Annotated in this window: 37 protein-coding genes, 1 rRNA gene and 1 riboswitch; of the genes, 24 read left to right on the top strand and 14 right to left on the bottom strand. The window is 44.6% G+C overall.

Annotated features, from left to right (window positions below; all coding sequences use genetic code 11):
- The 8 genes from rrf to thiH form a co-directional block, all read left to right on the top strand.
- Window positions 1–78: ribosomal RNA gene (gene rrf, locus Q8W40_RS28175) — 5S ribosomal RNA — on the top strand; the annotation flags it as partial.
- 196 nt (window positions 79–274) lie between these two features.
- On the top strand, window positions 275–658 hold the full coding sequence (gene crcB / locus Q8W40_RS26505) for a fluoride efflux transporter CrcB (protein WP_126606449.1): 384 nt from the start codon (window positions 275–277) through the stop codon (window positions 656–658).
- 50 nt (window positions 659–708) lie between these two features.
- A riboswitch (TPP riboswitch) is annotated at window positions 709–825 on the top strand.
- A 136-nt stretch (window positions 826–961) separates the two neighbouring features.
- On the top strand, window positions 962–2,902 hold the full coding sequence (gene thiC / locus Q8W40_RS26500; protein WP_305401532.1) for a phosphomethylpyrimidine synthase ThiC: 1,941 nt from the start codon (window positions 962–964) through the stop codon (window positions 2,900–2,902).
- Window positions 2,903–4,096 carry a thiamine phosphate synthase gene (thiE, locus tag Q8W40_RS26495; RefSeq protein ID WP_305401530.1) on the top strand — a complete coding sequence of 398 codons (1,194 nt, stop codon included), beginning with the start codon at window positions 2,903–2,905 and terminating at the stop codon, window positions 4,094–4,096. It begins immediately after the preceding gene.
- Window positions 4,097–4,100: 4 nt separating this feature from the next.
- On the top strand, window positions 4,101–4,868 hold the full coding sequence (locus Q8W40_RS26490) for a HesA/MoeB/ThiF family protein (RefSeq protein WP_305401528.1): 768 nt from the start codon (window positions 4,101–4,103) through the stop codon (window positions 4,866–4,868).
- Window positions 4,868–5,077, top strand: a complete 210-nt coding sequence (gene thiS, locus Q8W40_RS26485) for a sulfur carrier protein ThiS (protein WP_305401527.1) — start codon at window positions 4,868–4,870, stop codon at window positions 5,075–5,077. Before Q8W40_RS26490 ends, thiS begins: the two co-directional genes overlap by 1 nt.
- Before the next feature lie 2 nt (window positions 5,078–5,079).
- A complete protein-coding gene (locus Q8W40_RS26480; RefSeq protein WP_305401525.1) occupies window positions 5,080–5,841 on the top strand; it encodes a thiazole synthase in 762 nt (253 codons plus the stop codon).
- 5 nt (window positions 5,842–5,846) lie between these two features.
- Window positions 5,847–6,959 carry a 2-iminoacetate synthase ThiH gene (gene thiH, locus Q8W40_RS26475; protein ID WP_305401523.1) on the top strand — a complete coding sequence of 371 codons (1,113 nt, stop codon included), beginning with the start codon at window positions 5,847–5,849 and terminating at the stop codon, window positions 6,957–6,959.
- 154 nt (window positions 6,960–7,113) lie between these two features.
- Here thiH and Q8W40_RS26470 read toward each other — a convergent pair whose 3' ends face one another.
- Together Q8W40_RS26470 and Q8W40_RS26465 are read right to left on the bottom strand one after the other, a co-directional pair.
- Window positions 7,114–8,901 (bottom strand): aminopeptidase P family protein, encoded by a 1,788-nt coding sequence (locus Q8W40_RS26470; RefSeq protein ID WP_305401521.1) that lies wholly within the window; start codon window positions 8,899–8,901, stop codon window positions 7,114–7,116.
- Window positions 8,902–9,070: 169 nt separating this feature from the next.
- The gene (locus tag Q8W40_RS26465) at window positions 9,071–10,021 is read right to left on the bottom strand and encodes a LysR family transcriptional regulator (RefSeq protein ID WP_305401519.1); all 951 of its coding nucleotides are present in this window, start codon (window positions 10,019–10,021) and stop codon (window positions 9,071–9,073) included.
- A 103-nt stretch (window positions 10,022–10,124) separates the two neighbouring features.
- On the opposite strand from Q8W40_RS26465, the gene Q8W40_RS26460 reads away from it, so the two are divergent.
- Entirely contained in the window at window positions 10,125–11,321 is a 1,197-nt protein-coding gene (locus Q8W40_RS26460; protein ID WP_305401534.1) for a multidrug effflux MFS transporter, read from the top strand.
- 134 nt (window positions 11,322–11,455) lie between these two features.
- The gene (gene tsrA / locus Q8W40_RS26455; protein ID WP_101111430.1) at window positions 11,456–11,740 is read left to right on the top strand and encodes an H-NS-like global regulator TsrA; all 285 of its coding nucleotides are present in this window, start codon (window positions 11,456–11,458) and stop codon (window positions 11,738–11,740) included.
- Between the two features lie 507 nt (window positions 11,741–12,247).
- On the opposite strand, the gene Q8W40_RS26450 is transcribed toward tsrA, so the two are convergent.
- From Q8W40_RS26450 to Q8W40_RS26435, 4 genes are all read right to left on the bottom strand, one after another.
- Complete coding sequence (locus Q8W40_RS26450; protein ID WP_305401517.1) at window positions 12,248–12,703, bottom strand: DoxX family protein; 456 nt, start codon at window positions 12,701–12,703, stop codon at window positions 12,248–12,250.
- Window positions 12,700–13,479, bottom strand: coding sequence for an HvfC/BufC N-terminal domain-containing protein (locus tag Q8W40_RS26445; RefSeq protein ID WP_305401515.1), 780 nt, complete (start codon window positions 13,477–13,479; stop codon window positions 12,700–12,702). The genes Q8W40_RS26450 and Q8W40_RS26445 overlap by 4 nt, the downstream gene beginning before the upstream one ends.
- Window positions 13,460–14,308 carry an MNIO family bufferin maturase gene (gene bufB, locus Q8W40_RS26440; RefSeq protein ID WP_370693437.1) on the bottom strand — a complete coding sequence of 283 codons (849 nt, stop codon included), beginning with the start codon at window positions 14,306–14,308 and terminating at the stop codon, window positions 13,460–13,462. The genes Q8W40_RS26445 and bufB overlap by 20 nt, the downstream gene beginning before the upstream one ends.
- Window positions 14,309–14,455: 147 nt before the next feature.
- Complete coding sequence (locus Q8W40_RS26435; RefSeq protein WP_101111426.1) at window positions 14,456–14,716, bottom strand: BufA1 family periplasmic bufferin-type metallophore; 261 nt, start codon at window positions 14,714–14,716, stop codon at window positions 14,456–14,458.
- Window positions 14,717–14,992: 276 nt separating this feature from the next.
- Between Q8W40_RS26435 and uvrD the strand changes: the two genes are divergently transcribed.
- Complete coding sequence (gene uvrD / locus Q8W40_RS26430; protein ID WP_305401511.1) at window positions 14,993–17,164, top strand: DNA helicase II; 2,172 nt, start codon at window positions 14,993–14,995, stop codon at window positions 17,162–17,164.
- Window positions 17,165–17,946: 782 nt separating this feature from the next.
- Here the strand turns inward: uvrD and ggt are convergent.
- From ggt to rarD, 4 genes are all read right to left on the bottom strand, one after another.
- Window positions 17,947–19,704, bottom strand: coding sequence for a gamma-glutamyltransferase (gene ggt / locus Q8W40_RS26425; RefSeq protein WP_305401509.1), 1,758 nt, complete (start codon window positions 19,702–19,704; stop codon window positions 17,947–17,949).
- A gap of 99 nt (window positions 19,705–19,803) precedes the next feature.
- On the bottom strand, window positions 19,804–20,469 hold the full coding sequence (locus Q8W40_RS26420) for a LysE family translocator (RefSeq protein WP_305401507.1): 666 nt from the start codon (window positions 20,467–20,469) through the stop codon (window positions 19,804–19,806).
- A gap of 63 nt (window positions 20,470–20,532) precedes the next feature.
- The gene (locus tag Q8W40_RS26415; RefSeq protein ID WP_305401505.1) at window positions 20,533–21,333 is read right to left on the bottom strand and encodes a helix-turn-helix transcriptional regulator; all 801 of its coding nucleotides are present in this window, start codon (window positions 21,331–21,333) and stop codon (window positions 20,533–20,535) included.
- 94 nt (window positions 21,334–21,427) lie between these two features.
- The gene (rarD, locus tag Q8W40_RS26410; RefSeq protein WP_305401504.1) at window positions 21,428–22,321 is read right to left on the bottom strand and encodes an EamA family transporter RarD; all 894 of its coding nucleotides are present in this window, start codon (window positions 22,319–22,321) and stop codon (window positions 21,428–21,430) included.
- Between the two features lie 217 nt (window positions 22,322–22,538).
- On the opposite strand from rarD, the gene recQ reads away from it, so the two are divergent.
- The 3 genes from recQ (at window position 22,539) to Q8W40_RS26395 (ending at window position 25,670) form a co-directional block, all read left to right on the top strand.
- Window positions 22,539–24,377 carry an ATP-dependent DNA helicase RecQ gene (gene recQ, locus Q8W40_RS26405; RefSeq protein ID WP_101111420.1) on the top strand — a complete coding sequence of 613 codons (1,839 nt, stop codon included), beginning with the start codon at window positions 22,539–22,541 and terminating at the stop codon, window positions 24,375–24,377.
- Window positions 24,378–24,448: 71 nt separating this feature from the next.
- Window positions 24,449–24,763, top strand: a complete 315-nt coding sequence (locus tag Q8W40_RS26400) for a DUF3630 family protein (protein ID WP_305401502.1) — start codon at window positions 24,449–24,451, stop codon at window positions 24,761–24,763.
- 241 nt (window positions 24,764–25,004) lie between these two features.
- Entirely contained in the window at window positions 25,005–25,670 is a 666-nt protein-coding gene (locus Q8W40_RS26395) for a 7-cyano-7-deazaguanine/7-aminomethyl-7-deazaguanine transporter (RefSeq protein ID WP_305401501.1), read from the top strand.
- Window positions 25,671–25,778: 108 nt separating this feature from the next.
- On the opposite strand, the gene Q8W40_RS26390 is transcribed toward Q8W40_RS26395, so the two are convergent.
- Complete coding sequence (locus tag Q8W40_RS26390) at window positions 25,779–26,888, bottom strand: Gfo/Idh/MocA family protein (protein ID WP_305401500.1); 1,110 nt, start codon at window positions 26,886–26,888, stop codon at window positions 25,779–25,781.
- Between the two features lie 65 nt (window positions 26,889–26,953).
- Window positions 26,954–27,688, bottom strand: a complete 735-nt coding sequence (locus Q8W40_RS26385) for a GntR family transcriptional regulator (RefSeq protein ID WP_126609982.1) — start codon at window positions 27,686–27,688, stop codon at window positions 26,954–26,956.
- A gap of 329 nt (window positions 27,689–28,017) precedes the next feature.
- On the opposite strand from Q8W40_RS26385, the gene Q8W40_RS26380 reads away from it, so the two are divergent.
- The 4 genes from Q8W40_RS26380 (at window position 28,018) to Q8W40_RS26365 (ending at window position 32,317) form a co-directional block, all read left to right on the top strand.
- Window positions 28,018–28,551, top strand: coding sequence for a TRAP transporter small permease (locus Q8W40_RS26380; RefSeq protein WP_305401499.1), 534 nt, complete (start codon window positions 28,018–28,020; stop codon window positions 28,549–28,551).
- Between the two features lie 3 nt (window positions 28,552–28,554).
- Window positions 28,555–29,844, top strand: coding sequence for a TRAP transporter large permease (locus Q8W40_RS26375; RefSeq protein ID WP_305401497.1), 1,290 nt, complete (start codon window positions 28,555–28,557; stop codon window positions 29,842–29,844).
- Window positions 29,845–30,001: 157 nt separating this feature from the next.
- Complete coding sequence (locus Q8W40_RS26370; protein ID WP_370693438.1) at window positions 30,002–31,045, top strand: TRAP transporter substrate-binding protein; 1,044 nt, start codon at window positions 30,002–30,004, stop codon at window positions 31,043–31,045.
- A 291-nt stretch (window positions 31,046–31,336) separates the two neighbouring features.
- Window positions 31,337–32,317 (top strand): TauD/TfdA family dioxygenase, encoded by a 981-nt coding sequence (locus tag Q8W40_RS26365; RefSeq protein WP_305401496.1) that lies wholly within the window; start codon window positions 31,337–31,339, stop codon window positions 32,315–32,317.
- Between the two features lie 72 nt (window positions 32,318–32,389).
- Here Q8W40_RS26365 and gppA read toward each other — a convergent pair whose 3' ends face one another.
- Window positions 32,390–33,883 (bottom strand): guanosine-5'-triphosphate,3'-diphosphate diphosphatase, encoded by a 1,494-nt coding sequence (gene gppA / locus Q8W40_RS26360; RefSeq protein ID WP_305401495.1) that lies wholly within the window; start codon window positions 33,881–33,883, stop codon window positions 32,390–32,392.
- A gap of 18 nt (window positions 33,884–33,901) precedes the next feature.
- A complete protein-coding gene (gene rhlB / locus Q8W40_RS26355; RefSeq protein ID WP_305401494.1) occupies window positions 33,902–35,203 on the bottom strand; it encodes an ATP-dependent RNA helicase RhlB in 1,302 nt (433 codons plus the stop codon).
- Between the two features lie 112 nt (window positions 35,204–35,315).
- Between rhlB and trxA the strand changes: the two genes are divergently transcribed.
- The 6 genes from trxA to fre all read left to right on the top strand — a co-directional run bounded on the left by trxA (window position 35,316) and on the right by fre (window position 41,208).
- The gene (gene trxA, locus Q8W40_RS26350; RefSeq protein ID WP_126609978.1) at window positions 35,316–35,642 is read left to right on the top strand and encodes a thioredoxin TrxA; all 327 of its coding nucleotides are present in this window, start codon (window positions 35,316–35,318) and stop codon (window positions 35,640–35,642) included.
- Between the two features lie 205 nt (window positions 35,643–35,847).
- The gene (gene rho / locus Q8W40_RS26345; protein WP_101111407.1) at window positions 35,848–37,107 is read left to right on the top strand and encodes a transcription termination factor Rho; all 1,260 of its coding nucleotides are present in this window, start codon (window positions 35,848–35,850) and stop codon (window positions 37,105–37,107) included.
- A 108-nt stretch (window positions 37,108–37,215) separates the two neighbouring features.
- Window positions 37,216–38,217 carry a hypothetical protein gene (locus Q8W40_RS26340; RefSeq protein ID WP_305401491.1) on the top strand — a complete coding sequence of 334 codons (1,002 nt, stop codon included), beginning with the start codon at window positions 37,216–37,218 and terminating at the stop codon, window positions 38,215–38,217.
- A 121-nt stretch (window positions 38,218–38,338) separates the two neighbouring features.
- Window positions 38,339–40,216: a 4-hydroxy-3-polyprenylbenzoate decarboxylase gene (gene ubiD / locus Q8W40_RS26335; protein WP_305401490.1), complete on the top strand. Its 1,878-nt coding sequence runs from the start codon at window positions 38,339–38,341 to the stop codon at window positions 40,214–40,216.
- Window positions 40,213–40,485 (top strand): 2Fe-2S iron-sulfur cluster-binding protein, encoded by a 273-nt coding sequence (locus tag Q8W40_RS26330; RefSeq protein ID WP_004399134.1) that lies wholly within the window; start codon window positions 40,213–40,215, stop codon window positions 40,483–40,485. The genes ubiD and Q8W40_RS26330 overlap by 4 nt, the downstream gene beginning before the upstream one ends.
- A 9-nt stretch (window positions 40,486–40,494) precedes the next feature.
- Window positions 40,495–41,208: an NAD(P)H-flavin reductase gene (gene fre / locus Q8W40_RS26325; RefSeq protein ID WP_104402997.1), complete on the top strand. Its 714-nt coding sequence runs from the start codon at window positions 40,495–40,497 to the stop codon at window positions 41,206–41,208.
- Window positions 41,209–41,508 lie beyond the last annotated feature (300 nt).

Here is a 41,508-nt window from a genome sequence, read left to right as displayed (position 1 = left end):
GCCGAACTCAGAAGTGAAACGCAATAGCGCCGATGGTAGTGTGGGGTTTCCCCATGTGAGAGTAGGACATCGCCAGGTTCAAATTGATAAGCCCTGATCACTGATCAGGGCTTTTTTGTTTGCCTGTTAAAAAACATGATTTACATCACCTAAAGTGACTCCTGTAACTTTTTATATTTATCCTTCTTTATGGCGAGTATTACCCGAAATTAAAAACGAATTTTGGCGTATATAAAGATAGAATGGTTTCAATATTTGATTAGGGTTGGTAGAGATGGGACAGTTATCCATTCTTGGTTTCATAGCGTTAGGTGGCGCATTTGGCGCATGTTCTCGCTTTTTGGTGTCGGAGTTATGCGCGAGTTTATTTGGTAGAGGGTTTCCATATGGCACACTCACAGTGAACGTAGTGGGTTCATTAGCGATGGGAATGCTGATAGCTTCATTTGAGAATGGAAGCCTTGCTACAGAGCCTTGGAGGCAGATAATCGGTCTTGGCTTCCTAGGAGCACTAACTACTTTTTCTACCTTTTCTATGGACAACGTTTTACTCATGCAGCAAGGTGCATTTTTTAAAATGGGTCTAAATGTGTTATTGAATGTCGTTCTTAGTATCTCTGCCGCATGGATTGGCTTTCAATTGTTGATTAAAAGTTAATCTTTTTAAACTTTGGTCTTGGTTTTGACCTAACCTTTCCCTTATACTGGCTTCACTTGTCGGAGTGCTCCGCCCGATTTATTAATGGGCGAGCTGAGACCGCGTTAGCGGGATCCGTTGAACCTGATCAGACTAATATCTGCGAAGGGAACAAGAGAAGATACCTCACCTGATATTAGTCGGGATCTATCTACTTTCAGATGGCGTTACTCACGCACATTTGCCCTCTTGTAACAACAATCCGCCAAGCATTTTCTTCCTAGGGACTTTGTCCTAAAAATAATGATTGCAAGGAAAAATGCTATGTCGAATCGCAAGCAAGCGAGACTGGAAGCCAAACAGTTTATTGATAACCTGTCGACTCAACCGTATCCAAATTCTCATAAAGTGTATGTAGAAGGCTCTAGAACCGATATTCGAGTGCCAATGAGAGAGATCTCTCTGGCAGACAGTTTGGTTGGCGGGACTAAAAAAGACCCAATATTTGAGCCTAATGAACCAATACGTGTCTACGATACGTCTGGGGTTTATACCGATCCAGAACATGAGATTGACCTTTATAGTGGGTTGCCGAAGCTACGTGAAGACTGGATTAAAGAGCGAAATGACACTGAGATTTTGTCTGATGTGAGTTCGGTTTACACCAAAGAGCGTTTGGAAGACGATACGTTAGACGATTTACGCTATGGCAATCTTCCAAAAATCCGACGTGCTAAAGAAGGTCAGTGCGTTACTCAGCTGCACTATGCACGCCAAGGTATTATTACCCCTGAAATGGAATACATTGCCATACGTGAGAACTTGCAGCGTCATAAGTTTGCTGATGACCAACTGAATATTGAGCATCCTGGTGAAAGCTTTGGTGCAAACCTTCCTAAAGAAATTACTCCTGAATTTGTGCGAAAAGAAGTTGCCGAAGGACGCGCCATTATTCCTTCCAATATTAACCACCCTGAATCAGAACCTATGATTATTGGGCGTAATTTCCTTGTTAAGGTAAATGCGAATATTGGTAACTCTGCTGTGTCATCTTCAATCGAGGAAGAAGTTGAAAAGCTTGTTTGGTCGACTCGATGGGGCGGCGATACAGTAATGGACTTGTCTACAGGTCGAAACATTCATGAAACACGTGAATGGATCATGCGTAATAGTCCTGTTCCTATTGGTACTGTTCCTATGTATCAAGCACTAGAAAAAGTAAATGGTGTCGCTGAAGACCTCAATTGGGAAGTCATGCGAGATACGCTAATTGAGCAGGCAGAGCAGGGGGTAGACTACTTCACCATTCATGCTGGTTTGTTATTACGTTACGTGCCAATGACGGCAAAACGTGTCACCGGTATCGTATCTCGTGGTGGTTCTATCATCGCGAAATGGTGTTTAGCTCATCATCAGGAAAGCTTCCTGTATACCCACTTCCGTGAAATCTGTGAAATCTGTGCGAAGTATGATGTTGCTCTTTCACTTGGTGATGGCTTACGCCCAGGTTCAATTGCAGACGCGAACGATGAAGCACAGTTTTCCGAGCTGAGAACCTTAGGTGAGTTGACTAAAGTTGCGTGGGAATATGATGTTCAGGTAATCATAGAAGGTCCTGGTCATATCCCAATGCACATGATCAAAGAAAACATGGACGAGCAGCTTAAGCACTGTCATGAAGCTCCATTTTATACTCTTGGTCCACTAACAACAGATATTGCCCCTGGTTACGATCATATTACTTCAGGTATCGGTGCAGCCATGATTGGTTGGTATGGCTGTGCCATGCTTTGCTATGTGACACCGAAAGAGCACCTAGGCTTACCCAACAAAGAAGATGTTAAAACGGGTTTGATTACCTATAAGTTAGCGGCGCACGCAGCAGATTTAGCGAAAGGGCACCCTGGTGCTCAAATTCGCGATAACGCACTTTCAAAAGCTCGATTTGAATTCCGCTGGGAAGACCAATTTAACTTGGGTCTGGATCCTGAAACCGCACGTAAGTTTCATGATGAAACGCTTCCACAAGAGTCGGGGAAAGTCGCTCACTTCTGTTCAATGTGTGGTCCAAAGTTCTGTTCAATGAAGATTTCTCAAGAAGTAAGAGAGTACGCAAAGGACACTAAGCAAGTCGCGCAGGATCAGGCTATTGAGATCAAGATGCTAGATGACCCATTGGAAGGTATGCGTAGGAAGTCCGAAGAGTTTAAAGCGACGGGCTCAGAGTTGTACCACCCTGCCAAGCAGAGTGTTTTGGAGGATTAAATGGCTCAGCTATTACTGCCAAAGGCTCAAGTCGAGTTAACAGGTCTCGTTCAGTCTAGACTGTTAATGGCTCAGGAGCAGGGCTTTGATATTGCTGATATCGAGTTGGGTGTAAGCCCAACTCATTTGACGCAATGCTACGTTGATGACAGGTGTACGTCTCTTTCATTTGATGAATCCGATAGTGAAGCTACTCATGTTTGTCGTTTTTCTAATGGTCAGGCTTCACCTTTGGCTTTATCTCAACTTTCAAAAGAGCCTAACTTACTCTTGATTGACGTTTATCATGATTTTCAGCTTGTTGATCTATGGTGTCATGGCGAATCCAATAGAGCGTTGAGTTTCAAGGGCGCTCCATTATCTGAGATAGAACAACAATCCTACCTGGCTTGGTTACTGACGTCTCTTGTACTTGATTTTCCGATTGAAGATGCACTCGTGATAGCAAGAGGCGCAGTAAGTTCTGATGTTTCACGTGAAACATGGCCTCAGAATCTATCCGAATTTCCAACACCGATACTCTCTGATGAGCTATTAGATATCCATGTAGGATGGGAAATAGAAAACGCTTTGCCTTTCCCTGATACAAATGCTGAATATCTTAGCTTATATCCGGTTGTAGATACGGTGGAGTGGGTAGAGCGACTTCTGAAACTTGGAGTAAAGACAGCACAGCTTCGGATAAAAAATGCCGATGACCTAGAGCTAGAAACGAAGATTACAAAAGCAATCGAATTAGGACGTCAGCATAACGCTCAAGTCTATATTAATGACTATTGGCAGTTAGCGGTAAGACATGGTGCTTATGGCGTGCATTTAGGACAAGAAGATCTCGAGTTTGCAGACTTAGACCAAATTGCAAAAGCTGGCGTAAGGATAGGCTTATCTACTCACGGTTACTACGAAATACTTAGAATAAAACAGGTCAACCCTAGCTATATAGCGCTCGGTCATATATTTCCAACAACCACTAAAGTTATGCCTTCACGCCCTCAAGGGTTAGTGAGGCTTAAGCTTTACCAAGAACTGTCAGGAAAGTTTCCCACCGTTGCGATTGGTGGAATTGACTTAGAACGAGCACCACTGGTGTGGGACTGTGGGGTATCGAGTTTAGCTGTAGTTCGGGCTATCACACTAAGTACCGATCCAAAGAAAGCAATTAGCGATTTTCGTGAAATTCTAAGTAGTAGGTAGTTCAGTGACGATTACAGATTCTGAGTTTCTGAGATATCAGCGTCAGGTAGCGTTACCTGAAATTGGAGAGCTCGGACAAGCAAAGCTTAGAAATTCGAGTATTTTAGTTGTTGGGTGTGGTGGGTTAGGGTGTTCTGCCATTCAGCATCTTGCTGCTTCGGGTATAGGTCATCTTGTTATCGCTGATGATGATGTTGTTGAAGTGAGTAACCTCCCGAGGCAAATACTCTACTCTAGTGACGAGGTAGGTCTAGCCAAGGTAGATGCGACAAAAAAAGCTATCGCTAAGATCAATTCGGATGTGCGCGTCCGTGCTATCAAAAAGAAACTTTTGGGTAGTCGGCTTGAACTTGAATGTATGCAAGCGGATATCGTTTTAGACTGCAGCGATAATTTTGAAACGCGACAAGAAATTAATCGCGCGTGTCACAAATCAAAAACACCTTTGGTATCTGGTGCTGCAATCGGCTGGGAAGGTCAATTAGCTACTTTCACGTATCAAGGCTCAGATCCTTGCTATCACTGCTTATATCCAATCAATGAATCACAGCCCAATACGCGCTGCTCAGAATCCGGTGTGGTGGGACCTGTCGTAGGAATTATTGGAACTCATCAAGCTCTCGTCGCTATTCGTTTAGTCACATTAGAACGAGACTTAGCGAACCGTCTTACATTATTCGATGGCTTATCTATGCAGTTCCATCAATTCAGTATTTCAAAAGACAACGCGTGTAGTGTGTGCAACTCAACTTTTGATGCTCAAGGAAAATAATGAGTACGTTAAAAATTACATTTAATGGCGAGTCAATTTCGATTTCAGATGAAATGACGCTTGTCGATTTGCTGGAAAATAGAAAAATTGAACTGGTAGGCATTGCAATCGCAGTTAACCAAGAAGTTCAAACCAAAACAATGTGGTCTGATACTCGCTTAAAAGCGGGTGACGATGTTGTGGTATTTAGAGCGATTGCCGGAGGTTAAAGGTGTTAACGATAGCAGGAAAAACATTTGAGTCTCGCTTATTCACAGGGACAGGAAAGTTTTCAAATAGCCGTGTAATGAGCGATGCCATTATTGCCTCTGGCTCCCAGCTTGCGACGATGGCATTAAAGAGAGTGGATCTCGATACAAAGGATGACGACATACTTTCGCCACTTATCGAAAATAGAATAGCCTTACTGCCAAACACATCAGGCGCAAAGAATGCGAAAGAAGCGATATTTGCTGCACAGTTAGCGCGAGAAGCTTTGGGTACAAAGTGGCTTAAATTGGAAATTCACCCAGACCCTAAGTATCTAATGCCCGATCCTATTGAGACGCTAAAAGCCGCGGAAAAGTTGGTTGAACAGGGGTTCATCGTATTGCCTTATTGCCATGCTGATCCAGTGCTTTGTAAACATCTTGAAGAAGTGGGTTGTGCTGCGGTAATGCCTTTAGGCGCACCTATTGGTTCAAACAAGGGTATCGCGACACAGGACTTTCTGGAAATCATTATCGACCAAGCGAATGTTCCGGTTGTTGTAGATGCAGGCATAGGTGCACCTTCTCACGCAGCAAAAGCCATGGAGCTTGGAGCGGACGCGGTGTTGGTAAACACGGCAATTGCCGCCGCGGCTAATCCCGTGCAAATGGCGAGAGCCTTCAAACTTGCTGTAGAAAGTGGACGCCTAGGTTACGAAGCTGGCTTGGCTGGGCAAGTGAATCACGCTGTTGCATCTAGCCCACTCACATCATTCTTGGAGTGATCAATATGAGTTTTTCAGACCAGTTTGAAAAGATGAATTGGGATGAGATCCGCATGTCTATCTACAGTAAAACGTCTGAAGATGTACAAAGAGCAATATCGAAATCAAAGCGTGATTTAGAAGATTTCAAAGCGCTTATTTCGCCTGCAGCGGAACCATTCCTAGAACAAATGGCGCAACAATCTTACGCGCTTACACGAAAACGCTTTGGCAATACTATTGGGTTTTATATTCCATTGTACCTGTCAAATCTTTGCGCAAATTCTTGCACCTATTGCGGTTTCACTATGGAGAACAGAATTAAGCGAAGAACATTGAATGTTGATGACATTCAGTTGGAAATCGATGCGATCAAGAGAATGAGTTTCGATTCGGTTTTACTCGTCACGGGGGAGCATGAAACGAAAGTAGGTATGAAGTACTTTCGTGAAGTAGTTCCATCTATAAAAAAACGATTTAGCTATCTGGCTATGGAGGTTCAACCTCTGGACCAAGAGTGTTATGCAGAGTTAAAAACACTCGGCTTAGACGCGGTTATGGTTTACCAAGAAACGTATCATCCGTCGACCTACGGTCAGCATCACCTTCGCGGTAACAAAACAGATTTTAACTATCGTTTAAATACTCCGGATAGATTGGCTTCCGCAGGCATCGATAAAATTGGTATGGGTGCATTGATCGGATTGGAAGAGTGGAGGACGGATTGCTTTTTTGTTGCTGCTCACCTTAGCTATATGGAACGGACTTATTGGAAGTCCCGCTATTCGATTTCTTTCCCTCGATTAAGACCTTGTGAAGGGTCTTTGCAGCCAAAGTCAGTGATGTCTGATAAACAACTGGTTCAATTGATATGCGCTTACAGAATGCTAAATCCGGAAGTAGAGCTTTCCCTTTCAACACGAGAGTCACCAGACTTTAGAGACAATGTATTGCCTCTTGGGGTGACGAGTATTTCAGCTGCTTCAAAGACTCAACCAGGGGGTTATGCTAATGACGAAGAAGAACTTGAGCAGTTTGCGATAAGCGACGAGCGTTCTTCTGCTCAAGTAGCAAATGCCGTTAGGAGTAAGGGATTTGAACCTGTTTGGAAAGATTGGCACCACGCTTACTCTGGATAAGTGATTTGTCTGGAAGGTGATTAGAATACGATTTTTGGTGAGATGTTTCACGTGAAACACAAGGGGTCAACTTAGTACCTTTTTGACTTTCACTACTCATATAAAAACCCCGCTAAACTTAGCGGGGTTTTCGTCTATGATGCCTTCGGAAATCTTATCGAGTTAGTGGCTCAGTGGCGAGTCTTAACCAATCTAAAGATGAACCAGATACTAACGGGCTGATCTCATCCCACACTTTTGCATGGTAGCTGTTTAACCAAGTTAACTCTGAATCGGTCAGAAGAGCGGCATCAATATTGCGCTTATCGATAGGGCATCGTGTCAGTGATTCAAACGCGAGCATGTTCATATCGCCTTGCGTTTCAACTTCAACAACTAACTCCAAGTTTTCTATCCGAATACCGAACTCATCAGCACGGTAATAACCTGGCTCATTAGAAAGTACCATGCCTTCCAGTAGAGCGACGTTATTAACAACAGGCGCGATTCTCTGAGGACCTTCATGAACACTTAGGAAATGCCCAACACCATGACCAGTACCATGATCGAAATTATAGCCATTTGCCCAGAGATGCTGGCGCGCAAGAATGTCGAGTTGGTGCCCCGTTGTGCCATGAGGGAATATTGCGTTAGCAAGCCCGATATGACCTTTCAAAACCAACGTAAATTGCTGGATCATGTCGTGGCTAGGTTTGCCTATCGCAATAGTACGTGTGATGTCTGTTGTACCATCTGGGTACTGACCACCTGAATCCACTAGATAAAGTGAATTTGGTTCTAACTTTCCGGGTTCTGGTTGGTTCATGTGATTGTAGTGACACATTGCGCCATTGCCAGCTGAAGCAGAAATAGTGTCAAAGCTCAAATCTGCCAACGTTGGATCGGCCTTACGGAACTCATGAAGCTTATCTGCAAGAAGACCTTCATCATGATAATTTCCAGCTTCTACCTCGGCATCAAGCCACGATAAGAAGTTGACCATTGCCGCACCATCACGAAGGTGCGATGCGCGCATCCCTTCAATTTCTGCTGAGTTTTTTGCTGCCTTCGGAAGTAAACATGGGTCGTCACCATTAATAACTTCGGCACCGGCATTTTGTAGAGTCAGTGTAAACCAAGCGTTGCTTGTTGCTGGGTCCACTAAAACATTCTTGCCTGAAAGCGCTTGAAGTTGTGTCTCAAGTTGCTCCGGAGAATAAACCGTTACACCTTGACCGACATGCTCAGAAAATTCGCTAGGTAAGCGTGCTGGGTCAATAAAGAACTCTACATTAGCGTCAGCATGAACAATGGCGTGTGATAACAGCACCGGTAAGCAAGAGACATCTAAGCCACGGACATTCAACAGCCAACAAATGGAATCAAGTTGAGTTAGCAATGCAGCGTCGGCACGGTTTTCTTTTACTATTTCAGCAATTTCTTGGCGCTTACTTTCACTTGTTTGTCCTACGAGCTCTTGCTCCATTAAGCGAGCATCTGTATAGACTGGAGCAGGTCTGTCCGACCAGATTAGATCGACCGGGTTATCGTTGACCAGCACTAACTCAAGCTTATCAGTAACCTTGTCTTGCGCTTTTAGAAGCCAAGAGTGTGAGTGCATTTTTGGATCGACGGCCAACTTAGCATTTGTCGGTAAGTTGTCGAGTGCCCAATCCAAAGGAGGCTGCTGGATGAGATGACAGTATTCAAAAACATCAGCAGGTGATTGCTTCGTTACTTGAACAGTGTATCTACCGTCGACAAAAATAGCGGCTTTGTCAGCCGTGATTACAGCTGCACCAGCAGAACCAGTAAATCCGGTCGCCCAAAGTAAACGTTCATGGTGAGCGGGAACGTATTCTCCTAAAAACTCATCTTCATGGGGAATGATAACCGCATCAACGTTGTTCTCGCTTAACCAGCGACGAAGGGCTTCTACTCTTTCTTTAATCATGACATCCATCCGTATGATTCCTTTTCGACTGTTCTATTATCCGTACTTGCGACGAAATTGCGTACAAACTATCGTTTTTTAATCAGACAAGCAATGTATTCTGCTGTGAGATGAAGCCTAGCTTGTAAGCAATTTTGAACGTACCAAAATATAGCCAAAATGATTCAATCTCTGAGTCTCAATCGACACCATTTAAATGGTGTGTATGCGAGGTGATGATATTCCTAAACCAGCTAAGCGCTGCGTCTTGTGTTCTGTCTTTATGCCAGAAAAGCGTATATGCCATTGGAGGTAATTCTGTCGGTAAAGGTAATAGCACCAAGTCGAGGTAGCCAGAAATGTACTGAGCGAAATGTCTTGGTGCTGTGAACACGAAGTCGGTGTAAGTACACAAGCTGGCTGCGCTGTTAAAATCGGGAACATACAAAGCGATGTCTCGTTCCAAGCCTTTATCAGCAAGTTTATAATCAAGTAACCAGCGATCGTTACCATCACACCTTACTTGGACGTGCCGCTCGGCAAGGTAGGCATCAAGGTCCCAGTGACGGCTCAGAACTGGATGGTATTTTCGAACCAAGCAAATCTGTTCATCCTGAAATATTTCCTGCATTTCTATATCGCTTGGAGGCAGCATCGTTAGAGTGGCGTCATTAATATCGATGTCTTTTCCTGTAATACCGAAGTCCATATCACCGGATTGGAGAAGCTTAAAGGTTTCTTTATTCCAGGGGTGGGTCGTGAGTTTGATACCTGGCGATTCTTGGAAAAGTTTCGGAAGAAAATGGGGCAGTATTAGTGGGTACACACTTTCAACTAAAGATATATGGAATCTACGATCAGATGTTTTCGGGTCAAAACTATCTGGCTGTGTAATAGATTCCAAATGATAGATTAGAGCTTCTAATTTGGGTTTAAGGAATAGTGCCCGTGGTGTTGGGTTTAGTCCGTGTGCGCTCCTATAAAACAGTGGATCATCAAATTGTGTACGCAGCTTTGCTAATGATTTGCTGACAGCAGATTGTGTTAAGCAGAGCCTAGATGCGGCTCGGGTTACGTTTCTTTCTTCAATTAGTACGTTAAGGCAAACCAGAAGGTTGAGATCGATTCGGCCCAGTTGTTCAATGTTCATTTAGAAATTCCCCCATGGAATATCTGAGATGAAAATAGTCCATTTCCATTCATATCTTCATGATAATAAACTGCGCCTTAAGAAAACAGAAGTGACGGTTACTATGTCGACAATAAATCCAGAGAAAGTCTCAAAGCTACAATTCACCATGTTGGTAATGCTTGTGCTCTTTAGCCCGATGGCTATAGATATTTATCTTCCAGCGCTACCAACTATGGCGAAAGCATTTCAAGTGGAAGCTACGCTTGCACAAGATACGGTGACCTGGTTTTTATTTGCTATGGGAGTCGGGCAGCTATTTGCAGGTCCCATTGCCGACAGATACGGACGTCGAACTGTTGCATTAGGAGGCATAGTTATTTACGGGTTGAGCGCTTATTTGGCGTGGGTTGCTCAATCCATAGAGTGGATGCTAATGGCTCGGCTGCTACAAGGCTTCGGTGCTTGTGCGACATCGGTGGCAGCTTTTGCAACAGTTCGCGATATGTTTGGTCCTAAAAAAAGCGGCAGAATGATCAGTTACCTAAACGGGGCAATATGTTTCATTCCGGCTCTGGCACCAATCTTAGGAAGCTGGCTAACCCAACAGTTTGGCTGGCGGAGTAACTTTAGCTTTATGGCTGGTTTTGCTGTGGTTGGCGGTATCATGATGCTGATGAACTTCAAAGAAACCAACCCATCACGCTCGGAAGAGCCCTTGTTTAGACCTTCGAGATACTTGAGCGTATTGAAGCATCCGAGTTTTATATTTCATTCGTCTCTTTGCATGTTGGGCATGGCTGTCATTCTTGCTTACGTAACATCAGCCCCCGTTGTATTAATGACGAATATGGGGATTACGATGAACGCGTTTACGTTCTGGTTCGGAATCAATGCCATATTCAACATCGTATTTTGCATGGTTGCACCTAAACTAATGGATCGCTGGGGCACACATGGGACATTGGTATTTGGAGTCGCTGTTTTGTTAATTGGCGGTACCATGATGCTTGGCATGAAATCGTGGCAAACACCTTTAGGATTTATGTTGCCTATATTTATGTCATCCATTGGATTTGCATGCATCATGGGAGCGGGGGCAGGGAAAGCTTTGGCTCCATTTGGTGATAAAGCAGGCACAGCTGCGGCTCTATTGGGTCTATTTCAAATGAGTGGTTCTGGTCTTATGGTTGGTATTCTGCAAAGACTGTCGTTTGAGCCAGAGACGTTAATTGCATTGCATATGTGGCTTTTGGCACCGGCTTTAATCATTCTGTATAGCCGAGTGGGTCGTAATTGGCATGCAGAAGCAGTCAGCTAACCGCATTTTGTAAGGTGCTGAGTATATAAATGACCAATAATTGAAATTGATTGTTTTCCCAACAGCGAAAGGGGTGTATATTTAGCGTCACATATATAATTATTTCCCCGATCTATTTGGAAGATACATATTCAATGTCGATGACAACATATGAGATGGCTCGTATTTTAGAGCAATTAGAAGAGTCTCCAGAAAAAGTAATGTTCGGAAAACTGCTTAGTGAACTCGGGAATCAGAGTGAAGAGCGTATTCGAAGCGCCGCCAAACAAGTTCCTTTGCATATGCTAAGAGATATTGTTTACCAATTTCAGCAAGTGATTGAATCCCGTAAGAGTGAAAGTGTTCAGCAGCTCGCTGCTGAATTGGCTCAGCAGGGTATTTCACCGGACGAACTGAAAGAATTCCTTTCTAAGAAATAATTGGATTCTAAAATTAAAAGCCAGCCTTTGTGCTGGCTTTTAATTTATCTGCGGAATTCTTAGTAATATTTGGCTAATCCGAAAGGCTTTTTACTGTTAATATATTTCTCAAAATTATCCAAATAAATAATCTAGGCCTTCATCCAACCCTGCCTAATTATATTTTCCCTATCTGCATTAAATATCCTGAAACTTATCCATTCACTTTCCTATTGATAGCTGTAAGTCTAGAGCAATAAAAAAAGGCGGCTCTATAACAGCCGCCTTGGTCATCCACGGTTGAGGGGGGGGGAGGTGTGGTGACGAAATACATCAATGTTTTAGCTTCATTTCAACAATATTGGTGTTTACTGCACAAACGATAGTAGTGATATAGATGTTAATAGAATATTTATTGAACCTAATACAATAATTTCAGGTTTAGAGCCACAAGCAAAAAAATGCCCCAGAAACTGGGGCGAATTGGTAGGTAGCTTACAGGTTGCTACTTAACTAAAGGGAGGTTTGTTATTGGGTTATCTTTTTCTTTAGGATATGGTCGACCGAAATCAGACCTGCTCCCCAAACAACATTTATAAGAATCATCAAACCCCACAGTTGATGATCGTAGAAGCCTTTTTCCCAAAGAAGCGGATAAGAGATAACGGCAATAATATTGAATACAAATAGTATGGCGGCCATTGGGCGTGTAAAAAGCCCGAGCGCTAGGAACACAGGCAGAATCAGTTCTGCTGCTGTTCCTGAATACGCAGCAAACTCCCAAGGCAGCAATGGGACGACATATTCAAACTCAAAGAGGTACAGGGTACTGTCCCATGATGCAATCTTGGTTAGACCTGAATTGAAAAAGACCCAGGCTACCCATAAGCGGCAAAAAACAAGTAACAACGGAATAAATCCAGCTTGAAGTTTGTCTACGATCCCATCGTAGGTGTCGATAATATTTCGAATGGCTGAACTCATAATTCTTCCTCTATTTGTTGTTCTTTTATACTGAACCCATCTAAGTAGCCTGAAGCCATTAAAGTGTTCAAATGCGTCAATAAATCGGGTTCGATTTCTGCTAGTGATAACCCCATCGAACAAGATTGAATAAGTTGATGTACTTCATCTGATATAGGATCGATATGAAGATGGCGAGCAGAATCAAGCCATACCACTCCTTGCTCGGCGTTATTCAGCTCTAATCCATCAAATTTCTCTTTCTCTAAGGCTTCCCACAAAGAGAGAACGGCAAACTGGCTGGATATAAGCTGAATATTTGAAGCAAGATGAAAGACAAGCGATGGCTGTTGTTCCTCAGCCACGGAAGCGAGTTTGTCCAAAGGCAAGTATGGCTTTTCTATTGCTAAAGATAATGCCATTTCACTTAGATCCAGTTTCCATTCCATGTCAGCGATATCCGAGAGATAAGGCACAGCGGCAATGACTTGATCAAATTGTCTTATTGTGTCGGCAAAACCTTCACCATATCCAGAGACATCGCCTTCGGTTAAAGGGCGTGTCAAAACGTGTTGACGAGCAAGCTGTTGAAAGCACTCCTCACCCACTAACGCTAAAACCTTGGGATAGGTTGCTTCAATTACTTCGCATAAACTCATCACAAAATTGTTGCGATAAATCTGCATGCGTTCGTCAGCAGAGAACTCATCAGACACTAAATCACAGGATTCACCAGTGGCTTGGTAATGCAGCGCTTTGGCAAACTGGCTTTGCAGTTCAGCGAGGGAAAGTGCCATAAGACTCTCCTTGGATCTGCATTAAGTAATGACTGGCTTTGCTGGCTTCCTGAATCAAAACTTGAGGTTCAGGAATATCCAAATCCCACTCTATAAGTGTGTGTCGCTCACCATGCGCTTTTATCCAAGCATCAAATAACGCCCAAACTTCATCACAAACAGGGCGGCTATGGGTATCAATCCAAATTTCACCTTTCTCATGTTGCTTAATGGTGAAGCCGGCAAGGTGTATCTCATCTACCTTTGTAGCATCGATGCCTGCTAAGTATTCATCGGTATCGAAGCCGTGGTTGAATGCGCTGACATAAATGTTATTGAAGTCGAGCAATAGTCGGCAATCAGTACGCTTTTGTACTTCGGACAGAAAAACCCACTCATCTATCGTAGAGTGAGAAAACTTCACGTAACTCGATGGATTTTCAATGAGTAGCGGTCTCTTTATAGCATCTTGAACTTGCAGCACATTCCGACAAAATACATCCAATGCTTCTTCCGTATAGGGAAGCGGCAAAAGGTCGTTGAAGTAATGACCGCCGTTTTCACTCCAACTTAAGTGATCAGAAACTAAAATAGGCTGTAAATCATTGATTAAGCGTTCTAGTCGCGCCAGGTGTGATTGACTGACGCCGTCTACCGACCCTAGAGACAGTCCAATACCATGGCAGCTAATGTCGTAGTTGTCCGCTATCTGATTAAGTTGCTGGCGTTGCAGAGAGTTAGGGAGAAAGTAGTTTTCACTGTGGATTTCCAACCAGCTCAACCCAGTCGCTTCCTCAGAAAAGTAATCCAAATGTGGTGTTCTTAATCCAACGCCAACTTTGTTATGCATGTCTCTCTCCGGTGAGTTCATCAAGATTTAGCCAATCTTGTAAAGCTGTATGCGTTTAGCGGTTATTAAGCCTTTTTCACAAAGCCACTCCATAAATTAGGGCGATAAGCATGGCTCATCGCCCTGAAATGGCTAAGAGGGAAAGGCTTAAGAAGACGTGTTGCTTCCACCAGCCAAACGGTCACAAAGACCTTTAGGTACTACGATGAATGCGTCTTTTTGGAAATCTTCTTTAGACGTACCAGCACATGAGCTAGTTTTGGTTGCACAGTCGTTTTTACCTGCTTTGGAAACGCCATAGCATTTCTCTTTTTCTGCTGCGACCGCAGAAGTAGCAGTTAGAGTAGTACCAGCGATAGCAAGAAGGCCCGTAACCGCAGCAGTAACAGCAAGATTAGACTTTTTCATATTTCAATCCTCGAACTTGATCCTTAGTTTCTTTAATAAAGACAACCTGTTTCGCGATGGACAAGCGTTTGTCAGGTTGCTTACAGAATAAGATTAGGAATGAACGACAAATCTTTCACAAAAAAGGCGATTTTTTTTTACTTATTTTTTTTAAAGTTCCCAACCCATTGATTTTGTATGGGTTATAAAGTGGGATTTTTATTGCGAATTCAACCTTATTCTTGATTGGAATTCGGTTATAATGACCAGTTATGTATAAATACACAGTAGAAAACGATGGACGCTTCCCTATTACTTGATGGTTTGAATGACAAACAACGCGAAGCGGTAGCAGCCCCGCTAGAGAATATGCTCGTGCTTGCAGGAGCTGGCAGTGGTAAAACACGCGTGCTGGTACACCGAATTGCTTGGCTAATGGCTGTCGAGAATGCCTCTCCGTTTTCTATTATGTCGGTAACGTTTACCAACAAAGCCGCGGCTGAAATGCGTGGCCGTATCGAAGAGTTAATGATGGGCAGCGCATCGGGGATGTGGAACGGCACTTTCCACGGTATCTGCCATCGTATTCTGCGGGCGCATTACTTGGATGCCAAGCTTCCTGAAGACTTTCAGATATTGGATTCAGAGGATCAACAACGTCTACTGCGTCGATTGATCAAAGCCATGAACCTTGATGAAAAACAGTGGCCAGCGAGACAAGCGGCTTGGTGGATTAACGCCAAAAAAGATGAAGGTTTGCGCCCTAACCACATCGATTGCTATCAAGACCCCATTACTAAAACAAACTTACAAATATACACCGCATACCAAGAGGCTTGTGACCGAGCTGGGCTGGTGGATTTTGCTGAAATTCTGCTCCGAGCGCATGAGTTGCTTCGAGACAAACAACACATTCGCGAGCATTATCAGGCGAGATTTAAACACATATTGGTCGACGAGTTTCAAGATACCAACAACATTCAGTACGCTTGGCTTCGCATGATGGCGGGACCAGAAGCACGCGTCATGATCGTGGGTGATGACGACCAATCCATTTATGGTTGGCGTGGGGCCAAAGTCGAAAACATTCAGCGTTTTCTTGATGAGTTCCTTGGCGCAAAAACCATCCGATTAGAGCAAAACTATCGTTCAACCAAGACCATTTTATCGGCAGCCAATGAACTGATTTCCAATAATACAGAGCGCATGGGTAAAGAGCTCTGGACTGATGGCAATGATGGCGAGCCTATCTCTGTGTATTCGGCGTATAACGAGCTCGATGAAGCTCGCTTTACCGTTAGCAAAATAAAAGAGTGGCTAGAGAAAGGCGGGGCGCTGAATGACACCGCCATGCTTTATCGAAATAACGCCCAATCCCGTGTTCTGGAAGAAGCGTTAATTCAGTCTGGGTTACCTTATCGTATCTACGGCGGTATGCGATTCTTCGAACGGCAAGAAATCAAAGACGCACTGTGCTACTTGCGTTTGATGTCTAACCGGAATGACGATGCTGCATTCGAACGTGTTGTGAATACGCCAACCCGTGGAATGGGGGATAAGACACTCGAAACTATTCGGTTTGCTGCGCGAGATCGTGGTGCCACACTTTGGCAAGCCTCACAAGCGTTGTTGGAAGAAAAGGTTCTAGCCGGACGAGCCGCTGGTGCGTTAAGTCGATTTATCGAACTCATCAATGCACTTGAAGACGATACGTTTGAAATGCCGATGCATCACCAAACCGACCACGTCATTAAGAATTCAGGTTTGTATGCGATGTACGAACAAGAAAAAGGTGAAAAGTCGAAAGCTCGAATTGAAAACCTTGAGGAGTTGGTTACGGCTACTCGCCAATTTGAAAAGCCAGAAGAAGCTGAAGAATTATCCGAACTCACTGCATTCCTTACGCACGCTGCGCTTGAAGCCGGAGAAGGGCAAGCTGACGAATTCGATGACGCGGTGCAGCTTATGACTCTTCACAGTGCTAAAGGGTTGGAATTTCCGCTCGTATTTATGGTTGGTGTCGAAGAAGGGATGTTCCCAAGCCAAATGTCGGCTGAAGAAGCTGGTAGGTTAGAAGAAGAACGACGCCTTTGCTATGTGGGTATGACACGAGCAAAAGAGAAGCTCTACATCACTTACGCGGAAATGCGTCGTCTATACGGGCAAGATAAGTACCATAAACCTTCACGCTTTATTCGTGAACTGCCAGAAACGTGCTTGGATGAAGTGCGAATGAAAGCACAAGTGAGCCGACCTGCATCATCCGGGCGGTTCAGTCAGCAAGTCGTGAAAGAAAACTTCAACGAAACGGGCTTTTCATTAGGCGCGAGAGTGATGCATCCGAAATTTGGTGAAGGGACGATTATTAACTTTGAAGGCAGTGGTCCTCAAAGCCGAGTCCAAGTAGCGTTCAACGGTGAAGGGATTAAATGGCTAGTAACGGCATTCGCCAAGCTAGAAAAGCTCTAACCGCTACAATGAATGGAATCAAAGCCTGCGTAAGCGGGCTTTTTTTGTCTCATCACAGGCTAGCTTTGTCGTTGATTAGCTTTATCACTGATTAGCGGCGCAGATGGCAAAACCGTTAGGTTGAAATATTACTTATCCAAAGCTGAGGTTACTTATGTACAGATAAAGAAAAACCCCGAGAGCAATGCCCTTCGGGGTTACAATCTTACTCGCAGCAATCCGGCTACTAAAGTTGCTCCATGCATCAAATCCTTGATAGCAATACTGAATCCTTCAGCATAATCCTTTTCATCGCCATCCTAGCGGTGTCCATGATCTTATCCTGATCAGCCAACGTTCCTCGTTAGCGTGCTCACTTGTTCCTTGAGCGGTGTCCTTTACATCATCCTGATGTTTGTTCCTTACCTCATCCTAGAGGTGTCCATTGTCTTCCTTACGCTATCTTCCTGATAACGATTGAGTCCGTTCAATGTCCTTTATTGCTCCATGCTGATTATTCATCCTAAATAATCAAATCTTCATCCTGAAGATAACCAAATCCTTGGCTTTTCCTGTTCCGTGTCAGCATCCTTCCGACAGGGTTAATATTAAGAGATTGAGGATTTTCCTCAATATACGGGCAGAAAAAACCTCTGCTTAAATAAGCGTCAATATCACATGATTTGTTTTATATCAGTACCTTAGGTTCATTTTCTTCTCTTGTTGATATAAATGAAACCGCGTTCACTTACGCCCTTGTAAGAGATATCTCACAAGGGCGTTGGCACAACGTCTAGATTCGGCTATTCACCAATAGCTGCACCTTCACGGCGCGGGTCAGCAGCACCTTCTAAGCCGTCTTTGGTGAGTCGAATGGCATGCAGTCCGGAATTGAGATCGCGAATGTTTACCTTATGCCCCATACCTTCAAGCGGCGACTGCATGGACTCGGCTGCGGTGCCTTTCTCGATATCCAACGTTCCGAATCGGTTGACCAAATGAGGTTGATTGATGGCTTGTTGAATATCCATTCCCCACTGTAAATGCGCGATGATGGATTGAGCCACGTAACCAATGATACGGCTTCCCCCTGGCGAACCGATCGCCATATAAGGTTTACCATCTTGCATGATGATGGTCGGCGACATTGAAGAGCGAGGACGTTTTCCTGGCTCAAGTCGGTTTGCGATGGGAGCTCCGTCTTTGTGCGTTTTGAAAGAAAAATCCGTTAATTCATTGTTGAGTAAAAAGCCACGAACCATTAAGCGCGATCCAAAAGCGTTTTCTATGGTTGTGGTTATTGAGACAACGTTACCTTCCGAGTCCACGACATTAAAGTGGCTGGTGGAGGGCAGTTCAATGGATTCATCATCAGCTAAACGCATGGCATGACTCCATGGAGGCGAACCCGCGCTGACACTCTCTAGTGCTTTGTTTGGAGTAATTAACTTAGCTCGTTCGGCAATGTAGCCAGAGTCCAGTAGCCCTTGAGTCGGCATTGGTACGTAATCACTGTCAGCCATATAGCGACCACGATCCGCAAAAGCGAGACGAGAAGCGTCGGAAATGATCTGCCAGCTGGTTGGGTTGTCAGCACCGAGCTTTTTCAAATCAAATTTTTCAGTGATAGAGAGGATTTGCCCCACGGTTAATGCGCCAGAGCTTGGGGGACCCATACCGCATATGTCATAAGACTGATAGGGAGCACAGACGGGCACGCGCTCTTTTGTGCGGTAATTTGCAAAATCCTGTAAGCCAAGTACCCCTGGGTTGCCTGGTGCGCTTTGCACGGTTTCTACAATGTCTTTTGCAATGTTGCCGGAATAAAAGGCGTTCGCCCCATTGTTCGCAATTTGAGCTAGGGTATCTGCGTATTGTGGGTTCTTAAGTATTGTACCTTCGGTTTTCGGTGTGCCGTCGGCATTAAAGAAATACGCCTTTGTTGAATCAAATCGGCTTAAACGTTCTTTATCTTTTGCTATCAAGCCAGCAAGGCGAGGGCTGATCGCAAATCCTTTTCGCGCTAGGTCGATTGCAGGCTGAACGACTTGCTTCCACGATAACTTTCCATGTTGCTGATGGGTATCCCACAACAATTTAACGGTTCCAGGGGTGCCAACAGAGCGACCACCGACAACAGCATCATAAAACTTGAGTGGTTTGCCTTGTTCATCTTGAAATAGAGTCGGGGTTGCCGCTAAAGGAGCAGTTTCTCTGCCATCAACGGTCGTAAGGCGATTGCCTTTGGCATCCCAGTACACGAGAAAAGCCCCGCCACCTATGCCAGAGGATTGGGGTTCTACAAGTCCGAGAATGAGTTGAACCGTCACCATTGCGTCGATGGCATTGCCGCCAGCAGCAAGAATATCCGCTCCTGCTTGCGTGGCAATTGGATTTGCAGCGGTAACCATCCATTTCTTAGCTGTGGTTAGCGTTTTGTTTTCAAGCCCGGTACTTTCTTCCGGTGCAACGCCATCTGCTGCCTGATTTGCAAAGCCAAAGGAACTGACAAGCAAGAGTGAGCAGGACGTCATTTGTGTGAGAGTTGTTTTCCATGACATAAGCTTCTCCTTTTGTTGGATCTTCAGCCTGTCAGGACAACGGAACTCGGTCTATACAAGGGAGATGCTTTTGTAAGCAATGTACCAGATTTGCTACGCCTAAATTCCAGAAGTGAATACGTTACTCAAAACTTGATACAAAATACTGAGTCCAATTCCTGTAAATATCAGCCCACATAATCCATCAATGTATAGCGACATGCGTTTCAATTTTGTTTGAAAACGAGCCGTAGAAAGCATCCATGCGAGCGCCGAAAACCAAGCAAAGGAAAGGCTCCATAAGATAAGAAGCGCTGCGCTTTTTCCGCTTAATGACATACTAGCAGGGATAAGTGAAGACATAAGACTAACAAAGAAGACCAACGCTTTCGGATTTAAAATATTAGTGATAAATCCGCGTAAAAAGGCTTGTTTACGATTACTTAGCACCATATTGGGTGTCGAGGTATCTTGGGATATAGCTTGATTCCTATATTGAAAGACAAATCGAAGTGCGCCCAAGCCTAGATACAGTAGGTAACTACCCCCTGCGACTTGCAACAGTTGAAAGACAGAAGGGTGCTGGTGAACAAGGTAACTAACGCCGGTTAGGCTGAAGATCGAGTGCAATAGAATGCCAACGGAAAGCCCAAATGCAATGTAGACGCCAGTTTGCCTACCATGTCGGCTGGCATTTTGAACCACAAGTGCAAAATCAGGTCCTGGGCTCAAAAGCGCTATAAAATGGACCGTTGCAAGGGTGAGCAATAGGGTAGTTTCATTCATCTAACAGACTCTAGAGTGCAAAGAACGCCATTATCATAAATGGATACCAAGAGGTCTTGTAAATTAGTGACACTGAACTTGACTGGGTGTCATGGCATAGGTAGTTTTAAAGGCTTTGATGAAGTGGGCTTGATCGTAAAACCCAACTTGTATGGCGACATTGATGCTATTGACCCCATGCAACAGTAAGCTAAGTGCTTGTTCCATTCTCAACCTCATTAACCAAGCGTAAGGTGTTATTCCCATACTGGCTTTGAAGTGGCGCTGGAATTGAGAAGGTGTTAGTTCACACATATCGGCCAAAGCCTTTAATCGTATGGGCTGATCAAGGTTCCCCATCAAGTATTCACGCAGAGATTGAATCGTTGTCTTGCCTAAAGGCAAAGCAACTCCAGGCTTTAGGCTTCCATATCGATCCAACATGCTGCCGAAACCTTCGAAAGGCAAACAATCTTGCGCAAGCTGGCAGACTCTATTGTGCATAAGTTGTGCGTGAAGGAGGGATAATTGGTGGAAAAGTGTAGGATCGCTAATGATCAACTGAGTAAAGTGTGTCATTGCTTGTTTATTGCCCAGATCCAGTTGATCTGTAAACCATTCTGGTTTCACCGAAAACACTTTCACTTGATAGCCACTTTGCAACTCTGAATGACCGTCATGCATTTCATCTGGAGGCATGACAATAATCTGCCCTTGACCAACTTGATGACGGCTACCTGAATGGTTAAAGTTTTGAACACCGCGCTGAATCAACCCGATATGAAAGTCGAGGTGGTAATGGCGAGAAAAGGCAAACTTTTTATAATTGGCGTCTATCAGTTGGATACTCGGATCACTAGATAGAGAGTATTTAACGTTGTCCATCACTTAAGTCGGTTCAATAGAATACAAAATAGCTGGTTGCTTTATCTACACTAAAGCATAACCAGCGTATTGTTGTCTTGTAAAAAACGGACAGTTAGTGTTTTTTCCGACCATTTCGAATTCCGTCGAAACTGAATACCACCAAAGAACTCCATATAAAGCCAAAGGTGACGGCTTTATCGAGTGTAAATGCTTCTCCGTATACCAATACGGCTAGAAGGAACATTAAGCTTGGACCAATATATTGAAAAAAGCCCAATGTCGAGAGCTTGATGCGGGTCGCTGCTCCCGTAAAGCATAGAAGGGGGAGAGTGGTGACTACGCCAGCAGCCAACAACAGAAGATTTAGTGTTAATGTATTGCTGCTCAAATCTGATGTTGCACTGTCTGCAATGAATAGGACATAGATAGCGGCGGCAGGAAGCATCACCATGGTTTCAATAAACAGACCAGTTTGCGCTTCCATATTGATTTTCTTTCTAAGTAAGCCGTAAAAACCAAAACTAAAGGCAAGCGCAATGGCGACGACGGGAACAGAACCAAAGACCACGAGCTGAACGATCACACCAATTGTGGCGAGTGAGACGGCAAACCATTGTAGCTTTCTTAGGCGCTCTCCAAGAAAGATCATTCCCATAAGAACGTTAAGAAGAGGGTTAATGTAATACCCTAAGCTGGCATCCAGCATGTGATCCGCATTGACCGCCCAGATAAAAATTAACCAGTTAACACCGACCAGAACCCCTGTCAGGGCAAGTAAACCCAAACGCTTTCTATTTTTAAGTACAGTGACGACAGAATGCCAACTTCTTCCTATGTGCAGCAATATCGCTAAAAACACAAACGACCAAATTACCCTGTGGCTTAGGATTTCCAAAGCAGGGACATTATCGAGTGCTTTAAAGTAGATGGGTGCAATGCCCCACATGGTATAGGCAAGTACAGCTAATATGCCGCCTTGGCGTGACCTTTGTTGCTCTTCCGTCATTCTTATCTTTCACGTTTCCGTAACAGAACGTTACATTTAGAGGAAAAACACAGTATATCGATAGCCTTGTTAATGCCCTAGCAATTTAATTGTCCTTTAGGGATATTTTCTGCGCACAGAATTATCTCCAGCAAAGGTTAATTTAAGTTTAATTAACCGTTAAAGCGCTCTACAATATGACGCTTTGCCGCAATCCAATTGTCCCTCAGAGAACCGAATGTCCGACTCCGCTCTAGCTCAGCCGATAGATCCAGAAACCAACAGTGCCATCAAGGTATTGAATGATGTTTTCGGTTACCAGTCATTTAGAGTTGGTCAGGAAGAAGTCATCGATTCGGTGCTCGATGGCAAAGACAGTTTGGTGATCATGCCAACGGGTGGCGGAAAATCTCTGTGTTACCAAATCCCTGCATTGGTAAAAGAAGGGGTGACGCTGGTGGTGTCGCCTTTGATTTCCCTGATGAAAGATCAAGTTGACCAGCTCAAAGCCAACGGTGTCGCGGCCGAGTGTATCAATTCCTCTATGGAGCGCGATACGCTGATCAGCGTGTATAACCGAATGAACTCTGGTCAGTTGAAGCTAGTGTATGTCTCACCAGAACGTGTCCTGACACGGGATTTTCTAGAAAGGCTCGAACATTTAAAGCTTTCGATGATCGCGGTCGATGAAGCGCACTGTATTTCCCAGTGGGGACACGATTTCCGCCGAGAATACGCTGCGTTGGGGGAGCTTAAGCAGCGTTTTCCTTATGCGCCGATCATGGCTCTGACGGCGACAGCGGATGAAGCCACCCGCAAAGACATCATTTCTCGGCTTCAACTTGACGAGCCGCTCGAATACCTTGGCAGCTTTGACCGCCCTAATATTCGTTATACATTGACGGAAAAGCACAAACCCGTATCGCAAGTCATTCGCTTCCTTGCCACACAGCAAGGTCAGTGTGGGGTTATCTATTGCGGTAGCCGAAAGAAAGTCGAAATGCTGACGGAAAAGCTGTGCAACAACCACATTCGCGCTGCCGGTTATCATGCGGGTATGGATGCTGATGAGCGCGCCTACGTACAAGACGCATTCCAGAAAGATGACATTCAGGTCGTTGTCGCAACCGTGGCATTCGGAATGGGCATCAATAAACCCAACGTTCGCTTTGTGTTGCACTTTGATATTCCGCGAAACATCGAATCCTATTATCAGGAAACCGGTCGGGCAGGGCGGGATGGATTACCTGCGGAAGCAATGATGCTTTACGATCCAGCGGATATTAACTGGTTACGTCGGATGTTGGATGAGAAAGACGACGGTCCTCAGAAGCAGGTTGAATCTCACAAGCTCAATGCCATGAGCGCGTTTGCTGAAGCGCAAACATGCCGCCGTCAGGTATTGCTTAACTATTTTGGTGAATACAGCGAAAAGCCATGTGGTAACTGTGATATATGCCTTGATCCACCTAAACATTTTGATGGCATTGAATCAGCGCAGAAAGCCCTATCTTGCGTATATCGTGTTAATCAAGGTTTTGGTATGGGGTACGTGGTTGAAGTACTGCGCGGTATGCAAAACATTCGTGTACGCGAAAATGGTCACGATAAGCTTTCGACGTATGGGATTGGACGTGAACACAGCCACGACTACTGGGTGAGTATCATTAGGCAGCTTATTCACAAAGGGTTGCTTACTCAAAACATTACCCGTAACTCAACTTTGCAGCTTACCGAAGAGGCTCGTCCCGTTCTACGTGGTGAACAATCGCTAGAACTCGCGGTGCCAAGGCTGGATACGGCGGCTCGTACAGCGAAATCGGACAAGATGGTGAACAAGCATTACGATAAAAAGCTGTTTGCCAAACTACGCAAGCTGCGTAAGTCCATTGCTGACGAAGACGGCTTACCACCATACGTTGTTTTCAGTGATGCCACCTTAATAGACATGGCGGATATTCTGCCAACTTCTTATGGTGAAATGCTGGCGGTGAATGGTGTTGGTCAAAGAAAACTGGAGAAGTACGCCGATCCATTTTTGGATTTGATTCAAGAACATCTGACTAACGGTAGCTAATAAAAGTAATAGCGAACATCAAGTGGATGTAAAACAAGGTTCTCGCGGGTAAACAAGAAGTGACTAATGACATGAATACAGATTACGGTTTGGTGGAATATCAGAAAGAGCAGGGTCGAATCATTATCCGAGCACCGCGATTCGATTATGATTCTTTTCCTGAACTTGGCGAGGCGCTAGTAAAAACCTTGTCTGCTGATGTGCTTGAAAAGCAATCGGATGCCGATATTCATTCATGGCTCATCGACTTTGAAGGGTGCCAATTGTTTTTAAGAGCAGAGCATTACAGTGAATCATTGTGGTTGGAAGTTCTTTCTAAGGAAGACAACAGTGAAGACCTCGATTACCTTGCTGGTCTATTCCAAAAAGGTTTCAATATTCTTTAGTGCAACGTTTCCTATCATTCTATTTGAGACTGCGTAGGGGAGCATAGGTATTGAATGTTTCACATGAAACACTCGATTTAAACCGATTTTCTGGTTTATTGCAGTTAAACGATTGCCTAATAAATCATCTATTGCACCGCCTTCAAGTTGCAGTATAATCCCCACCCTTAATTCACAGTCATGAAGCATTTTGCTTCGATTTGGGTTCCCTCACCCCCAAATAAAACGAAAAAGGTACAATATGAGTCACTTTACCCCTGCGCAGCAGCGCAACGCCCTTTTCTTTTTGGTTCTATTCCATCTGGTCATCATTGCATCTAGCAACTATTTGGTTCAGCTACCCTTTACCATATTCGGTTTTCATACCACTTGGGGCGCGTTTACGTTTCCGTTTATCTTCCTAGCAACCGATTTGACCGTGCGAATTTTTGGTGCTGCGTTGGCTCGGAAAATCATTTTCCTTGTTATGTTGCCTGCATTAGCGGTGTCCTACCTGTTATCAGTCGTCTTCTTTGAAGGTCAATTCCAAGGTTTTGGGCAGCTTTCCGAGTTTAATTTGTTTGTTGCTCGAATCGCCATCGCGAGCTTTATGGCATACATGCTAGGCCAGATTTTGGATGTGCATGTATTTAACCGCCTACGTCAAATGAAAGCATGGTGGGTTGCCCCAACTTGTTCGACGCTTATTGGTAATGCTTTGGATACACTCGCGTTTTTCTCTATCGCTTTTTATCAAAGCAGCGATCCTTTTATGGCAGAGCATTGGACTGAAATAGCGCTGGTGGATTACGGCTTTAAGTTAGTTATTAGCTTAGGTTTATTCGTGCCGATGTACGGAGTTCTGTTGAATTACATTGTGAAGAAGCTAACGTTTGTAAAGCCTGAGCTGGAAACGCAGCAAGCGTAAACGTATTTTTGTTGGTACAAATTTCAAAGAAAAAGGAGCGTTGGCTCCTTTTTTGATTTTTGTATTTGTAGGTTGGGTATAGAAACCATTATCACAGGGTTTGTTGAATTAAAATGCCCAGCCGTTATCAGTGATATCAACTGCTTTACCTTGCGCTATCGATTGCTGCGCAGCGAGTCCTATGATGACGGCTTTTAAGCCATCTTCAACCGTGACTTCTACCTTTCCATTTTCCGTGATTGCTTGATGGAACTTTTGATGCTGGTAGAACGTCGATCCATTGTGGTCGCCAGCTTCGAGTAATTCTGGGTCGACAGGGATATCGATTTCTTCAGGTCCTGAAGGTGTTCTTGGCGAAATCACAACTTTAGGGGTAGGTGGGTCGCCAAGTTCTGTATTCCAAAAACGGGTTGGACCAGGTACAAAAGCTTCTACTTTCCCTTGGTTCCCTACTACGGAAATCTCTTCTTGATAACGTGAGCCTTCGGCAAACATACAGAGTTCCAACATGGCACGCTGACCATTGGCAAAATCGACAATGACATACGCATTGTCGAGGATATCGGGTGTTTCACCGCGATACTGTTCATCAATATGGTTGTGGTGTTGGCTACCAGAAGCATAGACGCGAACCGCTTCACTTTGCGTTTGCAGGCGCATTAAATCGAAAAAGTGGCAGCATTTTTCAACCAATGTCCCCCCCGTATTCCGGTTAAAGCGATTCCAATCGGCCACTTTTTCTAAAAAGGGAAAGCGATGTTCACGGATACTCAGCTGGCTTACGCGACCAGTTTGGTTGTTATTGATGAGTTCGAGAAGCTTGGTAATAGGTGGCATGTAGCGATATTCCATTGCAACCCAAAGCGGAGCTGCGTGTTTCGCTACCGCTAAACGAACTTGGTGTGCTTGCTCTAGCGATGTGACGATAGGTTTTTCAACCAATATGGGTAAACGAGTGTGTTCGATTACTTGCAGTAATTGATCGGCATGGCAATGGTTAGGGCTGGCGATCAATATGGCATCGATATCCTGACGGTCAAGAAGCGATTCGGTCGATGGCTCGAAGTCAATAGAGCTGTCCAGTACATGAATGGCTGTTTTCATCTGTTCGTCAGGTTCAAAAACAGCGGTAATACTGGCACCAGGCAATAATAGAATATTCCGAATGTGCTCTTGTCCCATCATACCGCATCCAATGATGGCGTATCGAATTGCCATATCAACTCCTTTTGACTTTTGAGGCTTTGCCTCAAGAGCATCGAGAGCCCTTAAGACATATAATCTTAAGACATGCGTGAAACGTAGTGACAGGTTTCAGGGTTAAACCAAGTTCTGGAATACTCTTCAACCTTTTCATCATCTGACCAACTGATACGCTCAATCCAGCCGATCATTGTGTGTGTGGGAATACCTAAAATATCGGTTGCCCATTGATCCGCTTGTTTAACACTAATGCGGTCTTCCACACGGCTTATCCAAAAATTGAAATGTTCACGGTAATGCCGGTAAAGAGATTCATCTAACTCATCTGGGCTAAGGGAATCGCAGTGTTCAGCACGGATCCACATTTCTTCTGCCGCTATGACCGTATTATTGAGAAATCGTTGACGTTCTATTCGCCAAAAGTAGCTATCTTTTGCTGCCTCAAAGTGTTCAGCGACATCGGGGTTTTGCTCTTTTCGCACCGTTAGCGTGTTGGCATGTGGTGTACCGCCACCTTCAAGAAGCTCCAAGCGAAATAGTTGGTAAATGGCTTCTTTTGGTGGGCTTTTGACATACGTGCCGCTGCCTTGGCGACGTTCCAGTAGACCGTCTTGTTCCAGTAGAGCAAGCGCTTTTCTCAGAGTGCCAACCGCCACCTTCAACTCTACCGCCAATTCCGCTTCTACTGGCAGCCTTTCGCCCGCTCTCCAATGACCAGCATTGATTTCACGAATCAGTAATTCACTGACCTGAACGTACTTTGGGCGCTTCTTTTGTTTGCTCTGTCCTGTATTGGACTGAAAATCAATAGCCATTATTTTCTCGAATTTTCCGCAGTTTGTAACTAGTTTGAATTAAAACAGATACTCATTTTTGCATCAATTCATTTACATTTGATTTACATGTTGAGAATACACTGTTAGGGTAATCTTGCAAACTAAAAAAATAAATGAATTGTGAATGAAAGTGATTTTATTCGGACTGGGAAGCTAAATGCCAGAGGTTAAAGCGATTTTAACCTGATAGAGCCTTTGTGGTGAAATATGTGATGTTCAACCATTTTCGTATTCTTAACCTCTTCTTTTTCCGAATGTCACCCACGTTACAGTAAAAGCTGATAACGGATTATCGCTGGAGAGGGTCAATGAAGAAGGTGTTGCATGGAAGCTTGCGGCTTCTGGAAGCTGTCAACAACCGCATGATTTGGGCGGGTCGTCAAATCGCTTGGGTTCTAGTGTTTGCAATGGTTGCTACTATTCTATTGCAGGTATTTTGTCGTTACATACTCTCGAACGCATTACCTTGGCCGGAGGAAGTGGCAAGGGCATTGATGATATGGATGATGGCATTTGTTGCTGCGGGTGCTTATCGAACGGGAGGGTTTGTTGCGATAGAAATGCTCCACGACTTTGTTCCCAGTAAGGTGGCACAGCTGCTCAAGCTCACTTTATTGGTCCTTTCTGCGTTGGTGTTGTTCCAACTATCTAGCCTCGGCTTAGAATTTTTTGAGCGAGGGTTTCGTACCCGTGCCGCTTCTTTTCAATTATCTCGCGCTTGGATTTACCTCGCGATGCCCGTGTGCTTCATTACCATGTTGATGGTGAATGTGGAGCTTATTCTTAAGAATATTTTAGGTGTTAGCGTTCCATCGTCCGACACTGAAGCGGCGAGGGGGTAAGTGATGCTCGTTCTCTTTTTACCTTTATTTTTGGTTCTTCTCTTAATTGGGCTGCCTGTTTTCTTTGCAACGCTGTTTGCCCCCGGTGCAATGATGCTTGCGTTGGATATGGACCGCGATTTGCCCCTGCTATTTCGAAACATTTACAACGGTATTGATTCATTCCCTTTGATGGCTATTCCGTTTTTTATGTTGGCGGGCGAATTGATGAATCGTGGAGGCATTACTCTTCAACTGGTTAACTTTTCTCAAGCTTTCATTGGGCATGTGAGAGGCGGATTGGCACACGTAAATATTATGTCGAGCATGCTTTTCGCAGGGCTATCGGGGTCTGCGGTAGCCGATACTTCTGCCTTGGGTTCTATGCTGATCCCCGCGATGGAGAAGAATGGTTACTCGCGGCGCTTTGCGGCTGCGATTACCGCTGCTAGCTCTGTGATTGGTCCTATTATTCCACCGTCTGGCATCATGATTATCTACGCCTACACCATGGAAGTGTCGGTTGCTGCCTTGTTTGCGGCGGGTGTGGTCCCTGGTGTGTTGATTGGTTTGGCGTTGATGGGAGTCACAACATTATTGGCGAAAAAGCACAACTTCCCTGTAGCGAGCCAAAAGTCAACGTGGCCAGAGCGCGGGCAAGCAACTCGCGCTGCGATTCTACCTTTAATGACCCCCGTGATTATTTTGGGTGGAATTGTGGGAGGAATCTTCACCCCCACGGAAGCGTCTGCCATTGCAGTGGGTTATGCGTTATTCCTAAGTCTTTTCATGCTCAAAACCATAAACCTAAGAGACTTACCCGAGATATTTGCTCGCTCAGCGTCGTCTTCGGCCGTAGTTCTTCTTCTCGTAGGCTCTGCATTGGCATTCAAGACTGTGGTGAGCTTGTCTCACGCGGCGGAAGATTTGGCTGGATGGGTTTTGGCCATCAGTGATAACCCACTGATTTTACTGTTTGCCATTAACATCTTGTTGTTTGTTGTGGGTATGTTTTTAGATGCCGGTCCCGCCATCATCATTCTCGGTCCTATTCTCGCCCCTATCTTTATCTCTATTGGAATAGACCCTGTGCACTTTGCGATCATTATGAGTGTGAACTTAACCGTTGGGTTAGCCACACCACCTATGGGGCTGGTGTTGTTTGTGGCTTCGAGTGTGTCGGGGGAAAGGGTGGAATCTATTGCCAAGGGGATACTTCCGTTCTTGGCCGTCGAGGTTTTGGTTATTTTTATCATTACCTTTTTCCCATCCGTTTCCATGACCATTCCAAAATGGCTTGGATTAGTTCAATGAATTTGAGGTCAGCCTTATGGGTGACCTTAATGTTTGACCGTAAGGTCTGAAAGTGCTGCTGCTGAGGAAAGCGATAACAATAAGCCCAGTGCGCAACACGTAAAACAGGAAAGTGAAACATTCAAAAGGATAAGAAATTATGAAATTTGCTAAAGCGATGGTGAACAGTCTTGCTGCTCTGGTTCTTGCGTCGTCGATAACTGCTGCTCAGGCTGCAGATTTTCGATTAAGAGCCGTAGCCAACTCAAATGAAAACGATGAAGACTATGATGGTTTGGTCGTGTTTAAAGATTTTGTGGAATCGCGCTCTAATGGAAAGATCTCGGTGGACTTATTCATTGGCACTCAATTATGTGGCAACGGCACTGAATGTGTACAAGCGCTGGAAGATGGCTCTATCGATATTTATGTGTCCACATCGGGTGGTACCGCAAATATGTTCCCTTACGTGCAAGTGCTCGACCTACCTTACATCCTATCAAGCGACCGAGTTGCTGAAGAAGTGCTAAGCGGTCAGTTTGTGCAGGAAATGCGCAGCGACATTTTGAAAGATTCGGGCAACAAAGTCCGCTTGATGACCATCGGTAATACGGGGGGGTGGCGTAACTTTGCGAACACAAAGCGCACGGTGAAATCCCCAGATGATATTAAAGGATTGAAGATACGTACCGTTGTGGCTGATTTACCTCAGGAGTTGGTGAAATCTCTGGGAGCAAGCCCTACACCAATCCCATGGCCAGAGCTTTATACATCATTCCAAACGGGCGTTGTGGAAGGGTCTAAGAACGGTATTACCGACATTATGGGTATGAAGTTCCCAGAAGCAGGGCTGAAGTACGTAACACTCGATGGTCATGCTTACATGGCGGCATTGTGGTTTATGAATAACGAGCACTTCAGCAAAATGCCAGAAGATCTACGTAAAGTGGTTGTGGATGGGTTTTATGCACTCCAACAAGCGACATTTGCCTCACCTAAGCGCAAATCCATTAAAGCTTATCAAGATTTCTCAAAGGCAGGCGGAAAGCTTTATGTGCCTAGTAAAGCGGAGAAAGATCAATTCAAAGAAAAGGCACAGCCAGTGTATCAATGGTTCTCTAAGAATGTGAAACAAGGCAAGAAGTACTACGAGCTCTTGGTCTCAGAAGCGGGTAATGCCGAAAAAGCCATTGCCGATACCTACGCTGCTGAATTGAAATAGAAATACTCCTGCCTCTCCACCAAGCGCTTTTCGACAGAAAGCTCGATTGGGTTTGAATAAAGTGGAGAGGTCTTTTGCTTGTGTAGCGGACATCGCTACCCATACAGCCACTCTTATAACCCAGGTCACCAGACCCTAGTCATCTAGCCTGTTAATTCTGAAAATACGATATGGCGTATATCGTATTTCGTGATCAGGATGTAAATTCATTCACAATTGATTTACATTTATATGGGGTGTGATAGGGTGGTTATAATTCATTCACTATTGATTTATTTATTGGAGAGAAGAATGACTTTGAATATTGGAAATATACCGGAGCAAAAAAGCGTTAATGGGCGCGCGTTTCCTTTGGTTATTCTTCCACCTGATGATGCTGTCGCTTTAGAGCCTACCGCCATGTTGAATTGGTTTTCTGGTGTAAAAGAAGCGGTTCACGAAAAACTGATTACGCACGGCGCGATACTATTACGAGGATTTCCGGTACAGGATGCGGATTTGTTTGAGCAGCTCCTGAATCAATCAGACTACGAAAACATGCCTTACATTGGTGGGGCAGCGCCTCGCGTCCAGGTCACACAATCACGAATTGTGACGGCTAACGAAGCCCCAGCGACCGAAAAAATACCGTTTCATCATGAAATGGCACAAACGCCCAACCCACCAGGGTACATTTTCTTCTATTGCGATATCCCTTCAGAAACTGGCGGTTCTACGTCCATCCTTCACTCTTCTGAAATATGCCAACGATTTTTTGATATTGCCCCTGAGTTTGCAGAAAAAATCGAGCAAGAGGGTGTTCGATATGTGCGTTACATGCCAGAGGTAACCGATAACTCATCTCCTATTGGACGTTCATGGAAAGAAACTTTTCATGTAGAAACACGCGAGGAATGCGAAGTGAAGTTGCGTGAACATGAAATGGACTGGCAATGGGGAGAAAAAGGCGTACTGAAAACAGAAACCTCTATTTTACCCGCAATTCGATTTGACGAAGAAACGCAGAAAAAAACATTCTTCAATTCTATTGTTGCCGTGTTTGACGGTTGGAATGATAGCCGGAATGTTTCAACCAAGGCGGTGACCAGTGGTAGTGGAGCACTAATGGACGCAGAAGTCATGGAGAAAACCAAATCTGCTATGGAAGAACTCAGTGTTAACTTTCGCTGGGAAGCAGGGGATGTATTGTTAGTTAACAACTACACCGTTTTGCATGCAAGGCAGCCTTTTACCGGAAAGAGGCGCATACTGGCTTCTGTTGCGATTAAGTAAGGTTGCGTTTACCAAAAGAAAGCCTCGCATGATGCGAGGCTTAGACATTTCAATAGGCTCTAGTGAAACAAACTAGCACGCTTTGATTGCAAGCGGCCACCCCATATCAGATTGTCTATTCGATTCAATCTCTAGCTCAGCCTTAGTAAGGGGATTGCTCTCCAACCATTGTTTGTCTACACACAGTTCGAGCCTGTCACCCTCTGCATTCAATGTGACTCTTGGTTGAAGTTCGGAGCATCGCCTGTGCGTCAGCAATACGGCTAACCTGAGTAATCTCAGTACTCGTTTGGCACTTTGACCCGATAATGCATGCTGTTCTGGTAAAGAGCTTACTTGCTCTCTGTATCGTCTGGCGAGTTCAGCCAATAAGTGTTTCTGCGCGCGGGTGAAACCCGGCAAGTCTAAGTGCTGTAGTAAGTACGCACTATGCTTTCCACCACATTTGTAGTCGATAGTCAGCCCAACTTCATGAAGCTTCGCAACAGAAGATAATAGATAGTGAGCTTGTGGTTCAGCAATCCAATCTTCGCCACCACATTGCTTGAGGAGCTGGCTTGCTGAATCAGCGACTAATTCACCATATTCGGAATCAAGCTGGTAGCGAGACTGTACGCTGGCAATGGTTCTGGTTCGAATGTCGTCTTGACGCATTTCTGCCATCATTTCGTACACCATGCCTTCGCGAAGTGCGCCACCAGCGAGGGTCATTGACTCTATCTCTAGAAGCTCAAAGATCGCGATTAAGATGGAAAGACCACTTGGGAATACCAATGCTCGTTCCAGTGTTAGACCATCAATATCCAGCTCTTCTAGATGATCCGCCAACATGGCTTGCTTCTGTAGACGTTTTAATTTGGCATGGGTGATCACTTCATCCATGCCTTGTGCCAGCATGATTTCTTGAAGTGCCTGCACGGTACCGCTCGCTCCAACGCATACGTCCCAGCCGATGTCCTTATACTGCTCTAGAATCGGTGCTAGGGTGTGTTTGGCGGCTTCAATTGCGGTATTGAAATTGGTTATGGTTAATTGTCGGTCTTTAAAATGCTGCTCAAGCCAAGTTACGCAACCCATTTTCAAGCTGGTGAGTGCTTTTGCATCAAATCCTTCACCAATAATCAATTCCGTACTAGCACCACCAATATCAACAACCAATCGGCGACCTAAACCGCCTGAAGTATGAGCTACCCCTTTATAGATAGTGGCAGCTTCTTCTTCACCGGCAATGACATTGATGTCGTAGCCTAAAATATCATTCGCCTTTTCTAAGAAAACATCCACATTTGTTGCGGTACGCAATGTCGCGGTTCCAACGATGCGAATGTTCTCTGGCGATATATCTTGCAGCCTTTCTGCAAATAAACTGAGGCAATCCCACCCTCGCTGCATGGCTTCAGTGCTAAGTCTATTATCCTTATCTAACCCAGCGGCCAAACGCACTTTGCGTTTGATTTTGGCCATGGTTTGAACGCTGCCATCAATATGACGCACAACGAGCATATGAAAACTGTTCGACCCGAGGTCGATAGCAGCGTAAAGCGGCGAAGTAGCTGACTGACTCATAAATATTTGCTGTGTTCCTTAAGACTGATGACGAGGTGCTCTTGGGCGCGAATGGCGCTTGCGGTTACCGCCGTGTTTGTTTCCACCAGTGTTGGTGCGACGCTGCTGCATTTGTTTGTGACGCAAGCGAAGCGGAGCCGGTAGATGTTCAAGTAATGCGCTAGCATCGTAATCTGACACAGGGATCGGGTGCTCGATGTAGTCCTCGATAGCAGTCAAATTGATGGCGTACTCTTCACATGCAAAGCTAATTGAGTGACCACTTTCGCCCGCACGACCTGTACGGCCAATTCGGTGCACGTAATCTTCACAATCGTCCGGCAAGTCGTAGTTAAAGACGTGTGTCACTTGAGGGATGTGCAATCCACGCGCGGCAACATCGGTGGCAATCAGTAGATCAACATGACCTTGTGTGAATTGCTCTAGAATACGTTCACGCTTCTTCTGCGGTACATCACCCGTTAGCAAACCTACGCGGTGTCCATCGGCAGCTAGGTGACCCCAAATGGATTCGCACTTGTACTTGGTATTGGCAAATACAATCGCACGATCTGGCCACTCCTCTTCTATCAACGTCTGAAGCAAGTTCATCTTATCTTCGTTAGACGGGTAGAAAAGCTCTTCTTGAATGCGGTGACCTGTTTTTCTTTCTGGTTCTACAACAACATGCTCTGGATTGTGCATGTGTTCGAAAGCCAGTTCTTGCACGCGGTATGACAATGTTGCTGAGAACAGCATGTTTAGCCTGTCTTTAGGCTCTGGCATACGACGGAACAAGAAACGAATGTCTTTAATAAAACCGAGATCAAACATACGATCGGCTTCATCAAGAACAACAGCTTGGATGTTATTAAGATTGAAAACACGTTGCTTGTAGAAATCGATGATACGACCTGTCGTACCGATAAGGATATCGACACCTTGTTCAATGGTCGCCAGTTGCTTGTCGTAGCTTTCGCCACCGTAAGCCAAAGCAATCTTAACGCCAGTCGACTCCATCAAGGGCTTAGCATCGTTATGGATCTGGATAGCAAGCTCTCGGGTTGGTGCCATCACGATCGCACGTGGTTGCGATGGATTGCGACCTTCGTGTTCAGGCGTTGTCAGTAAATGATGGAAAGTAGCAGTAAGAAACGCGAGGGTCTTACCAGTGCCCGTTTGGGCCTGGCCTGCAATGTCTTGGCCGGTGAGCAGTACCGGCAACGCCAAGGCTTGAATAGGGGTACAAAACTCGAACCCTTTTTTATCAAGCCCTTCAATGATTTGGGGGTGTAAATCCAAATCGGCGAACTTTTGCTCTGTGATATGCGTCTTTTTCATGGGTATAGAATATCAGCTTAAGCTTGCATTACGAAAGTAAATACATTCCAATAGGGCATCTATTTACTGGTTATCATCCAACCAGTTCCTGAAAAACACAACGGAGTGGAAGATGAGTGACAAGATTTTGCAGCTTACAGATGACGGTTTTGAACAAGATGTAATCCAAGCTGCAGGTCCAGTTCTGGTAGATTTCTGGGCAGAATGGTGTGGTCCTTGTAAAATGATTGCTCCAATTTTGGACGAGATCGCAGACGAGTACGAAGGCAAGCTCACTATCGGTAAGCTAAACATCGATCAAAACTCGGGTACGCCACCAAAGTTTGGTATCCGCGGTATTCCAACGCTACTTCTATTTAAAGATGGCAGTGTTGCAGCGACGAAAGTTGGCGCACTTTCTAAGACTCAACTGAAAGAGTTTTTAGACGCTAATATTTAATAGCGAATGCAAACTTAGTCATAAAACCGTGCTCCACATCTAGATGCACGGTTTTGATTTTTTTTAATGGCTAGACTAGGCTTGATTTTAGTGCTAATTTGTCGTACGCTAATTAAGCAAATGTTCATTTCTTGGTCGATCCTGTGACCAAATCTCTCTAACTAACACAACAGATCCTATTTTGACTAAACAAGTATCCACTACTATGAACCTGACAGAACTGAAGAACAGACCTGTGTCTGAGCTCGTGAAACTAGGTGAAAGCCTGGGTTTAGAAAACCTAGCGCGTTTAAGAAAACAAGACATTATATTTTCCATCTTAAAGGCTCACGCAAAAAGTGGTGAAGATATCTTTGGTGATGGGGTTCTGGAAATTCTTCAAGATGGGTTTGGTTTCTTACGTAGTGCCGACAGTTCTTATCTAGCTGGTCCAGACGATATCTATGTTTCACCAAGCCAGATTCGTCGATTTAATTTACGCACTGGTGATTCCATTGCAGGGAAGATTCGACCACCTAAAGACGGTGAACGCTATTTTGCCCTTCTAAAAGTCAACACAGTCAACCACGACAAACCAGACAACGCTCGCAACAAGATCCTTTTCGAAAACCTTACTCCTCTTCATGCCAACGAACGTATGGTAATGGAGCGCGGCAATGGTTCTACCGAAGACATCACTGCACGTGTTTTGGATTTAGCCTCACCAATCGGTAAAGGTCAACGTGGTCTTATCGTTGCTCCGCCAAAAGCGGGTAAAACGATGCTTCTTCAGAACATTGCACAAAGCATTGCGCACAATCACCCAGAATGTGAACTGATGGTTCTTCTGATTGATGAGCGTCCGGAAGAGGTAACTGAGATGCAACGCCTAGTAAAAGGTGAAGTGATTGCATCGACGTTTGATGAACCTGCTTCTCGCCATGTTCAGGTAGCTGAAATGGTTATCGAAAAAGCTAAGCGCTTAGTAGAGCACAAGAAAAACGTCGTCATCCTTTTGGATTCCATTACACGTCTAGCACGTGCATACAACACCGTAGTACCTTCGTCGGGTAAAGTCCTGACTGGTGGTGTAGACGCCAATGCATTGCACCGTCCAAAGCGTTTCTTTGGTGCAGCGCGTAACGTAGAAGAAGGTGGTAGTCTGACTATCATTGCTACAGCGCTAGTGGATACGGGTTCTAAGATGGATGAAGTTATCTACGAAGAATTTAAAGGTACAGGTAACATGGAATTACACCTGAACCGTAAGATTGCTGAGAAGCGTGTTTTCCCTGCAATAGACTTTAATCGCAGTGGTACTCGTCGTGAAGAGCTTCTAACGAAAACGGATGAGCTTCAAAAGATGTGGATTCTCCGCAAGATAGTTCACCCAATGGGTGAAATCGATGCAATGGAATTCCTTATCGATAAGTTGGCAATGACCAAAACAAACGATGAGTTTTTCGACGCGATGCGTCGACAGTAAAATACGTTAATATTGTTTAACAAAACACCACCGACTCAGGTGGTGTTTTTGTTTGCGTCTCATTCATAATGGTTGCAAAATAGACGAAATCGTTAACAGGATGTTAATATGCAACAAGGAATGTTGGCATGGTTTATATCTTTACTTCTGCTGTTTTCTCCATTGTCAGCAAAAGAGCTGTCACATGAGGAAGCCCAGCAGTGGGTTCTAGACCAGCAAGTTCTGAATAAGGCTGATGAGCTTTATCAGTTAGTTTTGAAAGATGAAGTCAGTTCTTTGGATTTTTCTTTGCAAAGGCTTAGTCTGCCTCAGCAAGATGTTGTGCGTTTTCTGCTATTAGAGCATATGGAAGACCAAGAGATTATTCTCACCTCCAAGATGGCTAAGTTTGTTCAAAAACAAATTGGTCGCCCTTCGCCTTATAAAGTGCGTAAGCAAGGCGACGGCTATGAATTCTCTGTTCCCGCGTTTGACTCCAGTGCTGTCGCCAGCCGCTTACTGAAGCGTTGGCATAGCGACCAACAAATTTTGACCTTTATCCTTAAAGCAGAGCAACTCGATCTGGTTTTGTCTCAGTGGTTAACGGAAGGAGGGAGTAAGAAAAATAAAGAAAGAGAAGCGTTGTTGGTCCGTGAATTAGACGGTTTATCTCCTAAGGCGCTGGACTACCTTATAAAGCAAATCACACAAAACCCGATCACCAATTGGCTTCCTTCTACTCAAGTGGTCGTGCGTATGGCTCAAGTTAGCGAAGATCCAGAGGTCTATAAGTTGCTATGGCGCATGAAAGCGGATAGTCACAGTAAGTCAGAATTGAAGCGATTGGTCAAAATCAAAAGCGAGTTTTCACTTCAGCAACTCATGCTTGCGAGTGATAACCCATCACTGCATGATGCTGCGTTGGATGAGTTGACACGCTTAGACCCTATTCCGTTGGAAGTAAAAACTTTTCTGATTAAGAAGCTCAAGCAGTCAAACGATGCTTCTATTGTCGCTCGCAACCTTGTTAAGCACGGACACAGGGGGTGGGTTGAGCAATTAGCTGAAAATCATCGAGGCTTGAATACCAAATCATTGCTTCAAGTGCTTTCGGGAACAAAAGACAAATAGAATTGCTCTTAGATTCCGCTATTCACGTATCTATCCCTGCCGAGAGTTTATCGGTAACGAGAGTATATTGCATTTGTCTTTGATATAATGCGCGCAATTTAACCTGTCACAAGAAAGGTCTATGAGTTTTAAGGATTTACGCGATTTTATTGAACACCTTGAAAATGAAGGTTTATTAAAACGCATTACTCACCCGGTTGACCCACATTATGAAATGACCGAGATCAGCGATCGCACTTTGCGCGCTGGTGGTCCTGCCTTATTGTTTGAAAACCCGATTGGCTATGATATTCCAGTATTAGCGAACTTGTTTGGTACGACCGAGCGAGTGGCGATAGGAATGGGGCGCAGTGACGTATCCGAGTTACGAGAAGTTGGGAAATTACTGGCTTACTTGAAAGAACCAGAACCGCCTAAAGGATTTAAAGACGCCCTAGATAAACTCCCAGTCTTTCGACAAGTATTGAATATGCCAGCAAAGCGTTTACGAAATGCACCTTGCCAGCAAATTGTTTGGTCTGGGGATCAAGTCGATTTAGACAAAATTCCAGTGATGAGCTGTTGGGCTGAAGACGTTGCACCACTTCTCACTTGGGGGCTAACGGTTACGAAAGGTCCGAGCAAAAAGCGCCAGAACCTTGGAATTTACCGTCAACAAAAGCTGAGTAAGAACAAAGTTATCATGCGTTGGCTTGCCCATCGTGGTGGAGCTCTGGATTTACGTGACTGGATGGAAGCGAACCCGGGTAAACCTTTCCCCGTATCGGTTGCATTTGGTGCGGATCCAGCAACCATTCTTGGTGCTGTGACTCCCGTACCTGACACTTTATCTGAATATGCCTTTGCTGGTTTACTTCGAGGTAGCAAAACCGAAGTCGTAAAATCGGTCAGTAATGAACTTGAAGTACCAGCCAGTGCAGAAATTGTATTAGAAGGCTATATAGACCCAAATGAATATGCCGACGAAGGACCTTATGGTGACCACACGGGATACTATAATGAAGTGGAGAAACACCACGTCTTTACGGTAACTCATGTGACGATGCGCGAAAACCCTATCTACCACAGTACATACACAGGTCGTCCGCCAGATGAACCCGCAGTATTAGGGGTTGCGTTGAACGAAGTGTTCGTACCTATTTTGCAAAAGCAGTTCCCAGAGATTACGGATTTCTATCTGCCACCCGAAGGCTGTTCTTATCGAATGGCCGTCGTGTCTATGAAGAAACAGTACCCAGGACATGCCAAGCGCGTCATGATGGGAGTTTGGTCCTTCCTTCGTCAATTCATGTATACCAAGTTTGTTATCGTGGTTGATGAAAGTGTAGATACTCGTGATTGGAGTGAAGTGGTTCGTGCCATGACAACGCAGATGGATCCTGTCCACGACACTGTCATGATAGAAAACACACCGATAGACTCATTGGATTTTGCTTCTCCAGTGGTTGGGCTTGGGTCAAAAATGGGATTGGATTCCACCATCAAATGGGAAGCTGAACTGTCGGTTTCATCAAAACCGAAAGAGAACATGCCTGAGACGGAAGTCGTCGATAAGTTAGTGTCTCAGTTCAAACAAAAACATCCAGAGCTGATTGATCTGCATTTGCCTGAAGCCGCAAATGGTAGAAGCATGGCAATTGTGAGCATCAACAAAACGGAAGCCTGGCAAGGTCACCGTTTGATGAACGCACTATGGGAAGAGTTTGAGGCGCATATCCATCTTCAATACATCATCATTTGCGATGAAGACGTGAATGTAAGAGATTGGAATGATGTTATATGGGCGATTACTACGCGTATGGACCCAGCTCGTGACACGCTGATGAAGCAAGAAGCCAATCAGCAAGAAGCCAATCTTCCAACGACCCAAATGGGGCTAGATGCTACCAATAAAGTCGAAGGAGAAGAGACGCAGCGTGAATGGGGTCGACCAATTAAGAAAGATCCTGCGGTAGTCGCAAAAATTGATGAGATTTGGGATCAACTAGGAATAGAATGACTCAAACTGTCACCATAATGCCCCAGCAATGGGTATTTGAAGTTTCTACTGGGCAAACAATACTGGAAGCAGCGCTCAACAATAATTATCGCTTCCCGCATCGTTGTACAGTAGGCGCATGTGCCATGTGTATGTGCAGAAAATTAGAAGGGGAAGTCAGCTATCACCTTGAGCCTATGCTTACGGAAAAAGAAATAGCTCACGGTTGGATCTTCCCATGTCAGGCATACGCCGAAAGTGATTTACTGCTCACGTTCGAAAGTGAGTAAGAGGAAACCATGACAATTAAATGCCAAGTAAAGTCCATTGAGCCTTTGGCGTGCAACACATACCAAATTTTATTGCACCCAGAAACACCAGTCAGCTTTAAAGCAGGTCAGTACCTGTTGGTTGAAATGGGTGAAAAAGACAAACGCCCATTTTCAATCGCAAGTAGCCCTTGCCGCCATGAAGGAGAGCTCGAACTGCATATCGGTGCTGCGGAACACAACGCTTATGCAAGTGAAGTTGTCGAAGCAATGCAAAAAGCACTGGAAGACGGCAGCGAGATCGCAATAGATGCACCACATGGTGATGCGTGGGTACGTGAAGAGAGTACTAACGATCTGTTACTGATAGCTGGTGGAACCGGATTTAGCTATGTGCGCTCTATACTTGACCATTGCGTCAGTCAAAAATTGAATAACACCATCCATCTATATTGGGGTGCGAAAGATGAATGCCAGCTCTATGCTAAAGAAGAGTTGGTTGAAATCGCAAATGCTCACAGCAATGTTCACTTCGTTCCTGTAGTAGAAGAAGCAGATGCAAATTGGTCTGGTAAGTTAGGCAATGTGCTTCAAGCGGTAGAAGAAGACTTTAATAGTTTAGAGAATGTAGATATCTATATTGCAGGTCGTTTTGAAATGGCCGGCGCAGCAAGAGAGCAATTTACTCAATCTAAACAAGCTAAGCGAGATCAGATGTACGCTGACGCGTATGCATTTATCTAATTAGTAGAGATAAATGAAAGAAAAAGAGGGTTTTTTAACCCTCTTTTTTCGTTTTTGATGGATTATTCATCGAAAACGCATTTTTTTCGATTTTTTATCAAAAAGGTCTTGCGCACTTCATTAATCTCCCTATAATGCCGCCTCACTGACACGGCAGACGCCACAAGGCTTCAGCAGTGTTAGAGAGGTGAAAAACTTCTGAGAAAATAAATTTGAAAAAGTATTTGACTCTTCAAATTATCTCGCTAGAATGCACCTCCGCTTTGAGAGAAAAACTTCTCGAAAAGCAACGCTCTTTAA

It is taken from the genome of Vibrio penaeicida (assembly GCF_030689305.1).
Taxonomy (GTDB): Bacteria; Pseudomonadota; Gammaproteobacteria; order Enterobacterales; family Vibrionaceae; genus Vibrio; species Vibrio penaeicida_B.
Note: the sequence above shows the minus strand (reverse complement) of the source record. Positions and strands in the feature narration are given on the sequence as shown.

Bases quoted from the DNA above. Each gene is read 5' to 3' on its own strand.
- recQ (WP_101111420.1), top strand. From the start codon at position 22,539: ATGTCCGACTCCGCTCTAGCTCAGCCGATAGATCCAGAAACCAACAGT.
- Q8W40_RS26450 (WP_305401517.1), bottom strand. From the start codon at position 12,703: ATGAGTTCAGCCATTCGAAATATTATCGACACCTACGATGGGATCGTA.
- Q8W40_RS26460 (WP_305401534.1), top strand. From the start codon at position 10,125: ATGTCGACAATAAATCCAGAGAAAGTCTCAAAGCTACAATTCACCATG.
- thiS (WP_305401527.1), top strand. From the start codon at position 4,868: ATGAGTACGTTAAAAATTACATTTAATGGCGAGTCAATTTCGATTTCA.
- Q8W40_RS26330 (WP_004399134.1), top strand. From the start codon at position 40,213: ATGACTCAAACTGTCACCATAATGCCCCAGCAATGGGTATTTGAAGTT.
- Q8W40_RS26380 (WP_305401499.1), top strand. From the start codon at position 28,018: ATGAAGAAGGTGTTGCATGGAAGCTTGCGGCTTCTGGAAGCTGTCAAC.
- rarD (WP_305401504.1), bottom strand. From the start codon at position 22,321: ATGACGGAAGAGCAACAAAGGTCACGCCAAGGCGGCATATTAGCTGTA.
- ggt (WP_305401509.1), bottom strand. From the start codon at position 19,704: ATGTCATGGAAAACAACTCTCACACAAATGACGTCCTGCTCACTCTTG.
- Q8W40_RS26365 (WP_305401496.1), top strand. From the start codon at position 31,337: ATGACTTTGAATATTGGAAATATACCGGAGCAAAAAAGCGTTAATGGG.
- Q8W40_RS26420 (WP_305401507.1), bottom strand. From the start codon at position 20,469: ATGAATGAAACTACCCTATTGCTCACCCTTGCAACGGTCCATTTTATA.
- rhlB (WP_305401494.1), bottom strand. From the start codon at position 35,203: ATGAAAAAGACGCATATCACAGAGCAAAAGTTCGCCGATTTGGATTTA.
- crcB (WP_126606449.1), top strand. From the start codon at position 275: ATGGGACAGTTATCCATTCTTGGTTTCATAGCGTTAGGTGGCGCATTT.
- tsrA (WP_101111430.1), top strand. From the start codon at position 11,456: ATGTCGATGACAACATATGAGATGGCTCGTATTTTAGAGCAATTAGAA.
- Q8W40_RS26375 (WP_305401497.1), top strand. From the start codon at position 28,555: ATGCTCGTTCTCTTTTTACCTTTATTTTTGGTTCTTCTCTTAATTGGG.
- thiE (WP_305401530.1), top strand. From the start codon at position 2,903: ATGGCTCAGCTATTACTGCCAAAGGCTCAAGTCGAGTTAACAGGTCTC.
- Q8W40_RS26465 (WP_305401519.1), bottom strand. From the start codon at position 10,021: ATGAACATTGAACAACTGGGCCGAATCGATCTCAACCTTCTGGTTTGC.
- Q8W40_RS26340 (WP_305401491.1), top strand. From the start codon at position 37,216: ATGCAACAAGGAATGTTGGCATGGTTTATATCTTTACTTCTGCTGTTT.
- fre (WP_104402997.1), top strand. From the start codon at position 40,495: ATGACAATTAAATGCCAAGTAAAGTCCATTGAGCCTTTGGCGTGCAAC.
- Q8W40_RS26385 (WP_126609982.1), bottom strand. From the start codon at position 27,688: ATGGCTATTGATTTTCAGTCCAATACAGGACAGAGCAAACAAAAGAAG.
- Q8W40_RS26445 (WP_305401515.1), bottom strand. From the start codon at position 13,479: ATGGCACTTTCCCTCGCTGAACTGCAAAGCCAGTTTGCCAAAGCGCTG.
- Q8W40_RS26400 (WP_305401502.1), top strand. From the start codon at position 24,449: ATGAATACAGATTACGGTTTGGTGGAATATCAGAAAGAGCAGGGTCGA.
- thiH (WP_305401523.1), top strand. From the start codon at position 5,847: ATGAGTTTTTCAGACCAGTTTGAAAAGATGAATTGGGATGAGATCCGC.
- trxA (WP_126609978.1), top strand. From the start codon at position 35,316: ATGAGTGACAAGATTTTGCAGCTTACAGATGACGGTTTTGAACAAGAT.
- Q8W40_RS26470 (WP_305401521.1), bottom strand. From the start codon at position 8,901: ATGGATGTCATGATTAAAGAAAGAGTAGAAGCCCTTCGTCGCTGGTTA.
- rho (WP_101111407.1), top strand. From the start codon at position 35,848: ATGAACCTGACAGAACTGAAGAACAGACCTGTGTCTGAGCTCGTGAAA.
- ubiD (WP_305401490.1), top strand. From the start codon at position 38,339: ATGAGTTTTAAGGATTTACGCGATTTTATTGAACACCTTGAAAATGAA.
- uvrD (WP_305401511.1), top strand. From the start codon at position 14,993: ATGGACGCTTCCCTATTACTTGATGGTTTGAATGACAAACAACGCGAA.
- bufB (WP_370693437.1), bottom strand. From the start codon at position 14,308: ATGCATAACAAAGTTGGCGTTGGATTAAGAACACCACATTTGGATTAC.
- thiC (WP_305401532.1), top strand. From the start codon at position 962: ATGTCGAATCGCAAGCAAGCGAGACTGGAAGCCAAACAGTTTATTGAT.
- Q8W40_RS26415 (WP_305401505.1), bottom strand. From the start codon at position 21,333: ATGGACAACGTTAAATACTCTCTATCTAGTGATCCGAGTATCCAACTG.
- gppA (WP_305401495.1), bottom strand. From the start codon at position 33,883: ATGAGTCAGTCAGCTACTTCGCCGCTTTACGCTGCTATCGACCTCGGG.
- Q8W40_RS26390 (WP_305401500.1), bottom strand. From the start codon at position 26,888: ATGGCAATTCGATACGCCATCATTGGATGCGGTATGATGGGACAAGAG.
- Q8W40_RS26435 (WP_101111426.1), bottom strand. From the start codon at position 14,716: ATGAAAAAGTCTAATCTTGCTGTTACTGCTGCGGTTACGGGCCTTCTT.
- Q8W40_RS26395 (WP_305401501.1), top strand. From the start codon at position 25,005: ATGAGTCACTTTACCCCTGCGCAGCAGCGCAACGCCCTTTTCTTTTTG.
- Q8W40_RS26370 (WP_370693438.1), top strand. From the start codon at position 30,002: ATGGTGAACAGTCTTGCTGCTCTGGTTCTTGCGTCGTCGATAACTGCT.